Annotated in this window: 57 protein-coding genes (1 of these 57 only partly in view); 22 read left to right on the top strand and 35 right to left on the bottom strand. The window is 54.6% G+C overall.

Annotated elements, in window-relative coordinates; all coding sequences use genetic code 11:
• The 9 genes in view from gspK to gspC are tightly spaced (at most 14 nt apart) and all read right to left on the bottom strand, a layout consistent with a single transcriptional unit that may run on beyond the window.
• On the bottom strand, positions 1-870 hold the 5' portion of the coding sequence (gene gspK, locus M987_RS12860) for a type II secretion system minor pseudopilin GspK (RefSeq protein ID WP_014069535.1). The gene continues 141 nt to the left of window position 1, outside the view; 870 of the gene's 1,011 nt are visible here — the first part of the coding sequence; the start codon lies at positions 868-870; its stop codon lies beyond the left edge, outside the window.
• Positions 867-1,496: a type II secretion system minor pseudopilin GspJ gene (gene gspJ, locus M987_RS12855; RefSeq protein ID WP_014069534.1), complete on the bottom strand. Its 630-nt coding sequence runs from the start codon at positions 1,494-1,496 to the stop codon at positions 867-869. Before gspJ ends, gspK begins: the two co-directional genes overlap by 4 nt.
• A complete protein-coding gene (gene gspI, locus M987_RS12850) occupies positions 1,493-1,873 on the bottom strand; it encodes a type II secretion system minor pseudopilin GspI (RefSeq protein WP_014069533.1) in 381 nt (126 codons plus the stop codon). Before gspI ends, gspJ begins: the two co-directional genes overlap by 4 nt.
• A complete protein-coding gene (gene gspH, locus M987_RS12845) occupies positions 1,866-2,351 on the bottom strand; it encodes a type II secretion system minor pseudopilin GspH (RefSeq protein ID WP_014069532.1) in 486 nt (161 codons plus the stop codon). The genes gspI and gspH overlap by 8 nt, the downstream gene beginning before the upstream one ends.
• Complete coding sequence (gene gspG / locus M987_RS12840) at positions 2,351-2,800, bottom strand: type II secretion system major pseudopilin GspG (RefSeq protein WP_014069531.1); 450 nt, start codon at positions 2,798-2,800, stop codon at positions 2,351-2,353. The genes gspH and gspG overlap by 1 nt, the downstream gene beginning before the upstream one ends.
• A 3-nt stretch (positions 2,801-2,803) precedes the next feature.
• A complete protein-coding gene (gene gspF, locus M987_RS12835) occupies positions 2,804-4,012 on the bottom strand; it encodes a type II secretion system inner membrane protein GspF (protein WP_014069530.1) in 1,209 nt (402 codons plus the stop codon).
• Positions 4,012-5,490 carry a type II secretion system ATPase GspE gene (gene gspE / locus M987_RS12830; RefSeq protein ID WP_014069529.1) on the bottom strand — a complete coding sequence of 493 codons (1,479 nt, stop codon included), beginning with the start codon at positions 5,488-5,490 and terminating at the stop codon, positions 4,012-4,014. Before gspE ends, gspF begins: the two co-directional genes overlap by 1 nt.
• A gap of 14 nt (positions 5,491-5,504) precedes the next feature.
• Positions 5,505-7,436 carry a type II secretion system secretin GspD gene (gene gspD / locus M987_RS12825; RefSeq protein ID WP_014069528.1) on the bottom strand — a complete coding sequence of 644 codons (1,932 nt, stop codon included), beginning with the start codon at positions 7,434-7,436 and terminating at the stop codon, positions 5,505-5,507.
• A gap of 13 nt (positions 7,437-7,449) precedes the next feature.
• Positions 7,450-8,181, bottom strand: coding sequence for a type II secretion system protein GspC (gspC, locus tag M987_RS12820; protein ID WP_041162022.1), 732 nt, complete (start codon positions 8,179-8,181; stop codon positions 7,450-7,452).
• Positions 8,182-8,481: 300 nt separating this feature from the next.
• Between gspC and M987_RS12815 the strand changes: the two genes are divergently transcribed.
• On the top strand, positions 8,482-10,059 hold the full coding sequence (locus M987_RS12815) for an ExeA family protein (protein ID WP_014069526.1): 1,578 nt from the start codon (positions 8,482-8,484) through the stop codon (positions 10,057-10,059).
• Positions 10,059-10,685 (top strand): hypothetical protein, encoded by a 627-nt coding sequence (locus M987_RS12810; RefSeq protein ID WP_014069525.1) that lies wholly within the window; start codon positions 10,059-10,061, stop codon positions 10,683-10,685. Before M987_RS12815 ends, M987_RS12810 begins: the two co-directional genes overlap by 1 nt.
• Here the strand turns inward: M987_RS12810 and M987_RS12805 are convergent, their stop codons facing one another.
• The 3 genes from M987_RS12805 to M987_RS12795 all read right to left on the bottom strand — a co-directional run bounded on the left by M987_RS12805 (position 10,686) and on the right by M987_RS12795 (position 12,734).
• Complete coding sequence (locus tag M987_RS12805; protein WP_014069524.1) at positions 10,686-11,309, bottom strand: helix-turn-helix domain-containing protein; 624 nt, start codon at positions 11,307-11,309, stop codon at positions 10,686-10,688.
• A gap of 274 nt (positions 11,310-11,583) precedes the next feature.
• A complete protein-coding gene (locus M987_RS12800; RefSeq protein WP_014069523.1) occupies positions 11,584-12,414 on the bottom strand; it encodes an N-acetylmuramoyl-L-alanine amidase in 831 nt (276 codons plus the stop codon).
• On the bottom strand, positions 12,411-12,734 hold the full coding sequence (locus tag M987_RS12795) for a heavy metal-binding domain-containing protein (protein WP_014069522.1): 324 nt from the start codon (positions 12,732-12,734) through the stop codon (positions 12,411-12,413). Before M987_RS12795 ends, M987_RS12800 begins: the two co-directional genes overlap by 4 nt.
• Positions 12,735-12,841: 107 nt before the next feature.
• Here M987_RS12795 and M987_RS12790 point away from each other — a divergent pair, with 107 nt between their 5' ends.
• The 6 genes from M987_RS12790 to artJ all read left to right on the top strand — a co-directional run bounded on the left by M987_RS12790 (position 12,842) and on the right by artJ (position 17,366).
• Positions 12,842-13,360, top strand: a complete 519-nt coding sequence (locus tag M987_RS12790) for a lipoprotein (RefSeq protein ID WP_014069521.1) — start codon at positions 12,842-12,844, stop codon at positions 13,358-13,360.
• A gap of 226 nt (positions 13,361-13,586) precedes the next feature.
• The gene (gene artP / locus M987_RS12785; protein ID WP_014069520.1) at positions 13,587-14,315 is read left to right on the top strand and encodes an arginine ABC transporter ATP-binding protein ArtP; all 729 of its coding nucleotides are present in this window, start codon (positions 13,587-13,589) and stop codon (positions 14,313-14,315) included.
• Between the two features lie 19 nt (positions 14,316-14,334).
• Positions 14,335-15,066, top strand: coding sequence for an arginine ABC transporter substrate-binding protein ArtI (artI, locus tag M987_RS12780; RefSeq protein WP_014069519.1), 732 nt, complete (start codon positions 14,335-14,337; stop codon positions 15,064-15,066).
• 6 nt (positions 15,067-15,072) lie between these two features.
• Positions 15,073-15,789 carry an arginine ABC transporter permease ArtQ gene (gene artQ, locus M987_RS12775; protein WP_014069518.1) on the top strand — a complete coding sequence of 239 codons (717 nt, stop codon included), beginning with the start codon at positions 15,073-15,075 and terminating at the stop codon, positions 15,787-15,789.
• The gene (gene artM / locus M987_RS12770) at positions 15,789-16,457 is read left to right on the top strand and encodes an arginine ABC transporter permease ArtM (protein WP_014069517.1); all 669 of its coding nucleotides are present in this window, start codon (positions 15,789-15,791) and stop codon (positions 16,455-16,457) included. Before artQ ends, artM begins: the two co-directional genes overlap by 1 nt.
• A 177-nt stretch (positions 16,458-16,634) precedes the next feature.
• Positions 16,635-17,366: an arginine ABC transporter substrate-binding protein ArtJ gene (gene artJ / locus M987_RS12765; protein WP_014069516.1), complete on the top strand. Its 732-nt coding sequence runs from the start codon at positions 16,635-16,637 to the stop codon at positions 17,364-17,366.
• A gap of 84 nt (positions 17,367-17,450) precedes the next feature.
• On the opposite strand, the gene M987_RS12760 is transcribed toward artJ, so the two are convergent.
• From M987_RS12760 to nfsA, 11 genes are all read right to left on the bottom strand, one after another.
• Positions 17,451-18,923, bottom strand: a complete 1,473-nt coding sequence (locus M987_RS12760) for a sensor histidine kinase (protein WP_014069515.1) — start codon at positions 18,921-18,923, stop codon at positions 17,451-17,453.
• Positions 18,907-19,614: a response regulator transcription factor gene (locus M987_RS12755; protein ID WP_014069514.1), complete on the bottom strand. Its 708-nt coding sequence runs from the start codon at positions 19,612-19,614 to the stop codon at positions 18,907-18,909. The genes M987_RS12760 and M987_RS12755 overlap by 17 nt, the downstream gene beginning before the upstream one ends.
• Positions 19,615-19,686: 72 nt before the next feature.
• The gene (rlmC, locus tag M987_RS12745; protein WP_014069513.1) at positions 19,687-20,814 is read right to left on the bottom strand and encodes a 23S rRNA (uracil(747)-C(5))-methyltransferase RlmC; all 1,128 of its coding nucleotides are present in this window, start codon (positions 20,812-20,814) and stop codon (positions 19,687-19,689) included.
• Between the two features lie 40 nt (positions 20,815-20,854).
• Entirely contained in the window at positions 20,855-21,328 is a 474-nt protein-coding gene (locus M987_RS12740) for a YbjO family protein (RefSeq protein ID WP_014069512.1), read from the bottom strand.
• 65 nt (positions 21,329-21,393) lie between these two features.
• On the bottom strand, positions 21,394-22,239 hold the full coding sequence (gene potI / locus M987_RS12735) for a putrescine ABC transporter permease PotI (protein ID WP_014069511.1): 846 nt from the start codon (positions 22,237-22,239) through the stop codon (positions 21,394-21,396).
• On the bottom strand, positions 22,236-23,189 hold the full coding sequence (gene potH, locus M987_RS12730; RefSeq protein WP_014069510.1) for a putrescine ABC transporter permease PotH: 954 nt from the start codon (positions 23,187-23,189) through the stop codon (positions 22,236-22,238). The genes potI and potH overlap by 4 nt, the downstream gene beginning before the upstream one ends.
• A gap of 10 nt (positions 23,190-23,199) precedes the next feature.
• Positions 23,200-24,333, bottom strand: coding sequence for a putrescine ABC transporter ATP-binding subunit PotG (gene potG / locus M987_RS12725; protein ID WP_014069509.1), 1,134 nt, complete (start codon positions 24,331-24,333; stop codon positions 23,200-23,202).
• Positions 24,334-24,439: 106 nt separating this feature from the next.
• Complete coding sequence (gene potF / locus M987_RS12720; protein WP_014069508.1) at positions 24,440-25,552, bottom strand: spermidine/putrescine ABC transporter substrate-binding protein PotF; 1,113 nt, start codon at positions 25,550-25,552, stop codon at positions 24,440-24,442.
• A 351-nt stretch (positions 25,553-25,903) separates the two neighbouring features.
• The gene (locus M987_RS12715) at positions 25,904-26,380 is read right to left on the bottom strand and encodes a YbjN domain-containing protein (RefSeq protein WP_014069507.1); all 477 of its coding nucleotides are present in this window, start codon (positions 26,378-26,380) and stop codon (positions 25,904-25,906) included.
• Between the two features lie 63 nt (positions 26,381-26,443).
• Positions 26,444-27,346, bottom strand: coding sequence for a 30S ribosomal protein S6--L-glutamate ligase (gene rimK / locus M987_RS12710; RefSeq protein ID WP_041162020.1), 903 nt, complete (start codon positions 27,344-27,346; stop codon positions 26,444-26,446).
• A gap of 121 nt (positions 27,347-27,467) precedes the next feature.
• Positions 27,468-28,190, bottom strand: a complete 723-nt coding sequence (nfsA, locus tag M987_RS12705) for a nitroreductase NfsA (RefSeq protein WP_014069505.1) — start codon at positions 28,188-28,190, stop codon at positions 27,468-27,470.
• A 187-nt stretch (positions 28,191-28,377) separates the two neighbouring features.
• Here nfsA and M987_RS12700 point away from each other — a divergent pair, with 187 nt between their 5' ends.
• A complete protein-coding gene (locus tag M987_RS12700) occupies positions 28,378-28,647 on the top strand; it encodes a GrxA family glutaredoxin (RefSeq protein WP_014069504.1) in 270 nt (89 codons plus the stop codon).
• A gap of 30 nt (positions 28,648-28,677) precedes the next feature.
• Here the strand turns inward: M987_RS12700 and M987_RS12695 are convergent, their stop codons facing one another.
• Positions 28,678-29,052, bottom strand: coding sequence for an inner membrane protein YbjM (locus M987_RS12695; protein ID WP_014069503.1), 375 nt, complete (start codon positions 29,050-29,052; stop codon positions 28,678-28,680).
• A gap of 274 nt (positions 29,053-29,326) precedes the next feature.
• Between M987_RS12695 and M987_RS12690 the strand changes: the two genes are divergently transcribed.
• Entirely contained in the window at positions 29,327-31,012 is a 1,686-nt protein-coding gene (locus M987_RS12690) for an aspartate:alanine antiporter (protein WP_014069502.1), read from the top strand.
• Positions 31,013-31,250: 238 nt separating this feature from the next.
• Complete coding sequence (locus M987_RS12685) at positions 31,251-32,027, top strand: SDR family NAD(P)-dependent oxidoreductase (protein WP_014069501.1); 777 nt, start codon at positions 31,251-31,253, stop codon at positions 32,025-32,027.
• On the opposite strand, the gene M987_RS12680 is transcribed toward M987_RS12685, so the two are convergent.
• Positions 32,024-32,575, bottom strand: a complete 552-nt coding sequence (locus M987_RS12680; RefSeq protein WP_014069500.1) for a TetR/AcrR family transcriptional regulator — start codon at positions 32,573-32,575, stop codon at positions 32,024-32,026. The genes M987_RS12685 and M987_RS12680 overlap by 4 nt on opposite strands.
• Positions 32,576-32,657: 82 nt before the next feature.
• Here M987_RS12680 and M987_RS12675 point away from each other — a divergent pair, with 82 nt between their 5' ends.
• Both M987_RS12675 and M987_RS12670 read left to right on the top strand, forming a co-directional pair.
• Positions 32,658-33,872: an MFS transporter gene (locus M987_RS12675; protein WP_014069499.1), complete on the top strand. Its 1,215-nt coding sequence runs from the start codon at positions 32,658-32,660 to the stop codon at positions 33,870-33,872.
• Positions 33,862-34,674, top strand: coding sequence for a Cof-type HAD-IIB family hydrolase (locus tag M987_RS12670; protein ID WP_014069498.1), 813 nt, complete (start codon positions 33,862-33,864; stop codon positions 34,672-34,674). The genes M987_RS12675 and M987_RS12670 overlap by 11 nt, the downstream gene beginning before the upstream one ends.
• 40 nt (positions 34,675-34,714) lie before the next feature.
• On the opposite strand, the gene M987_RS12665 is transcribed toward M987_RS12670, so the two are convergent.
• Positions 34,715-35,947: an MFS transporter gene (locus tag M987_RS12665; RefSeq protein ID WP_014069497.1), complete on the bottom strand. Its 1,233-nt coding sequence runs from the start codon at positions 35,945-35,947 to the stop codon at positions 34,715-34,717.
• Positions 35,948-36,180: 233 nt separating this feature from the next.
• Here M987_RS12665 and M987_RS12660 point away from each other — a divergent pair, with 233 nt between their 5' ends.
• From M987_RS12660 to deoR, 3 genes are all read left to right on the top strand, one after another.
• Complete coding sequence (locus tag M987_RS12660; protein WP_014069496.1) at positions 36,181-36,909, top strand: phosphatase PAP2 family protein; 729 nt, start codon at positions 36,181-36,183, stop codon at positions 36,907-36,909.
• 7 nt (positions 36,910-36,916) lie between these two features.
• Complete coding sequence (gene ybjG / locus M987_RS12655; RefSeq protein WP_014069495.1) at positions 36,917-37,525, top strand: undecaprenyl-diphosphate phosphatase; 609 nt, start codon at positions 36,917-36,919, stop codon at positions 37,523-37,525.
• A gap of 67 nt (positions 37,526-37,592) precedes the next feature.
• Entirely contained in the window at positions 37,593-38,351 is a 759-nt protein-coding gene (gene deoR / locus M987_RS12650) for a DNA-binding transcriptional repressor DeoR (RefSeq protein ID WP_014069494.1), read from the top strand.
• A gap of 68 nt (positions 38,352-38,419) precedes the next feature.
• Here deoR and dacC read toward each other — a convergent pair whose 3' ends face one another.
• On the bottom strand, positions 38,420-39,622 hold the full coding sequence (gene dacC / locus M987_RS12645) for a serine-type D-Ala-D-Ala carboxypeptidase (protein WP_014069493.1): 1,203 nt from the start codon (positions 39,620-39,622) through the stop codon (positions 38,420-38,422).
• Positions 39,623-39,879: 257 nt separating this feature from the next.
• Here dacC and M987_RS12640 point away from each other — a divergent pair, with 257 nt between their 5' ends.
• Positions 39,880-40,506, top strand: a complete 627-nt coding sequence (locus tag M987_RS12640; protein WP_014069492.1) for a glutathione S-transferase family protein — start codon at positions 39,880-39,882, stop codon at positions 40,504-40,506.
• Here M987_RS12640 and M987_RS12635 read toward each other — a convergent pair whose 3' ends face one another.
• Together M987_RS12635 and bssR are read right to left on the bottom strand one after the other, a co-directional pair.
• Positions 40,507-41,625 (bottom strand): PQQ-dependent sugar dehydrogenase, encoded by a 1,119-nt coding sequence (locus tag M987_RS12635; protein ID WP_014069491.1) that lies wholly within the window; start codon positions 41,623-41,625, stop codon positions 40,507-40,509.
• Positions 41,626-41,732: 107 nt separating this feature from the next.
• Complete coding sequence (gene bssR, locus M987_RS12630; protein WP_014069490.1) at positions 41,733-42,116, bottom strand: biofilm formation regulator BssR; 384 nt, start codon at positions 42,114-42,116, stop codon at positions 41,733-41,735.
• A gap of 216 nt (positions 42,117-42,332) precedes the next feature.
• On the opposite strand from bssR, the gene rimO reads away from it, so the two are divergent.
• Positions 42,333-43,658, top strand: a complete 1,326-nt coding sequence (rimO, locus tag M987_RS12625; protein ID WP_014069489.1) for a 30S ribosomal protein S12 methylthiotransferase RimO — start codon at positions 42,333-42,335, stop codon at positions 43,656-43,658.
• 125 nt (positions 43,659-43,783) lie between these two features.
• Here rimO and gsiD read toward each other — a convergent pair whose 3' ends face one another.
• Genes gsiD through iaaA form a run of 5 tightly spaced genes read right to left on the bottom strand, consistent with a single transcriptional unit; the run spans position 43,784 to position 50,048 of the window.
• Positions 43,784-44,695 carry a glutathione ABC transporter permease GsiD gene (gsiD, locus tag M987_RS12620; RefSeq protein ID WP_014069488.1) on the bottom strand — a complete coding sequence of 304 codons (912 nt, stop codon included), beginning with the start codon at positions 44,693-44,695 and terminating at the stop codon, positions 43,784-43,786.
• 1 nt (position 44,696) lies between these two features.
• The gene (gene gsiC, locus M987_RS12615; protein ID WP_014069487.1) at positions 44,697-45,617 is read right to left on the bottom strand and encodes a glutathione ABC transporter permease GsiC; all 921 of its coding nucleotides are present in this window, start codon (positions 45,615-45,617) and stop codon (positions 44,697-44,699) included.
• A 47-nt stretch (positions 45,618-45,664) separates the two neighbouring features.
• Positions 45,665-47,203, bottom strand: coding sequence for a glutathione ABC transporter substrate-binding protein GsiB (gene gsiB / locus M987_RS12610; RefSeq protein ID WP_014069486.1), 1,539 nt, complete (start codon positions 47,201-47,203; stop codon positions 45,665-45,667).
• A gap of 23 nt (positions 47,204-47,226) precedes the next feature.
• Positions 47,227-49,098, bottom strand: coding sequence for a glutathione ABC transporter ATP-binding protein GsiA (gene gsiA, locus M987_RS12605; protein WP_014069485.1), 1,872 nt, complete (start codon positions 49,096-49,098; stop codon positions 47,227-47,229).
• A gap of 11 nt (positions 49,099-49,109) precedes the next feature.
• Positions 49,110-50,048: a beta-aspartyl-peptidase gene (iaaA, locus tag M987_RS12600; RefSeq protein WP_014069484.1), complete on the bottom strand. Its 939-nt coding sequence runs from the start codon at positions 50,046-50,048 to the stop codon at positions 49,110-49,112.
• 189 nt (positions 50,049-50,237) lie between these two features.
• On the opposite strand from iaaA, the gene moeA reads away from it, so the two are divergent.
• Positions 50,238-51,470, top strand: a complete 1,233-nt coding sequence (gene moeA / locus M987_RS12595) for a molybdopterin molybdotransferase MoeA (protein WP_014069483.1) — start codon at positions 50,238-50,240, stop codon at positions 51,468-51,470.
• 2 nt (positions 51,471-51,472) lie between these two features.
• Positions 51,473-52,225, top strand: coding sequence for a molybdopterin-synthase adenylyltransferase MoeB (gene moeB, locus M987_RS12590; RefSeq protein WP_014069482.1), 753 nt, complete (start codon positions 51,473-51,475; stop codon positions 52,223-52,225).
• 89 nt (positions 52,226-52,314) lie between these two features.
• Here the strand turns inward: moeB and fsa are convergent, their stop codons facing one another.
• Positions 52,315-52,977, bottom strand: coding sequence for a fructose-6-phosphate aldolase (fsa, locus tag M987_RS12585; RefSeq protein ID WP_014069481.1), 663 nt, complete (start codon positions 52,975-52,977; stop codon positions 52,315-52,317).
• A 128-nt stretch (positions 52,978-53,105) separates the two neighbouring features.
• On the opposite strand from fsa, the gene M987_RS12580 reads away from it, so the two are divergent.
• Complete coding sequence (locus M987_RS12580) at positions 53,106-54,005, top strand: glycyl-radical enzyme activating protein (protein ID WP_014069480.1); 900 nt, start codon at positions 53,106-53,108, stop codon at positions 54,003-54,005.
• Positions 54,006-54,009: 4 nt separating this feature from the next.
• Positions 54,010-56,442 (top strand): formate C-acetyltransferase/glycerol dehydratase family glycyl radical enzyme, encoded by a 2,433-nt coding sequence (locus M987_RS12575; protein WP_014069479.1) that lies wholly within the window; start codon positions 54,010-54,012, stop codon positions 56,440-56,442.
• Positions 56,443-56,766 lie beyond the last annotated feature (324 nt).

The following is a 56,766-nucleotide window of genomic DNA, read 5'->3' as shown; positions in this document are numbered from 1 at the left end:
GAACTGTTCTGCCACCTGAGGTAAATCATCTTTCAACTGCGGGAAAGCGTGTTCCAACGCTTTGCTGAACGTTTCCATACTTTCCCAGCCGGTTTCAGGCCGTGAATCAATCAGGCGAACGGCATCATCTGACGTCATTTTTCCCGGGAACATCGCGGCCAGTAAGGGGGCCTGCTCCGGCTTAAGGGTATTCACATCCACCTTGCTGGCAGAGTCCGGCAAGGCACATAACAGCTTGCTCACTTTCGGATAGGCCGACGCAGGGAACGCCGGCAGCAGCTTGATCTCAGCAATGGTGCGCATCATCTGATTCGCTGGCTGGCGGGCGGGAACCACACCGGCCCAGGCATCCGTCTCTGCGCTCTCTTTCACCGTTGTGGTATCACCGTCGAGATAATCCACCAGTTGCAGATAAACGTCTTCCGCCGCAGTCTGGCTCACGCCACTGTCCGTCAGGATCTGCTCAACGATGCGCGCCTTAAGCGGCTTTTCTGGCACGGCAGGCGCGTTTGGATCCTGAGATATTTTTTCAGCAGCCAACAGGTTGTTGACGTTAAAGCAATCTTGCGCGTCTTCGACCTGGCTCACCACCGTGTAGTCATCACCCTGAGTTTCCAGCTGCTGATGCCAGTCGCCATCCGGGTCGAGAGGTTTACTTTCGCCGCTGGCGTCATTCTGCAAGCGGTCTTTCACCACCTTTTCCTGCGCCTGCATCGCCCAGCGCAGCTGTTGCTGGCTCACCTGATAGTGGGTTTTCTGAAGGTTGCGACAGAACTGCTGGCTGATTTTGGCCGCCAGGGCCGACATCATGACCAGCAGGATCAGCACCACCAGCAGGGCAACGCCGCGTTGTTGACGTATCCGGCTCATGATTTAACGTCCGGTGCAGGCGCATTTTCTGCGGCCGGCGCGGCCGGTTGTGGCGCCGCAGCCGCGTCTGGCATATCGCCCGGTGTCGTAAACACCCAGTGCCAGGTATCGCCGTTTTCCATGGTCAGCGTGAGTTCCACGCCGTCCGGAAGATGGGCGGAATCGTCCCAGCTTTTCTGCCAGCCATTGCGATAAAACCGCCACTGCATCGATTTCACCTCGCTGATAATCGGCACCTCTTCGGGCTTTACGTCTGCCGGGCTGTCAATCACCGGCCAGACATCGCGATAGACGCGTCCCCTTTCGAGCCGCCAGTGCACGCGCTCCAGCTGGACTGTGCCGCTCACGCCGTTCAGGGTGGTCAGCTCGACGGCATCCCCCTCCTGCAAAAAAAGATCCGGTTCATTACGCGGCGCACGCGCCTGAAGCTGGAAAAAATCACGCTCCATCAGGCTCCAGGCACGCTGCAATTCGTTAAGCTTTGCCGCGCTGGCATCCGTTGCCGAACTGGTGCGCATCGCCCCGTCCAGGATTTGCCAGGCCAGGGTGCTGATGACCGCAAAGATGGTCAGCGCAATCATGATCTCCAGCAGGGTAAAACCGCGCTGGCGTTGCGTGTTCTTCACTTGCTCTCTCCTGGCGGAATAATGCGCAGCGCAATCACCGGCTGACTTTCATCACCTTCGGCATAGACGCGGATTTCGTTGGCCCAGACGTTGCTGGCGGTTTTTACCCGCTGCTTGTGCCAGTTCCAGCTGCGCCCGCCCATCAGTTCCGCGCCCTGTTCTTCAGCATCCGGGAAGTCGCGTTTACTGAGCTGTGCCTCCGCCAGCTGGTTTTCGGCCACCCAGCTGGCCTGCAATGTTTCGGCAAGGCCGTGGGTAAAACGCACGTTAAGGGAGACGGAATTCATCAGCGCCAGCGCAGCGGTGGAAAAGATAACCAGGGCGACCATCACCTCCAGCAGCGTCATGCCTTTTTGTGTCATTCTGCGTTTAGTCATCGTTTTCCACCGATACGGGCGCCGCGCCCTGCGAGACTACGCGGAAATGGTGTTGTTTATCGTAGCTTTGCAATGCAAGCGTAAAACGCCCGATCTCCCCGTCAGGCAGAAAGACGATTTGCGGCTCGGCATCTGTCGTGGCGGCCAGTCGCTGCGGGGAAAGCGAAACGTGCATCTCTTCCGGGAAATCGCCTTTGGTATTAATACGGCCTGTAGATAACGGCACCCAGTGACGTTCGCCGTTTTTATCTTCAAGCGTCACCATCTGATATTTGTCCGTGGTAATGACCAACCCGACAATATTTCCATCCATCACCGCACGATCAGAACCATAATCAACGAGGGCTTTTAATTGCTGGCCAAATATATCTACGCCGCTACGCGACGGTATTGTAGAGACGACCATCATGGCGCAACTGGCAAATATCACCAGCGCCAGAATAATTTCCAGTAATGTAAAGCCTCGTTGCTTTTTCATTATTTTTCTTGTTTGTCAAGTGACCAGTTTGTGATGTCATCTGCGGTATTCGCTTCACCGTCTGGGCCCGCAGAAAATACGTCTACAGCACCGTGTTCGCCAGGGCTGACCAGCAGATAATCACTCCCCCACGGGTCTTGCGGCAGGCGACGAATATAGCCATCTGCACGGTAGCCGTTCGGAATCGGCGCAATTTCAGGCTTTGTCACCAGCGCCTGCAAGCCTTGTTCGGTGGTGGGATAACGGTGGTTATCCAGCTTGTACATATCCAGTGAGCCTTCAAGGGCGACAATATCGCTGGTCGCTTTTTGGGCATCGGCCTTTTCTTTATTGCCCATTAAGTTTGGCACCACCATACTCGCCAGAACGCCGAGAATAACAATAACCACCATTAATTCGAGCAATGTGAAGCCCGCCTGGCGAGCCAGGTGTTTTCTTTTCATAGCCATGATTTAACCTACCATATTATTAAGTTGCAGAAGCGGTTGTAATATTGACAGCACGATAAATAAAACAATCGTCGCCATTGATACCACCAGCGCCGGTTCAAATACCGACAGCGTTAATGTAATGCGATGCTGTAATGCCGATTCCTGGTTTTCAGCCGCGCGGTCCATTAAATTACCTAATTCGCCGCTCTCTTCGCCGGAGGCAATCATATACAGCATGGTTGGCGGGAATAATTTCGCCTGTTCCAGTGCAGCATATAATGATGCCCCCTGACGGACCGTATCAGCGGCCTGCTCCAGCACCTGTCGGGCATAAAGGTTTTCGATACCGTCCATTGCGATATACATGCCTTCCAGCAGCGGCACGCTGCTGGCTTGCAGAATGCTCAGGGTACGGATGTAACGGGCGCTGTTGATGGCGCAAACCAGCTTTTTAATCGGCGAACCGTTTACCAGCCAACTGTTCCAGCGGAAGCGATTTTTTACGTTTCGCACCCACGTCCTGAAGCCGACAACCCCGCCCACCAGGCCGCCCGCAATATAGATGCCGTATGCCTGGAGGAAGTCACTCACCGCAATCAGCGTGCGGGTGGTGATCGGCAGCTGCTGCTTCATATGGGTGAACTGTTCGATCACCTGTGGCACGACTGCCACCAGCAGAATGCTAATCACTGCAATCGCCACCACCGTCAGGGTGATCGGGTAAACCATCGCCTGCGTCAGCTTGCTTTTCATCTTTTGACGCTGTTCGTTGTACTCCGCCAGCTTTTCCAGCACGTCTCCCAGATGGCCGGTCTTTTCACCGGCCATCACCAGGGTGCAGTAAAGCTTATCGAAGGTGCGCGGAAACTGGCTGAAGGCGTCGAACAACGTGTGCCCTTCCACCACTTTTTCGCGGATCTCCAACACCATCGCCGCCAGCTTTTTATCTTCCGTCTGTTTAGAGATAGCTTTCAGCGCACTCTCCAGCGGCAGCGCGGCGTTAACCAGCGTAGAGAGCTGGCGAGTAAACATCGACAACACCGGCGTGGAGAGTTTTGCCCCGGTTTTCGCTTTTGCGGTCACCGCCGCTTCGCGGGTTTCGGTGATACTGACGGGCATGAGCTTTTGCTCGCGAAGCCACTGGCGAACCTGCTTTTTCCCTTCGGCCTGCTGGGTACCGCGCCGTGTTTTACCTGCCGCGTCCGTCGCCGTCCATGCGTAGAAGGCCATTACTCATCCCCTCCGCGTTCAGCAGTGACGCGCATCACCTCTTCCAGAGAGGTCACACCGCTGATGACCTTCAGCAACCCGTTTTCGCGCAGGCTGTAAGCCTGCTTAAAGAGCTGCGTTTCGATGGACATTTCGTCTTTATCTTCATGAATGGCGCGGCGCATGGTGCTATCCACCACCAGAAACTCATGAATACCGGCGCGACCCTGATAGCCACTCTGGCGGCAATGTTCACAGCCCACGGCGCGATAAATCGCTTTTGGCGGAGTATCCATAAAGCTGAACAGCGCTTTTTCATTGTCATCCAGCGGACTGGTGGTGCGGCAGTGGCTACACAGCCGACGCACCAGACGCTGGGCAATGACACCGAGCAACGATGAACCAATTAAAAACGACTCCAGCCCCATATCCCGCAGACGCGTAATCGCCCCTGCGGCGCTGTTGGTGTGCAGCGTAGACATGACCAGGTGACCGGTGAGCGACGCCTGCACCGCAATTTGCGCGGTTTCACCGTCACGAATTTCCCCGATCATCACCACATCCGGGTCCTGACGCAGAATAGCGCGCAGCCCGCGGGCAAAGGTCATGTCCACGCGCGGGTTAACCTGCGTCTGCCCCACCCCTTCCAGCTCATACTCAATCGGGTCTTCTACGGTCAGAATGTTACGTTCATGGCCGTTGAGCGCCGAAAGAATGGCGTACAACGTGGTACTTTTACCGGAGCCCGTTGGCCCGGTGACCAGGATAATGCCGTGCGGGCGGTCAATCAGCCCTTTTAGCTTTTCCAGCTCTTCATCAATCAGGCCGAGCTTGTTGATATCCGGCTTGAGGTTACTTTTATCGAGCAAACGCATGACCACGCGCTCGCCATACTGCGACGGAATCGTAGAAACACGCACGTCGATCGCCTTACGGCCAATACGCAGGGAGATACGGCCATCCTGCGGAAGGCGTTTTTCAGCGATATCGAGTTTTGACATCACTTTGATACGCGAAACCAGCAGCGGCGCGAGTTTGCGGGCGGGTTGTAACACTGGTCGCAGCACGCCATCGACACGAAAACGGATACTCAGCGTGCGTTCGAACGTCTCGATATGAATATCCGATGCTCCGTCTTTCACCGCCTCGCCGAGAGTGGCGTTGATCAGGCGGATCACCGGCGAGTTTTCGTCGTTATCGAGCAGATCTTCGTTATCCGGGATCTCCTCGGTGAGTGCCATGAGATCAATATCTGCATCCATGTCATCCACCAGCTGTTGGGAAACCCCGCTGTTCTGCTGCCAGATTTTGGCCAGCATCTCGTCAAACGCTTCTGGCGTCAGTGTGACCGGTGTAAAAGAGCGGCCCAACCTGCGGCGCATTTCCAGCAGGGCAAACGCGGACGCATCCTCCCGGACAAACACGTCATTGTTGTAAAACAACACGCCGTTGTCCTTCGCGTAGCCGCTGCTGCACATGACTTTAGTCAGTTCATCCACGATGCACCTCCGCCTTACTCTTTAAACGGATTACGCGAAGCCGTGGTGGTGGATTTCACGGGCGTAACGCTGCTGCTTTTATCGACCGGGAAAGCGGGCAGCACAGGGGTGTTGTTGTTTTCAACGATCCCAAGCTTTTTCTCTTCCATTCGCTGCTGCTGACGGGCGCGGATCTGGTCATATTTCTCTTTCGATGCGGCGCTGTAGTTGTCGTCATCACGCAGCACGGTGGTATGGATAAAGACCATCAGGTTGCGTTTCGCGGTATCCTCAGAGGTGTAGCGGAACAGCTGCCCTACCAGCGGAATATCGCCCAACAGCGGCACTTTGGAGACCGACTGTTTGGTGACGTTTTCCATCAGCCCCCCGAGCACCACCGTCTGGCCACTGTGCACCATCACTTCGTTATTGATGGTACGGGTGTTAAAGGTCGGGCCGAGGCTGGCATCTTCCGTGGCGCTGTTGTCCACGCTGGACACTTCCTGCTCAATCTTCAGGTGGATCATGTCGCCATCGTTGATCTGCGGCACAATTTTAAGCTTGGTACCCACGGTTTTACGCTCAACGGAGTTAAAGACGTTATCGCCGCTGGTGGTCTGCGAGCCGGAAAGAACAGGCACATCCTGACCCACGTTGAACGACGCCTCTTTGTTATCCAGCGTGACCACGCTTGGCGTAGAAAGAATGTCGTTTTTCGCCCCGGTCGAGAGCGCCGTCAGCAACGCACCAAAATCACCGTTAAAAAAGCCCGTTGCCAGGCCGGTGAAGCTTGCGCCTTTCATCACACCGTTCTTAATCTGGCTGATAGGCAGCCCGGTGGAGCCGAACTGCACGCCGCCGTGCTTACTGGTCCACTGCACGCCAAGATCCATACCGCTACCGTCCTGTACTTCGGCAATGATGGCTTCCACCAGCACCTGCGGACGGCGGATATCAAGTTTGTCGATCACCTTCTCAAGCGAATTCATCACGTTAGGCTGCGCAGTGATCACCAGCGAGTTGGTCGATTCATCGGCAGTAATATTCAGGTCAGTAGACGTCGTCGCGGTTTTACTTTTCGCCGCACCCGTCTTATCTTTCAGCTGCTCGCCGATCCCGGTTAACACCGGAACCACTTTGCTGGCATTGGCATACTTGAGGTAGAACACGCGGGTATTGCCCTCATTGTTCTGCTCACGATCGAGCTGACCAATCAGCGAACGGGTTCGCGCTCGTGCATCTTCCGAACCGCTGATCACCAGGCTATTGGTTTCGGTATCGGCCACCACTTTGGTCGCCAGTTGCGGTGCGTTTTGCCCTTTCTGCTCTTCGTTGTTGAGGTTATTCAACATATCCGAAAGCTCTTTGGCCGAGGCGTAGCGTAGCGGCACAATTTCACGGCGCTGAATGCCGTCTTTATCGACGCGCTGAACCAGGTCTACCAGGCGATTTACCACCGAGGCTTTACCGGTTAACAGCAATACGTTAGACGGCTCGAAATGCACCACGTTACCGATCCCGGTCGCATCGTTGAGCTGGCGCAGCAACGGAGCCAGCTCGCGTACAGGCACGTTTTCCATGCGCACAACGCGTGTGATGATCTCATCACCTTTGCCCGGGTTTTTGCTGTCGGCCAGCGGTGCACCGGCTGTACGGGCAACGCTTGAGCGCACGACTTTAACCATGCCGTTATCCATCGGAATGACCGACAGGCCGTAAAGATCCAGCACGCTCAGGAAGAACTGGTAATACTCATCTTCCGTCAGTACGTTATAGGTTCTGACCGATACCGTTCCCTGAACGGAAGGATCGACCAGAATGGTTTTGTTTAAGTTACGGCCTACGGTATCGATAAATTCGCGAATATCCGTGTTTTTGAAGCTCGCGCTAAAGTTAGCTGCAAGCAGCGAACTTGAATATAACGACAATGCGGTCAGCGCCACGCACGCCCAGGGAAATTTCTTCATGTCTGTACACTTGTTAATTGTTTAGAACATTAACCCGAATATTTTCCAGGTGAGCGTGGCGTCTGACGACGACCTCCGCTTCTTTCATTTTCGACCAGTTAGCAATGACATCTTTGGCATCAATGGCATTGGTCATATCGACAGAATTCACTTTTACCGCCACATCACCTTTCTGTAGCCCTGAATGGCTATAGAAGGGAGAGGCATTCCTTGGGTTGATGTTGTAGCCTTCCAGTTGGCCCTGTTCGATTACCGGTTTCAACACCAGATAATCATTCAGATGCAAACTGTCTGCGCCTGCATCTTTTGTCGATTTGGTTACCGGGGTGCTATTAACGTCACCCTTAAAGTAAGCGGGATCTTTTAATGCCAGTACCTGTGTAGCACCTTCATAATTAACCACCACATTGTCTTTATTTATTTCCTGAATAAATGCATCGTTAAATCCGCCCAGAAGCTCACCTTCACGGTAGCTTCTCTGTCCCTCCGGCGTCTTGATGACCGCAAAGGACAACCAGGCGTCGTCACTGCTTACGATCCCCTCGATCTCCGCCGCCAGCGGAGTTTTCACAGCTTCCTGAGCGTTATTCTGACGTGCTGCCGCCGTAAAAAGTGTGAAGGTCTTTTCTTCGCGCTTTTTTTCCAGCGGCTGTTTATCTGAATTCGCCAACTTATTCGTAACTTTTTTATAATCTTTAAACGTCAGATACCCTTGCTGGCCGCAGAAAATTAACAGCGCAAACATAATACAGGGCGTTATCCACCGTGACAGAAATGAGAACCTCATTTTTCATCTGGCCTTTAGCTAAGCGAAAATAAGCAGCGTCGTACTACGCCAATATGTGAGCAAATAGTAATGACACGCTATAAATACAACCACTGACTTAGCTGTTAACTTTCATTAAGAAAAATATTGACCGTATAAAATCCAGATGTTAGAGCTTGCCATCAGGTTATTTTTACTCTGTTTGCAAATTGACCATTCTGATCCGTTACCTTACTTTTCCGTACTGTTGCTATTCCTAATCAGAGACGGTAAGTCGTTATGTATCAGAGCCACTTTAATTTTAAAAATCCGCCCTTCCGGAAGATCACCCGACTGTCCGGGGATTTTCTCGTGCCTTATCATCAGGACGTGTTCAACCTGCTGAAAGAGAAATCCCAGAAGGCGGGAATTACGGGGCTCTTTAGCGACGACGCACATCTCCTGGGCCACTTCAGCGACGCGCTGAAAACAGTGAACAACACCGTGCTGGCCATCAATGCGTTTCCAAAACTGAGTGCCAGTAGCCTGCTGTACAAACTCAACCCGGAAACGAAAGCGGGCAAAAGCCGTATTCAGGCGGTGGATGCCGTGCTGCATCGGTGGCTGGAGGAGCCGTCATCGCGGAAAGCAAAAGCTAAAGTTCTGACCATTGCCCACACCGAAGCGATGAAAGAGAGCTGCCGGGAAGTGCTGGGGATGTTACTCACTCGCGCCCAGGAGCTGGATTTTCGCTTGTCCATTGTGCTGATGGGCACAGCGGCTCAGAAAACGGCGCTGATGCAACAGCCTGAACTGCGCGAGTCTATTCATACGCATCACATTATCCGCCCGCTGACCTGCCGCGAAACGCTCGGCTATGTTCAGGCACAGTGTGAAGAGCATGGGTGCGAAACGTCACCGTTAACCCCTGCACGGGTGCGTAAACTGCACGCCCTGACCAAAGGAAATATCACTGAGCTGAATGCGCTGGCGCACCTGTCGATGCTCGCCGCCTGGACGGAACGCGCAGCGCAGGTTAGCCCACGTCACTTACGCCTGGCGGCTGGCGAGATCCTGCCCGCGAAAAAACACGGGAAGCACCTGGCTACAGTGGGGTTGTTCGCCTCTGTGCTATTCGCCGCCTGCGGCTGGTATTTGACTGCCTCGGTGAATGCAAGACTGCCGATTCAACTGCCGGTTCCCGTTAGCTGGAAACACCCAATGCCGAAAGCTCAGGCACCCGTCGTGCCGGTTATCGACAACGAAATGGTTAATCAGCAGGATGCGATGCATCAGCTTTATCAGATGTGGGGTTATGACGCCTCGGCGGATGACGCTCTGTGTCAGAACGCGGCGAAAGTGAACCTGATGTGTAAACAAGGGAGCGCGTCACCGGAAACGCTGGCCAGCGAAGGTTATCCGTGGGTCAGTGAACTGAAAACCGGCAATCATCTCAACTATGCGGTGGTTGCTCGTGTCGGAGAGAACTCTCTCGATCTGCTGATGAATAACCGCACCTGGCAGGTGAGCCGCAACTGGTTTAATCAACATGCGACCGGCAACTACACGCAGCTGCACCGTCTGACACCGGAAGGTAAAGATGCCATCAGTGCCGCCAGTGACGGTAAAGACATGGCCTGGCTCGATCAGCAGCTAAGCCTGGTACTGGGCCAGCCTGAAACCCATTCGCAAACCTGGACTGCGGAAATGATGAAACGCACCCGTGAATACCAGAAAAAAATGAATCTCCATGTGGACGGTATTCCTGGTGAGGATACGTTGATGCAATTGATGCTCGACACCAAATCCACGCCGAGCGTACAGATCCAGGCCTCTCATTCAACATCGGACGCGAAAAACCAGGAGAAGCATTCCTAATGTCTACTATTTGTCTTGCTGCCCAGCGCAGCTACACCTCCGGGGAGGCGGTCTGGTTTTCGTACCGTATTCCCAGCCTGAAAAAAGTGTTTAACAACACTTTGTTGTGGATGCTGGGACTCTGCGCCATGCTGATGGCGGGGCTGTACGCGCATATTTACTGGAATTTGCGACACCCAGCCCCCGAACCTGTAAAAGTGAGCGTCGCTAAACCAGAAACGCAGCTTTCGGATATGCACTACGTTTACGTGAGCAAACCGTTCCCGCATCCGCACCCGAAACCAGCATCCGTGCAGGCCGATATCCCTGCCATGCAGGATCTTCCGATTAGCAGCGATGATGCTGACTGGCAACAGGCACCAGACAGCGAGCCGCCGCATGATACCTCGCGAGATACGCTACCAGGCACAGAAGCACATGACGACGCGCCCGCAAATACAGTTGGGGATGATACATCGTTAACAGAATTATTTAAGCAGGCATTAAAAGAACAAGCACAAGATTATGCTCAAGGCAAAACTCCCGCGCCGCCGGTAGACGAAACGCAGGATAATTCACAAAGTAGTTTGATCCATAAAGATAATGCGCGATCTCCTGTAAGTGAAAAAGGAGACCGGCTGGAGTAATCAATATTTTTCCGGCAGCGCCGTCATGTTAATAAGACGACCTTTATCAATAACAATATATTGACCTTTTTTCAGATCGGAAAGGATTTTAATAATGGTACTGCGTGCCAGATTGGTGTATTCCTGAATGTAATCGTAAACGTTGATATCGCGTTGATGGTGAACAATGAGCTCATTGATCTCAAGTAAAAATTCGCGGACAACAGAATAAGCACTGCGGGCAACCAGCACGTCATCGCGCTTACTCAACAAACAGATATACCAGGAGAGGATCTTGGTGAGTTCAGGCCATAGATTTTTCTCTGTCATCAGACGTGCAAAATCGTCCTTTTTGATAGAGCGAACCACTGTATTTGCACGCACCAGAGCGTACATATGAGAAGAGTTATAGAAAATAGCTGACAGACCAAAAATGCACTGCCCTTGTAAGGTAAACACGCACAACTCGTCAGATACACGGCGGAACTCAACTTCCCCGCTGACAATAACATGTATATATTCAGAGTCTGCCGTTGATATTTTTTGCCATTTCTTTAACGTTTTTTCATTATAACAAGACGTTGCAGAAATAATGGCTTCCATTTCATCGTGCGGACGCAGTTTTTTACCGTAAATGCTTAACATTGTTATACCCGTTTAAGATGATTAAATTAATAATATAGAGAACGCACGCCCGTGAATTAAATTACCCGGCGCATTATTGAATCAAAACCAGGATCAGTTTCTGAATATAGATAATCAGTATTAACGTAATCCCTGAAGATGCTTAGCAAGCTATGTGTCTATATTAAACGCGGGTACTTTTAAGTCAATTAACTATAAATTAATTGAGATTGAACTTAAGATTAATCTCAAGCAAAACATGGAAAAGCCTAAGTATTCGGGTGATACCGAAGGATCACCCCTGCCCGTATTTCTCTAAAAGTGCTTCGGCAATGGCCATTGTTTCTATATCAGCAACACCATCCCACCGTTGCGGGCGGAAATGCATCTGAAATACGGTAATCACTCGCTTTTGTTGTGCCTGGGTAATATTTTCCGGGACGTCATAACCATAACGCGCGAGTAAATCCAGCAACACGGCAGTTTCCACTGGCTGAGAAGGTGGCCGCCCATTGATATAGAACGCCACGCGCGCCGGATCGGGCCATGCGCCAATTCCCTGCTGCGCAAGTTCACGCCACGGGAACAGCGGGCCTGGGTCGTCTTTTCGCTGTGGGGCGATATCGGAGTGCGCGACCACGTTTTCCGGTTTGATGTGGTAACGGGCAATAATGTCTTTGGCAAGCGGGATAAGCGCGGCAATTTGTGCCGGTTCAAACGGGGTGAACGTTTTATCTCCGCCCGTTTTTTTCCAGCCGCGGTTTTCCAGCTCAATCCCCACAGAGGTATCATTTATACGGTTTGTGCCGCGCCAGAAACTGATACCCGCGTGCCAGGCAAGCTCACTCTCCGGCACTAGTTGCCAGATACGCGGTTTACCGTCAGGTGCGGGGGGTCGTGCGGGGATTAAATAATGTGAGCTGACGTTTTTATCCGTCAGTGTTGCCAGCGAGCTGTCAAAATCATCGGCGGTGTAGTGAATAACCAGCACCTTAATACGCGGATACGCCGCCTGTGCCTGATGACGGGTATCCAGCTCGTATGCGCCTTTATCGACTATCCCTTTTTCAGTGGCACACCCTGCCAGCAACAGCGCCAGCAGGAGCGTGAAGAGCAAACGCTTCATCGACGGGTTTTCACCGCCGTGCCGCTGACGCTCACCATCAGCATACTGGCATCTTTGCCCACCGTTTCGTAGTCGATATCAATCCCGACAACCGCATCAGCGCCCAACGCTTTGGCCTGCTCGCCCAGCTCTTTGAACGCGATTTCGCGCGCTTTACGCAGCTCTTTTTCATACGCGCCAGAGCGCCCGCCGACGATGTCGCGGATACCGGCAAAAAAGTCGCGGAAGATATTCGCGCCCAGGATGGCTTCGCCCGTTACCACGCCGCAATACTCGATAATCGGCTGCCCTTCCAGGGTTGGCGTTGTTGAAAACAGCATCGTTTCTCTCCTTCTTTAGCGTTCAATGCCTTAGCGTGCTACTCAGCCAGCATTATCGGTTCGTTACGCTATGATTGAAAGGATAGTTAATAAATAAGGAAATCAACATGCGCTACTCTGCTTTAACGCTTTTAGTGCCATGCGCGCTGGTGCTCAGCGCCTGCACCACGACGGTTACACCGGCTTTTAAGGATATCGGAACACGCAGCGGCCCCTGCATAGACGGTGGTCCGGATGCCGTGGCGCAGCAGTTCTATGATTATCGTATTCAGCACCGCAGTAACGACATTACCGCACTGCGCCCGTATCTGAGCGATGGTCTGGCGAAACTGCTGAATGATGCAAGTCGCGATCCACAGCATAATACGTTGCTGAAAGACGATCCGTTCTCCAGCCGCGCAACGCTCCCTGACAGCGCCGAAGTTGCCAGCGCATCCACCATTCCTAATACCGATGCGCGAAACATTCCTCTGCGCGTGAAACTGACCCAGGGAACCCAATCCTGGCAGGATGAAGTGCTGATGATCCGCGAAGGACAGTGCTGGGCTATCGACGACGTACGCTACGTGGGAGGCAGTGTTCATGCCCCGGCAGGCACGCTGCGCCAGTCGATTGAGAACCGCTAAACCATCCGTTACAAAATTGTTAACCCCGTAAAATGTGCGGCATTTCATGCGGAATGCCGACATTTATACTCGCCGCCATTGCCCTTCGCTATTTTGTGCTATGTTTAGAAGGTATTACGGGTTATATTTAACTTTTAACGCATAAATATTGCATAACTATTCTGTCAACGGTACTATCTGCGGCCTCAATTGCTATAGATTGCCTGGATGAGTAAAGACTGCCCCGATGAGTATTAAACTAAACGGCATTAACTGCTTCTACGGCGCACACCAGGCGCTGTTCGACATCACGCTGAACTGCCCCGAGGGCGAAACGCTGGTTTTGCTCGGCCCAAGCGGCGCAGGCAAAAGCTCCCTTCTGCGTGTCCTCAATCTGCTTGAAATGCCTCGTTCAGGTACGCTGGCAATTGCCGGTAACCACTTTGATTTCGCGAAAACGCCGTCTGATAAAGCCATTCGTGAACTGCGTCAGAACGTGGGTATGGTATTTCAGCAATATAATCTTTGGCCGCACCTGACCGTACTGCAAAACCTGATTGAAGCGCCTTGTCGCGTGCTCGGTTTAAGCAAAGATCAGGCGATGGCTCGTGCCGAAAAATTGCTGGAACGTCTGCGTCTTAAGCCTTACAGCGATCGTTATCCGCTGCACCTTTCCGGCGGTCAGCAGCAGCGTGTGGCCATTGCCCGCGCCCTGATGATGGAGCCGGCCGTGCTGCTGTTTGATGAGCCGACGGCGGCACTCGACCCGGAAATCACAGCCCAGATCGTGAGCATTATTCGTGAGCTGGCGGAAACCAACATTACGCAGGTTATCGTAACCCATGAAGTGGAAGTGGCGCGTAAAACCGCCAGCCGCGTGGTCTACATGGAAAACGGATTTATCGTCGAACAAGGCGATGCAAGCTGCTTCACAAATCCGCAAACCGATGCCTTTAAAAATTACTTATCTCACTGATGTGTTAGGGAAAATGATAATGAAAAAAGTATTGATTGCAGCACTGCTTGCGAGCGTCAGCCTTTCCGCTACCGCAGCCCAGACTATCCGTTTCGCTACCGAAGCGTCTTATCCTCCGTTTGAATCCATCGATGCGAACAACAAAATTGTTGGCTTTGATGTCGATCTGGCTAACGCCCTGTGTAAAGAGATCGATGCAACCTGTACCTTCAGCAACCAGGCGTTCGACAGCCTGATCCCAAGCCTGAAGTTCCGCCGTATTGATGCCGTAATGGCAGGTATGGACATCACCCCGGAGCGTGAAAAACAGGTTCTGTTCTCAACCCCTTACTATGACAACTCTGCCCTGTTTATTGGTCAGAAAGGGAAGTACACCTCTGTTGATCAGCTGAAAGGCAAGAAAGTGGGCGTGCAGAACGGCACAACTCACCAGAAATTCATCATGGATAAACATCCGGAAATCACCACCGTTCCTTACGACAGCTATCAGAATGCGAAGCTGGATCTGCAAAACGGTCGTATCGATGGCGTATTTGGTGACACCGCAGTGGTGACCGAGTGGCTGAAGGCGAACGACAAGCTGGCCGCTGTGGGCGACAAAGTGACGGATAAAGATTACTTCGGCACCGGCCTGGGTATCGCGGTTCGTCAGGGCAACACCGAATTGCAGCAGAAATTCAACGCCGCTCTGGAGAAAGTGAAAAAAGACGGCACTTACGAAACCATCTACAAAAAATGGTTCCAGAAGTAATTCCTGATGAATGAAATTTTTCCTTTAGCAAGCGCCGCCGGGATGACCGTCGGCCTTGCCGTTTGTGCACTCATTATCGGCCTGGTGCTGGCGATGTTCTTCGCGGTGTGGGAATCAGCTAAATGGCTCCCTGTCGCCTGGACGGGCTCAGCGCTGGTAACCGTGCTGCGTGGGCTACCCGAGATTCTGGTGGTCCTGTTCATCTATTTCGGCTCCTCGCAGCTGCTGCTGATGCTGTCTGACGGCTTCACCATCAATCTTGGTGTGGTACAGATCCCGATTCAGATGCAGATTGAGAATTTTGACGTCAGCCCGTTCCTGTGCGGCGTGATCGCGCTTTCCCTGCTCTACTCAGCCTATGCTTCGCAGACCCTGCGCGGCGCGCTGAAAGCGGTGCCTCAGGGGCAGTGGGAATCCGGCCAGGCGCTGGGGTTGTCGAAAGCCGCCATCTTCTTCCGTCTGGTCATGCCGCAGATGTGGCGCCATGCCCTGCCGGGGCTGGGCAATCAGTGGCTGGTTCTGCTGAAAGATACGGCGCTGGTAAGCCTTATCAGCGTGAACGACCTGATGCTGCAAACCAAAAGTATCGCGACCCGCACCCAGGAGCCATTTACCTGGTACATTGTGGCCGCGGCTATCTACCTGGTGATCACGTTGCTGAGTCAGTACATCCTTAAGCGTATTGACCTGCGTGCAACGCGTTTTGAACGGAGACCAGGCTGATGCTTGAGTATTTACCCGAGCTGATGAAAGGGCTGCACACCAGCCTGACGCTGACCGTGGCGTCCATCATCGTGGCGCTGATCCTGGCACTTGTTTTTACCATCATCCTGACGCTGAAAACGCCTGTGCTGGTGTGGATTGTGCGCGGCTATATCACCCTGTTTACCGGTACGCCGCTGCTGGTGCAGATCTTCCTGATTTACTACGGGCCAGGGCAGTTCCCGTCATTGCAGAACTACCCGGTTATCTGGCATCTGCTCTCCGAGCCGTGGCTGTGCGCCCTGATTGCCCTCTCGCTGAACAGTGCGGCCTATACTACGCAGCTGTTTTACGGTGCGATCCGCGCGATCCCGGAAGGACAATGGCAGTCCTGCGGCGCGCTGGGGATGAGCAAGAAAGACACGCTGGCAATCCTGCTGCCGTATGCGTTTAAACGTGCTCTCTCATCGTATTCCAACGAAGTGGTGCTGGTGTTCAAGAGTACTTCTCTGGCCTACACCATTACGCTGATGGAAGTGATGGGCCACGGGCAGCTTCTGTATGGACGCACCTACGATGTGATGGTGTTCGGCGCCGCGGGTCTGGTGTATCTGGTGGTGAATGGTCTGCTGACGCTGATGATGCGTTTAATCGAGCGTAAAGCGCTGGCGTTTGAACGTCGCAGTTAAATCAGTTTTTGCATAATCACATATTAAGAAGACGGGCAAGTCTAAACACTGCCCGTCTTTTTTTATTTATAAAATAATATTTAATCATTTTTATTGCATATAAATTCAATCACTGGCATTGTACGTCCATGCCGCAGACACGGCGCATAAGACAGATTGACAGACGGGAGCATTAAAATGAAAAAGATAGTTCTGGCCGCATTACTGGCAACTTTCGCCGCTGGCGCAGCAGCCGCAGATAAAATCAATTTCGGCGTATCTGCCACTTATCCACCTTTTGAATCTCTGGATGCCAGCAACCAGATCGTCGGTTTTGATATCGACCTGGCAAAAGCGCTGTGCAAACAGATGCAGGCCGACTGCACTTTTACCAACCACGCATTTGACAGCCTGATCCCGTCTCTGAAATTCAAAAAATACGACGCGGTGATCTCCGGTATGGATATCACGCCAGAGCGTAGCAAGCAGGTTTCCTTCACCGACCCGTACTACGCGAACTCCGCTGTGGTGATTGCGAAGAAAGGCGCTTATAAATCCTTTGACGAGCTGAAAGGCAAACGCATTGGTATGGAAAACGGCACCACGCACCAGAAATACCTTCAGGACAAACATCCGGAAGTGAAAACCGTGGCCTATGACAGTTACCAGAATGCGATTATCGACCTGAAAAATGGCCGTATTGATGGCGTGTTCGGTGACACCGCCGTGGTGAACGAGTGGCTGAAAACCAACCCGCAGCTGGGTACAGCAACCGAGAAAGTGACCGATCCACAGTACTTCGGCACCGGTCTGGGTATCGCGGTTCGCCCGGATAACAAAGCGTTGCTGGAAAAACTGAACGGCGCCCTGAAAGCGATTAAAGCTGACGGCACCTACCAGAAAATCAGCGATCAGTGGTTCCCGCAGTAATCGTTTTTGCCGGGTGACGGCTTCGCCTTACCCGGCCTGTGGGGGGAATTCCAGGCCGGATAAGCGCAGCGCCATCCGGCAACTCTATAAGGGCACAAAGAAACGAAAACGCGCCCCACTCACCGAATCCATCAGCCGGATCCCACCGCCGTGCAGCTCCAGCATCCGCTTCACAATCAACAACCCCAGACCGCCACGGTTATCCCGCGACGCCTGCGTGTTTAACGCCGAAGGCCGCACAAACAGATCGTCACGCAACGCTGCATCCACACCCATGCCGCTATCCGCCACTTCAACCTGCAACTGCTCATCTTCTTGCCATACCGCCAGACGAATTTCCCCGCCCGTTGGCGTATGGCGGATAGCGTTATCCAGCAGATTGGTCACCACCCGCTCAATCATCGACACGTCGGCATTCACCAGTGGCAAGGGACCAGGCACATCAATATGCAGCTGAAGCGCCCGGGTACGCGCTGTCAGCTCAAACTTTTGCGCGACATCGGAAATCAGCTCTCCCATGGCAAAACGCTCGCGCTGCGGTTTGATGCCGCCATGTTCCAGACGCGCCAGTTCAAACAGCTGCTGAGAGAGATGGCGCACCTTTTGTCCCTGGCGCAACGCGGTCGTCAGATACTGCTGATGCTCCTGCGGAGTCAGGGTGGCGGATTTCAGCGACAACGTTTCCAGGTAGCCCAGGAGTGAGGTCAGCGGCGTGCGTAAATCATGGGAAATATTGGCGATAAATTCCCGACGCTGGCGGTCGCTGTCGGCCAGTTGATCCCACTGGGAAGTGATTTTGCGTGCCAGCTCGATAAAGGTATTGCGCAGTGTCGCCACTTCATCCCCCGTGGCGGACGCCAGCGGCTGTGCAGCAAGCTGTTTAATCGCGCTGATACTGTCTTGCTCAAGCCCGGTCACTTCCGCCGTCAGGCGCTTCACCGGGCGCGTGACCCAAAACCAGACCAGTAACCCCGCCAGCAGGCCAAACAGCGCCACCAGCAGCAACGACCACAGCGCTGTGCTCCACAACGCCTTATGCCAGGCGATATCCGCCAGAATGTTTGACTCTTCGCCCTGCAAGATAATGTACAGATACCCGCGTAACTCCCCATCCTGACGTAGCGGCACCGCACTGAAGACTTTCTGTTTATCGGTACTGCGCGGATCATCGCCATACACCGGCATCACGGCCCCGCTAAGGAAGGTTTGCACAGGGGCGATGTCGATTTTTTGCCGCTGAATATGCCCCGCAGGTGCGGCGTCTGCCAGTAGTTCGCCCTCAGGTGAAACCACATACAGCTCAACGCTTGGGTTAAAGGTCATTAGCCGGTCAAACAGGGGTTTCAGCGCCCGGCGGTCAACCCTGCCCTGCGCATCCAGAATCGGTTCACGCTGCACAATCTGTTGTGCCAGGCCGCTGGAAAGACGCTGAACCATGGAGTTGCCATATTGCTGGCTACTGTACATTTGCACCAGACAGGCCACCGCCGCACAAAGCAGCAAGAGCAAAATAAACAGCAGCGTCAGGCGCTGGCCCAGGCTAAAACGTCGCATCATCATTCAGCTCCGCAAATTTATAGCCTTTGCCCCAGACGGTCCGGATGATCTCCGGCTCTGCGGCATCTTTTTCAATCTTGATCCGCAGGCGGTTGATATGGGTGTTGACGGTATGCTCGTAGCCTTCGTGCTGATAACCCCAGACCTGCTCCAGCAACGCCAGACGCGAGAAAACCTCCCCCGGGTGGCGGGCAAAAAAGTACAGCAGCTCGAATTCGCGTGGTGTGAGATCGACCTCCTGCCCGTGCAGACGCACACTGCGGCTGAGCGGATCGAGCGTCAGGCCGTGCGCCTGAATGTTGCCTGCGGTTTGCGCCTGCCCCATCGCCTGCTGGCGGCGGAACAGCGCTTTAATGCGCGCAATCAGTTCCTGCACCGAAAACGGTTTAGCAAGATAGTCATCCGCCCCGGTTTCAAGCCCGGTAATACGATCGGTTTCACTGCTGCGGGCGCTGATAATAATAATGGGCAGGTAGCGGGTCATCTGACGAATGCGGCGGCAAATCTCGAGGCCGTCGACCGTCGGGAGCATCAGGTCGAGGATAACGGCATCCCACGGCGTTTGCTCCAGGCGCAGCAACGCCTTGCCACCGTCCGGCTCGTGGGTAATGGCGTAACCTTCGTCTTCCAGATTCAGGCGCAGGAGCGCGGCGATATCGTGGTCATCTTCCACCAGCAGGATCTGCTTCATCGGTAAGCCTTTCTTTAATTCTGATGACTTAAGCTTACCTGATTTCGCGGGGTGGAAGAGTTCACATTTTGTTTAAGATTTAACGAGCAACGTCAGCACTTCATAATGCGCAGTGTGCGGGAACATATCGAAAAGCTGAACGCGTTCAACGCGGTAACCCGGCAGATGTGCAATGTCTTTCGCCATGGTCTGCGCGTTGCAGCTGGAATAGACAATGTAATCCGGTGCCATCTGGCTCAGGTAGTCGCACAACGCTTTACCGATGCCACGACGCGGAGGATTCACCAGTACCAGCTCCGGCACGTTGCCCTGACCGGTGGCAAACTGCGTGGAATCCAGTGCCTGGAAATGAAGATTCGTTAACCCAAGCTCGGCCGCCGATTGCGTTGCGCAGGCTATAGCCTCAGCGGAGATCTCAATCCCAGTCAGCGTCATTTCTGGCGTGGCGCAGTGCAGGCCAAACCCGCCGACCCCGCAGAACAGATCCCACATATGCTTGATGTTCAGCGCCCGCACCCAGTCGCGGGCGGTGGCATACAGGGCACTCGCCACTACCGGGTTAGTCTGGAAGAAGCTCTGCGGGCGGATCCACAGCGGCACATCATTAAAGCTTTCGGCCAGTGCGTGCTGCTCGGTGAAGAAGATCTCTTTGTCCCCTTCCATAATTGCCATATGCACCGGCTGAATATTTGCCGTAATCACCTTAAGCTGCGGTAACTGTTTCTGAAGCCACGGCAGCGCCGTGCGCAGCTGTTCCAGCTTGGCTTCTGAGCGCAGCACAAAACGCAGCATCATGCCGCCATCGCGCTGGCTTTCGGTGAGTAAGAGGTATTTCAGCTCGCCGCGTTTGCGGGCCACGTTATAGGGCGTTAACCCCGCGCGGGCAATAAAAGGCTCCAGCGCGGTGAAAACGGGTTCAAACGAAGCAGGATAGAGCGGACAATCGGTCAAATCTTCCGGCGTGCCGTCGCGGTGCAGCATCCCCAGCAGCGGTTTTTCGACGCTGCCGCTGACCACCATTTTGGCTTTATTGCGAAACCCTTGCTCAGGCCCACTGACCGGTGCGCACCACTCGCCCACCGCGTGTTCAGCCAGCAGCTGTTGTAAATCGGTCATTTTGGCGGTGAGTTGTTGCGAGACGGGCTGTTCTATCCACTGACAGGAGCGACAGCGACCCGCGTCATAGAGTGCGCACTGCATATGAAAACCTTAAGAATAACGAGGGCTGCGATTATACACATTATTGCAGGCGGAAAAACCGTCGGCTGGAAGCCGGCACATACAACAAGAACAGCACCAGCGCATCCGGCAGTTTTTGCATCACCAGCGAGCGCAAAATCTCACGTTTGGATTCCCCTGCAATACTGAACAGTTCCGGGTAGCCATACCCCAGAGAAGCCGCCCACAGGTAACCCGTGGCCACAACCTGCGTCAGCAGGTAAACCCAGCGCGCCCAGTTACGCCCTTTAACCAGAGAAAACGCACAGTAAATCTCAACAAACACCAGCACCAGGCTGCTCATAAAGACCAGCGTCAGATTCCACGTCTGCACGCTACGGTGAATGAATTCACCAATACCCCGCGCACCCAGCGTATTCAGAATCATCAGCACATCCAGACAGCGGATCATAATAATGGCGAGCGCCGCCACCTGCACCAGCGCAGGAACGTTAAGACGGGCGTGCGTTTGACGTGATTTTTTAAAGAATCCCAATGTTTTACTTCCCTGAAAAACAGTGCCGCGACACGCGCGGCACTTCACTGGAAATTTTAAATGCTTCAGCCGCGTCTTGCACGCTGGATATCACGCACGCGTTGTTTTTCAGCACGCGCCATCAGATACCAGGCGATAAAACCGACAACGCCGACCACACCGAGGATAATAGAGGCCAGGGCGTTAATCTCAGGGTTAACCCCCATACGCACGCTGGAGAAGACCAACATCGGCAGGGTCGTCGCCCCCGGCCCGGACACGAAGCTGGCAATCACCAGATCGTCCAGAGACAGGGTAAACGCCAGCAGCCAGCCGGAGATCACCGCAGGCATAATCATCGGCAAGGTAATGATGAAAAACACCTTCAGCGGCGTGGCGCCAAGATCCATAGCGGCCTCTTCAATAGAACGATCCAGTTCCCGCAGACGCGAGGAGATAACCACAGCCACATAGGCGGTACAGAAGGTGACGTGAGCCAGCCAGATCGTCAGCATCCCACGGTCCGCAGGCCAGCCGATCGCATGAGCCAGCGCAACGAACAGCAGTAACAGCGACAGGCCGGTTATTACATCCGGCATAACCAGCGGCGCGGTTATCATAAACGCAAAGCCGTTAGACCCGCGAAAACGACCAAAACGCACCATCACCATTGCGGCAATGGTACCGAGGATCGAAGCCATGGTGGCGGCACACGCTGCGATGGTCAGACTCAGCCCCACCGCGCTCATCATTGCATCATCGTGGAACAACTCGCTGTACCAGCGCGTCGACCAGCCCGCCCACACCGTTACCAGCTTAGAGCTGTTAAAGGAGTAGATAACCAGCATCAGCATCGGCGCATACAGGAAGGTAAACCCGATCACCAGGATCAGAATTCGCCACGGGGAGCGTACTACCGGTAAATTGTTCATCCGTGATCCCCCATCTGTTTTTGCTGGTACTTGTGGAACCACATGATCGGCACGATCAGCAGCAGCAACATCACAATCGCTACCGCAGACGCCACCGGCCAGTCGCGGTTATTGAAGAACTCCTGCCACAGCACGCGACCAATCATGATGCTGTCCGGGCCGCCGAGCAGTTCAGGGATAACAAACTCCCCTACCGCCGGAATAAACACCAGCATCGAACCGGCAATAATCCCACCTTTGGTGAGCGGCACAATCACGTTAAAGAAGGTTTTCAGCGGACGAGCGCCCAAATCAAGGGAGGCTTCCACCAGCGAGTAATCAATACGCGTCAGCGCCGTATAAATTGGCAGCACCATAAATGGCAGGTAGGCGTAGACAATCCCGATATAGACCGCGAGGTTGGTATGCAGGATGGTCAGCGGCTGATCGATAACCCCAAGCCACATCAGGACGTTATTCAGCACACCGTTATTTTTCAGGATCCCCATCCACGCATACACGCGGATCAGGAACGAGGTCCACGACGGTAAAATCACCAACAACAGCAGAATATTACGCGTCGATGGCTTACTGTGCGCCACCGCCCATGCGAGCGGATAACCCAACAACAGGCAACAGATCGTCGAGATCGCCGCCACCTGCAATGACTGCAAATACGCTTCAAAGTAGAGCGGATCGTCGGTCAGTTGCAGGAAGTTGCCAAGATTCAGCGTCAGCGTCAGCTGCCCGTCAGCCCAATCCATCAGGTTGGTATAAGGCGGGATCGCCCGCGCCATCTCTGCCAGGCTGATTTTGAAAACGATCAAAAACGGCATCAGGAACAGCAAGATCAGCCAGATATAAGGCATGGCGATCACCAGTTTGCGTCCGTGCGCCATCTTAAAGCGCGTCAGTCCGTGCGCAAAACCACCCGGTTTTTGTACGCGGGCTGGAGGTTCAAGTGTACTCATTGTCCGCTCCTTATACCGTCAGTACGACGCAGCTATCCGCATCCCAGCAAAGACGCACTTCATCGCCCCAGGTCGGCAACCCTTTGCGATAGCGATGTTCGTTTTGCAACTGGGCGCTGAGCATTTGTCCACTCTTCAAACGGACATGGTAGATAGAGAGGTCACCCAGATAAGCAATGTGCACCACTTCACCTACGGCAAAGTTATAGCCATCGGCTGGCGGGTCTTCACAGAGCATAATTTTCTCAGGACGCAACGCGATATACACCGGTACGTTATCCACCACGGAGTTATCCGGGTCGACCTTAATCGGGTGCACCAGCCCCGGGGATTCAATCACCAGCCCGTCTTCCTGGCGCTCTTTCAGCAGCCCTTCGAAGACGTTGACCGAACCGATAAACTCTGCGCTGTAGCGGGTGGTCGGGTGTTCATAAATCTCTTCCGGCTCGCCAATCTGCACGAATTTACCGCGATTCATGATCGCGATACGTCCGGCCATGGTCATCGCCTCTTCCTGATCGTGGGTCACCATTACGCAGGTCACGCCCACGCGCTCGAGGATATCCACCACTTCGAGCTGCATCCGGTCGCGCAGTTTTTTATCCAGCGCGCCCATCGGTTCGTCGAGCAGCAGCAGTTTCGGCCGTTTCGCCAGGCTTCGCGCCAGCGCCACACGCTGACGTTGCCCGCCAGAGAGCTGATGCGGTTTACGCTTCGCGAACTCCTGCATGTGAACAAGGCTCAGCATTTCGGCCACACGCGCGGTAATTTCGGCTTTCGGCAGTTTGTCCTGCTTCAGGCCGAACGCGATGTTCTGCTCTACCGTCATATGCGGGAACAGGGCGTAAGACTGGAACATCATGTTGATCGGGCGCTGATACGGCGGCACGCTGGAGAGGTCGACACCATCGAGCACAATCTGCCCGGCAGTGGGTTGCTCAAAGCCCGCCAGCATTCGCAGCAGCGTGGATTTACCGCAGCCAGATGCACCAAGCAGGGCAAAAATTTCGCCTTTATAGATAGTCAGGCTGACATCATCTACGGCATGTTGGCCGTCAAAGGATTTGGTGAGGTTGCGGATTTCAAGAAGCGGGGTCAGCGCTTTACGGACTTTCGCCTGCGGGCGGGGGGTAGCGTCATTCACGGGGTGTTCTCCGGCATAAATCAAATCATGGTGCAGGCGCACCATTTCGGTGCACCGGTTGCCGGGCGTGCTTTGCTTGCCCGGCTTACATCAGACGCGCTGAATGTTATTTACCGCTTTTCACCTTGGTCCACGCACGGGTACGCACGCGGTCAATTTTTGGATCCTGAACTTTCAGGGTGAAGAGCTTGGCGAACACATCCGCTGGCGGATAGATAGCCGGGTTATTGCGGATCTCTTCGCTCACCAGCGGCACGGAGGCCTTATTACCGTTCGCGTAGTACACGTGGTCGCTGATGTGAGCAATCACGTCAGGACGCATCAGGTAATTGAGGAACTGATACGCTTCGTCTTTGTTTTTGGCATCGGCCGGCATCGCGAAGACGTCAAAGAAGGCCAGAGCGCCCTCTTTCGGAATGAAGTACGACACATTCACACCGTTTTTCGCCTCTTTCGCGCGGTTAGCAGCCTGCCAGACATCACCTGCCCAGCCAATCGCGACACAGATGTCGCCGTTTGCCAGGTCGTTAATGTACTGAGAGGAGTGGAAGTAGCGAATATTTGGACGCAGTTTCAGCAGCAGGTCAGTCGCCGGGCCGGTGTAATCATCAGCCTTACTGCTGTTAGGATCTTTGCCCAGATAGTTCAGGACGGTGGCGAAAATTTCTTCCGGCGCATCGAGGAAAGAGACGCCGCAGCTTTTCAGCTTCTCAAGGTTTTCCGGCTTCAGCACCACGTCCCAGCTGTCCAGCTTGACGTCCGGGCCCAGCGCCGCTTTGACTTTATCAACGTTGAAACCGATACCGGTGGTCGCCCACAGATACGGCATCGCGTATTTGTTGTCCGGGTCGTGTTTGGCCACCAGCTTCAGGACTTCTGGATCGAGATTTTTCCAGTTCGGTAATTTACTCTTGTCCAGCGGCTGGAAGACGCCTGCGGTCAGTTGGCGCTCCAGGAAGCTTGCAGAAGGTACCACCAGGTCAAAACCGGTGCTGCCCGCCATTAGTTTTCCTTCCAGCACCTCGTTGGAATCGAAAACGTCGTAGACCACTTTAATGCCGGTCTCTTTTTCAAAGTTGGCGACCGTGTCCGGCGCAATATAGTCAGACCAGTTGTAAACGTGCAGCGTTTTTTGTTCCGCAGCGAGCGTGCCGGCAGAGACGGCCATCAGAGCACCCGCAACCAGACCCGATAACCATTTTTTATTCAAGGCGATCATATCTTTATTCCTTCTGAAAGCTCGTTAACAAACGAGCTAAAACTGTGCAATCTGAAGATATGCAATAATCATGCATAGTTTGTCGCTCTGCCCAAAATAAAAAGAAACCTCTTTACCCGGCAGCTTCCGCTCGCTTTTTTAAGCATCGCAAGAATAACTGTAGCCCGTGTCTCCGGCTATAGCCCAGACGAAAAAACGCCTTTTATCAATTTTTTATGCAGGTTATGTCTACGTGATAAGCCGAAATGGCCTTCGGGGAGGTGAATAATTCTTTAAAGAAAGGTTAAAAGCAGCAGAAAAAATGGCGTTATGCAGTCGCTCTGGCAGCGACTGCGCAAAAGTCAGACAGCACTAGTGAAGAAAATTGGGAGATGCATCATTATTCTCTGACTCCTCTTCACTGCTATAGAGCAGATGATGTGCACTGGCTTCCAGCATGACCATTGAAATCTGCTCTTCGCTCAGGCGCATAAACCAGGAAAATTGCTTGAAGGAGACCCCTGCCCCGGCAAATAAAGACTGGCAAACGACCAGTTTTGGCAGATTATCATCCTGAATATCGAGAAATGCCTTCACCGTCAAAGAACTGGCATTGATCGCCGAAAGATCTGACGCCAGCGCCAGCAGTGCAGAAGGTTTAACTTCAGCAAGGGCCGAGAAAAGGATCACGTCGTTGATCAGATCGATTTTGGCATCGAACACGCCGTCGAAATTTTGCATATGCGGCAGATGCAGCGCCTGGCAAGAATCGCACTCAAAGTACGTGATACCCGCATCATCAAGCCATTGACGTAACGTATCCAGTGTAGGAACGACCTGTAAATCCATAGCTGTGCAGCCTCTTAAAAAATAACTTCGCATAGAGTACGCAAAAAGTGCGCGCTAATCCATTTAACCGCCCGTTTTCAGGCAATACCCAGGGGTCGCGTGGCGTTCGATCCAGGCGATCATTTTCCCGGCGATATCAATGCCGGTGGTTTTTTCAATACCCTCAAGCCCGGGAGAGGCATTCACTTCCATCACCAGCGGGCCGCGGGATGCACGCAGAATATCGACACCCGCCACGTCCAGACCTAACGTCTGCGCGGCTTTAACGGCTATTTCACGCTCACGCTCGCTGATGTTGGCGACCCGCGCCACGCCACCACGGTGCAGGTTAGAACGGAAATCGCCGTTTTTCGCCTGCCGCTCGATGGCCGCAACCACTTCATCACCCACCACCAGACAGCGGATGTCGCACCCTTTGGCTTCTTCAATATATTCCTGCACCAGGATATGTGCATTGAGGCCGCGAAACGCATCAATTACGCTTTCCGCCGCCTGCCGCGTTTCGGCCAACACCACGCCAATACCCTGGGTACCTTCCACCAGTTTGATCACCAACGGTGCGCCGCCCACCATGTCGATCAGGTCGCTGGTATCGTCCGGCATATGGGCTATCCCGGTAACGGGCAGATCGATGCCCTGACGGGCCAACAGTTGCAGAGAACGCAGTTTATCGCGGGCGCGGGAAATCGCGACGGATTCGTTAAGCGGATAGCTGCCGAGCATTTCGAACTGGCGAAGCGCGGCGGTGCCGTAATAGGTAATCTGAGATCCAATGCGCGGGATCACTGCATCGAAAAGCGGGAGCTGACGGCCTTTATAGTGAATGGACGACGCCGCCGGATCGATGTTCATATAACAGGACAGCGGATCGAGGATTTCAACCTGATGGCCGCGCGTTGACGCTGCTTCTCGCAGGCGTTTACATGAATAGAGCGTTCCATCCCGGGACAAAATGGCAATTTTCACCCTGCACCTCTCTAAAGACATGGGAAAAGCCTGCGTATCATATACACAAAATCCTTCAAGTTGAATCAAGGCAGCCTGAAGGATGACGTGTATTGCAGCAGAGAGGCGCAGGATGAATGAACTAGCGCGTCGCCCAACCCTGTTTATGCAGATAATCGAGTATAAACGGGCGGTTTTCTTTGATGATGGTACGGCGAATGTGGTCGCTCCAGGTATCACGGCGCGTATTGCTGCCACGCGTCATGTAGTAGTGCGCCAGCTCTTCATCGTATTGCGCCAGCACGTCCTGAGCGACAGGCTGGTAGCGGTTTTCATGCATGATCATCGCCGCAGGCAAACGCGGCTTCACATCCGGGTTATCAGCCGGCCAGCCAAGACACAGGCCAAACAGCGGTAACACATGTTTTGGCAGATGCAGCAGTTCAGTAACGGCCTCAATGTTGTTGCGCAGGCCGCCGATGTACACGCCGCCAAGCCCTAAAGACTCTGCCGCCGTCAGCGCGTTTTGCGCCATCAGTGCGGTATCCACCACACCCAGCAACAGCTGTTCAGCAAGGCCCAGCTCGGCCTCCGGACAGATTTGCAGGTGGCGGTTAAAGTCAGCGCAGAAAACCCAGAATTCTGCCGCCTGGGCAACGTGCTTCTGCCCGCCCGTCAGGGTGACCAGTTGCTCACGCAGTTCCACGTCGGTGATGCGAATAATACTGGAGCACTGCAAAAAACTGGAGCTGGAGGTGCCTCTTGCGCTGTCGAGGATCGCCTCGCGTTGCGCCTGAGTAATGGGTTCATCAGTGAAATGGCGAATGGAGCGGTGGGAACGCAGCAGGTCAATCGTTGGCGTCATGGTGTCTCTCTTTGGTCGGTCTGTACGCGGTATGGCAGCCAGTATAGGCAAAGATACCGGGCATGTAATTGGCCAAACATAGCCTGAAGATATTAAAGCGACAGGTGAAACCTTCTTTTCATTCCGGCTGGTTATCGTGCAATATAAGCATCATTCGCCGTCAGGCTTGTTTTTTGAGGAGAGAGAAATGTTTGCAGTAATTTTTGGTCGTCCAGGATGCCCTTACTGTGTGCGCGCTAAAGAACTGGCAGAAAAACTGACCGAAGAGCGTGATGACTTCAACTTCCGTTATGTGGATATCCATGCGGAAGGGATCAGCAAAGCCGATCTGGAAAAAACCGTGGGTAAACCGGTTGAAACCGTACCGCAGATTTTCCTCGATCAGAAACACATTGGCGGCTGCACCGATTTCGAAGCCTACGCCAAAGAAAACCTGGGCCTGTTCGCCGCTCAGTAATGGTATGACGCCCTCAACGCGAGGGCGTTTTTATTTGTGGTGACGCCGCTGACGCATCAGGCTACGAACGAACAAGAAACACAGCGCGCCCAACGCACACCAGAAAACCCCGCTCAGTAACCAGGCCAGCTCCTGCCAAAAGCTTCTTGTCGTGACAAACAGCAGACGCATCAGCAACAGGCACAATGGCGCTGCCAGCATCGCCCCTAGCAACGGCCTGACCACCTCTCCCCGGCGAGAGAGAAAACTGGCCGCCGCCCCAGGGAGGGTGAAGAAGAGCAAACCCAGTTCCGGATGGCCTGAGGCCCTGAATGCCCCTTTCACATTAAAGGCCAAAGACAGGCAAACCACCGTGAACAACAAAAAACAGCTGATCACGCCCGCCCAGTTTCGTTTAATGTTCAAACTATCCTCCTGACTTCTTCTCTATCAAATACACTTTCGTCCAGTGGACGCCCAGTCAGATAAAGCAGTGTGGCAATCCTTGCCGAAGCCCGCACAGGGTAATGCGATAATAGGTAGCCGCCGATCGCTAATACGATTAAACTAACCCGCGGCGATTGTTTTACGGAATTAATTAAGGGTGTATGGGATTTAGGATTTTTCCCTGACGCTCAAAACAGTAGCCCAAATAGCCTCTTCATTCAACAACTTACTGGTAAACAAGAAGTTAGCCTCCGTGAATATAAACGTCGCAGACTTGTTAAACGGGAATTACATCCTGTTATTATTTGTGGTACTGGCACTGGGCCTTTGCCTGGGTAAATTACGCCTGGGCTCAGTTCAACTTGGTAATTCGATTGGCGTTTTAGTCGTTTCTTTATTATTAGGTCAGCAACATTTCAGCATTAACACGGACGCGCTCAACTTAGGCTTTATGCTGTTTATTTTTTGTGTTGGCGTGGAAGCAGGCCCGAACTTTTTTTCAATTTTCTTCCGCGACGGTAAGAATTACCTGATGCTGGCTTTGGTGATGGTCGGCAGTGCGCTATTGATTGCGTTAGGCCTGGGTAAACTGTTTGGCTGGGATATCGGTTTAACGGCCGGGATGCTGGCAGGCTCCATGACCTCAACGCCTGTGCTGGTCGGTGCGGGCGATACCCTTCGCCACTCCGGAATGGCAGGCGATTCCCTTTCAACCGCACTCGATCATCTGAGCCTGGGCTATGCCCTGACCTATCTGATTGGTCTGGTGAGCCTGATTGTTGGCGCGCGTTACCTGCCAAAACTCCAGCACCAGGATTTACAGACCAGCGCGCAGCAAATCGCCCGCGAGCGCGGTCTGGACACCGACAGCAAACGTAAAGTCTATCTCCCGGTGATTCGCGCTTATCGCGTGGGGCCAGAGCTGGTTGCCTGGGCCGACGGTAAAAACCTGCGCGAGCTGGGTATTTACCGCCAGACAGGTTGTTACATCGAACGTATCCGCCGTAACGGTATTCTGGCAAACCCGGACGGAGACGCCGTATTGCAGATGGGCGATGATATCGCACTGGTAGGCTACCCTGATGCCCACGCCCGCCTCGACCCCAGTTTCCGTAACGGCAAAGAGGTGTTCGACCGCGATCTGCTCGACATGCGTATCGTCACCGAAGAGATTGTGGTGAAAAACCATAACGCCGTCGGCCGCCGCCTGGCACAGCTGAAGCTGACCGATCACGGTTGTTTCTTAAACCGCGTGATCCGCAGCCAGATTGAGATGCCAATCGACGACAACGTGGTACTGAACAAAGGTGATGTACTGCAAGTGAGCGGCGATGCGCGCCGCGTGAAAACCGTTGCTGACCGTATCGGCTTTATCTCCATTCACAGCCAGGTGACCGATCTGCTGGCATTTTGCGCCTTCTTCATTGTCGGCCTGATGATCGGGATGATCACCTTCCAGTTCAGCAACTTTAGTTTTGGCATCGGTAACGCCGCCGGTTTGCTGTTCGCCGGGATTATGCTGGGCTTCCTGCGAGCCAACCACCCGACCTTCGGTTATATCCCGCAGGGTGCGCTGAACATGGTGAAAGAGTTTGGTCTGATGGTGTTTATGGCTGGCGTAGGCTTAAGCGCCGGTAGCGGCATTGGGCACAGTCTGGGTGCCGTCGGTTGGCAAATGTTGGTTTCCGGACTTATCGTCAGCCTGGTGCCGGTGGTGATTTGTTTCCTGTTTGGTGCCTATGTGCTGCGCATGAACCGCGCCCTGCTGTTCGGCGCCATGATGGGTGCGCGTACCTGCGCCCCGGCGATGGAAATTATCAGCGACACCGCGCGCAGCAACATCCCGGCACTGGGTTACGCGGGCACCTACGCTATCGCCAACGTCCTGCTGACACTCGCCGGTACGCTCATCATCATCATCTGGCCAGGACTGGGATAAAAAGAAAATTTGCGCATAGTCGAAAATATTTTAGATATGCGCAGAACTTTTCTTTCTGGGGGTAGTCATAATTAGTGCCACTGCTTTTCTTTGATGTCCCCAATTTGTGGAGCCCATCAACCCCGCCGTTTTGGTTCAAGGTTGATGGGTTTTTTGTTGCCTGAATTTCCCCTTCCCTCGTCAATTCCCCGCCCATCGCACATACTTTTGGTTCACCCGAACAGACAAAGGTGGACACATGCAACTCAAACACCAGACCGCACTCGTCTTCGGCGGTAGCGGTGCTATCGGCAGTGCGGTGGCGCACGCTCTGGCACGCGATGGAGCGCATGTATACCTCGGCGCACGTAACCAGGCCAGACTGGACGCCACAGCAGAAAGCATCCGCGCCGCAGGCGGCACGGCCAGTACGTTTATCTTCGATGCCCTCCACGGCACAGACCCGCTTCCGGCCCTCACAAGCATTGACGTGGTGGTTAACGCCACCGGTTTTATGCACGATCAGGGTAAACGTATCGACGAATTAACCCTGTCTGAATTCAGGCAAGGATTCGATCCTTTCCTCACCGCGTATTTCAACATTGCAAAAGCTGTTTCACCAAAGATGGGAGCTGAGCGCGCAGGCTGCATTATCACTATCGTCGCACCAGCGGCGAATATGGCGATGCCGGGCCATCTCGGGCATATCGTGGGGTGTGCGGGAATAGAGGCTTTTACACGGGCGCTTGCCGGTGAGCTGGGGCCGAAAAATATCCGGGTGCTATGCGTACGCTCCCACGCGATTGCCGATGCGGTTCAGGCGGGGTCGTATGTGGGGGAATTGTTTGCCGCTAAGGCAAAAGGCATGGGCATTTCAGTGGACGCATTTTTAGGCGGTGCGGCGCAGAGCACCATGCTAAAACGCCTGCCGACGCTTGCCCAGGTAGCAAATACCATCGCGTTTCTGGCGTCGGATGAGGCCAATGCGATGACGGGCACAATGGTGAATATGACGGCAGGGGCAACCACTTACTAGCTTCCGTCCTTACCCGCTATCCTTCCCACCATCATGCGGATTTCCTCCCGGGATAGTGGTTGTCGGTCCGTCACAAAGTGAAGGGTCATGCCTTCAATAAACGCATCCAGCGCGCGGGCGGTGACCGGATCAAACCACTGCTCAAGCGTGTTCTGGCTCATTTTCATCCAGTCCTGCATCACCGTTTTGAGCGCCGGGCTACGGTTCATAAAGGCATACAGTTGATACATCAGCTCCATATTGTGCGGCGTGGTGACTTCAGAACTGTGGATCAGGGTGGTGATAGACTCACAGGCCATTTCCGGGTCGCTAACACCCGCAAAGTAATCGCGATACTGCTGCGACATCTGCCGTGTGAACCACGTGAACGCCTCTTCAAGTAGCGATTCCTTACCGTCGAAATAGTAGGTCATCGATCCCAGCGGCACGCCTGCGCAACTGGCAATTTTACGGTGTGTAACCGCATGGATCCCATGTTCAGCAATGGTATCCAGCGTGGCCTGAAGTATCTTTTCCCGACGGTTGGGATCGTTCGGTGGTCTGCTCATAAAATCCTCATCTCGTTTATGTACAAATGTACACAAACTTGGTAGTGTTGTCGCTATTGTTGTACTTCTGGTGCTTACCTCAATGACGCTAACCTCACCCCGTAAAGCCCTGCGACTACGCATGTGGGCACTCTTTATGTTCTTCTTTATTCCCGGACTGCTTATGGCGTCCTGGGCGACCCGTACACCCGCTATCCGCGACATTTTGTCGGTATCCACCGCGGAAATGGGCATTGTGCTGTTTGGCCTGTCGGTCGGCTCAATGAGCGGTATTCTCTGCTCCGCATGGCTGGTGAAGCGTTTTGGTACGCGCACAGTCATTCGCACCACCATGTGCTGTGCGGTATTCGGGATGTTGGTACTGAGCCTGGCGTTGTGGTTCGCCTCCCCTGTAGTGTTCGCTCTGGGTTTGACGGTGTTTGGCGGCAGTTTTGGTGCAGCCGAAGTGGCGATAAACGTTGAAGGGGCAGCCGTCGAGCGCGAGATGAACAAAACCGTGCTGCCCATGATGCATGGCTTTTACAGCCTCGGCACGCTGGCAGGCGCTGGCGTCGGGATGGCACTCACGGCGTTTGGGATCGCCGCCAGTCTGCATATCGTACTGGCAGCGCTGGTCTGTATTGTTCCCATTCTCACCGGGATCAGGGCTATCCCGAATGGTACGGGCAAAAACTCCGCCGACGAACAAAAATCTGCTGAGAAAGGGTTGCCGTTTTACCGCGACATGCAACTGATGCTGATTGGCGTGGTGGTGCTGGCTATGGCCTTTGCCGAAGGCTCCGCAAATGACTGGCTACCGCTGTTAATGGTGGATGGTCACGGCTTTAGCCCAACCTCCGGCTCGCTGATTTACGCCGGATTTACGCTGGGGATGACCGTTGGTCGCTTTACCGGTGGCTGGTTCATCGACCGCTATAGCCGCGTGACGGTGGTTCGTGCCAGTGCCCTGCTGGGCGGACTGGGGATTGCGATGATCATCTTTGTGGATGTCGACTGGATTGCCGGTGTCTCGGTGATTTTGTGGGGGCTTGGCGCATCGCTGGGCTTCCCGCTGACCATTTCCGCCGCCAGCGACACCGGCCCGGATGCCCCAACGCGCGTCAGCGTGGTTGCCACGACGGGTTACCTCGCCTTCCTGGTGGGGCCGCCACTGCTTGGCTTCCTGGGTGAGCACTACGGGTTGCGCAGCGCCATGCTGGTGGTGTTAGGGTTGGTCATGATTGCGGCGCTGGTGGCGCGCGCGGTGGCAAAACCAGAAGCAGAACACTCGACACTGGAGAAGGGATATGAGCGTTAAACTGATTGCAGTCGACATGGATGGCACCTTCCTGAGCGATGCGAAAACTTACAATCGCGAGCGTTTCCTGTCGCAATATGCGCGCATGAAAGAACAAGGCATTCGCTTTGTTGTCGCCAGCGGAAACCAGTATTACCAGCTGATTTCATTCTTCCCGGAAATCGCGCGCGAAATAGCCTTTGTGGCCGAAAACGGCGGCTGGGTGGTGAATGCCGGTGAAGACGTGTTTAACGGCGAACTGTCGAAAGAGGACTTTACAACCGTGGCTGCCGTGTTGAGCGATGTCCCGGAAGTGGAGATCATCGCCTGTGGCAAAAGCAGCGCCTATACGCTGAAATCCTACAATGACAGCTTTAAGGCAATTGCCGCCCAGTACTACCACCGGCTTGAAATGGTGGATAACTTCGACAATCTGAACGATATTTTCTTCAAGTTTGGGCTTAACGTTTCAGATGATGAAATCCCGCGCATCCAACCGATGCTGCATGAAAAACTGGGCGATATCATGGTGCCCGTCACCACGGGCCACGGCAGTATCGACCTGATTATCCCCGGCGTGCATAAAGCCAACGGCCTGCGGATTTTACAGCAGCACTGGGGCATCGAAAACGGTGAGGTGGTCGCCTTTGGTGACAGCGGAAACGACGTGGAGATGCTGAGTCAGTCGGGCTTTAGCTTTGCGATGGCCAATGCCAGACCCCACATTAAAGAGGTCGCCCGGTTTGAAGCGCCGCACAATAACGATGAAGGCGTACTGGATGTGATTGAGAAGGTACTGAACCGGGAAGCGCCGTTTAATTGAGTTTACGTTCCCTCTCCCGCCGGGAGAGGGAACTAACAGATTACGGCTGCAACGCATTCCCGACACGTTTATCCTTCAGGAACACCACCATCAGGCCAACCCACAACACGCCATTGGCCAGGTTAAACAGGCTGAACAACCCATTGCCACCCAACGCGTAAGCGTGTTTGCTCACCTCGATACCGACGGTAAAAATCAGCATCTGTAACATGCCCATCGCGGCAGACACTGTACCTTTACTCATGTCGCTGGCGAACAGCGTCAGGCGCACCAGCCCGGCGTTTGCCAGACCGATGCCAAAGGCATACAGACTCAGCCCCGCGGTCATCCACAGGTAAGCGTGTGATGACGCCACGGTAGCCACCGCCGCCACAATCAGCCCGGCAGCAATCGGCCAGCCACCCATGATTATCAACGAACGCACGGTACGACGCGAAGTCAGACGCGCCAGCACCAGGTTACCAATAATCAGAGCACCAAAAATCGGCACCTGGAGCAGGCCGTACTCATAGCTGCTGAGCTGCTCGCCGCTGATGATAATGACCGGTGACTGCGCAATCCACGCCAGCAATGGCAGGCTGACAAAGCCCGTTGCCAGCGCGCCCGCCACAAAACGGATGTTTTTCAGCACTTCTTTGTAATCGCGCCCCAGATCTTTAAGGGACAGCTTTTCACCCAACCGGGTGGCGGTTTCCGGCATCGCCCGATGCAGGCCAAAGAAGGAGATAGCCGCAAGCGCTGCAAAGAGAATAAACATCCCCTCCCACGGCGCTACATGCACCCATGCAGCCCCCACCAGCGGCCCAAGCAAGGGGGCAATCAGCGCAACGTTCGCCATCAGCGCGGTAATTTTGATACACACCGCTTCTTCAAAGGATTCCTGAATCGCCGCATACCCCACCGCGCCGATAAAGCACAGGCTCACCCCTTGCAGGAAACGCAGCAGCGTAAATTGCTCAATGTTTTGCGCCAGCAGCGTGGCAAGACAGGTCACGATAAACCACACCACGCCCGTCAGCATCACCGGACGACGGCCAATACGATCTGACAGTGGGCCTAACAGCCACTGTAAAAACATGCCGCCAGCCAGATAGGCGGTCATAGAGGTCGGTACCCACTCAATACCTGCGTTGTACTGTTCGACAACAGCCAACATGCCCGGCTGGATCATATCGTTGCCGATGTAGGTTGAGAATTCGTAGAGCACCAGACACAGAGGAAAAAGTAACGCCTGACGTCCCAGACGATTACCGGAAGAAGAACGGTTTAACATGCAGTCTCTTTATGATGAAAAAATCGCGGTGAGTGTAATGAAATGCTGCTTCCTGAGATAGTCATTTATCGAGGAGAAACAGAAATAAAGCACCTGGATCCTGAATAATTCAGATTGCATAAAGGCAGCGAGGCACAGGCAACCTGGAGTAGCGCGAGTATATCGTCGTTGTTTAAGGTTTCCTTAAGTTGACACTAATATGATAACCACATTTCACGTCACTGACCTTAATTATGGCACAAACCTCCAGCCGTTCAGAATTATCTAAGTTACCGACAAATAAGACAAAACGACTTTACCGTTTGCCGGGCCGCTTTTATGGTTATCAGCTTTTCGCGCTGATAGTCCTTGCCGTTTTGTTTACCTGGCTATCTCGCGATGAAACGCTCGACAGATGGATAACAGGCTTTTGGTATGACGCCGCAGCGCAGCGCTTCCCGTTGCAGCAAAACCCGCTGCTGGATTTGTTAAATCACCGGCTGGCGAAGTACATCGCCATTGCTTTAGGCGCGGTGGTATTGTTTTACGGTGCATACAAGCGTAACGCGAGGCTGGTGACAGCCGCGCTGTTGATGGGGCTGGGTGCGCTGGTTGTTGGCGTGCTGAAAAGCGTAAGCCATCACAGTTGCCCGTGGGATCTGGTGGAATATGGCGGTAAGGCTGTCTCTTATCCCCTGTTCGGCTCTGCCCCGGCAGACAGTGGCCCCGGTCGCTGCTTCCCGGGTGGGCATGCCTCCAGTGGCTTTATGGTCATGGGCCTGTTTTTTGCCTTCTGGCGCGAGCGCCCTCGCCTGGCATGGAGCTTCGTTGTGCTGGGCGTTGTGTTAGGCCTGGCAATGGGTTACGGCCAGGTCATGCGCGGGGCGCATTTCTTCTCTCACAACCTGTGGGCTGGGTGGTGGGTCTGGTTTTCTCAGGTGGTGGTCTACGGGCTTGTTTCCACCCGGTTTGCTAAAGAGTAACGACACTATGTTAGAACATATGAATTACGGGCTGTTTTATCTGATCAACGCCACACCGGCTTCCCCGGAGTGGTCTATCGATATCGCCACTTTTTTTGCAAAGGATCTGATTAGCATTGTTCCTCTGCTTGCTGCGATCCTTTGGCTGTGGGGGCCGCGCAGCCAGGTCAACTCCCAGCGCCAGCTGGTGATTAAAGTTGCCATGGCGCTTGCAGTGAGCGTGCTGGCAAGCTTTGTGCTGGGGCATATTTTTCCTCACGATCGTCCTTTTGTTGATCATGTGGGTTATACCTTCCTGCACCACGCGCCGGATGACTCCTTCCCGAGCGATCACGGGACGGTGATCTTTACCTTTGCGCTGGCGTTCCTGTTCTGGCACCGCGTCTGGTCTGGTGCACTACTGATGGTTGTTGCCGTGGCTATCGCCTGGTCGCGCATCTATCTTGGCGTGCACTGGCCGCTGGATATGGTGGGCGGTTTCCTCGTCGGATTGATTGGCTGCGTGAGTGCGGCGATCATGTGGAGTCTGTTTGGTCAGGCGCTTTACAACGGGCTGTCGCATCTTTATCGCACGCTCTTTGCCATCCCAATCCGCAAGGGCTGGGTGCGTGACTAACCCCAGTCCAACAGGTTACACTTGAGCCCCCGCCATGCGGGGGCTCACTTTTTTACCCCGAGGAACTATGGAAACACGTCGCGATGACCGTATTGCTCAGCTGCTTCAGGCGCTGAAGCGCAGTGATAAGCTGCATCTCAAAGAAGCCGCAAACCTGCTTGGCGTTTCTGAGATGACCATTCGTCGTGACCTGAACAGCGACAGCGCGCCCGTCGTGCTGCTGGGTGGGTATATTGTTCTTGAGCCCCGCAGCGCCAGCCATTATCTGATAAGCGACCAGAAAACACGTCTGGTTGAAGAAAAGCGCAAAGCCGCGAGGCAGGCCGCCTCTCTGGTACAGCCGCATCAGACGTTATTCTTTGATTGCGGGACGACAACCCCGTGGATAATCGAAGCCATCGACAGCAGCCTGCCTTTTACTGCCGTTTGCTATTCGCTGAACACCTTCCTTGCCTTGCAGGAAAAACCCGAGTGCCGGGTGATTCTCTGCGGCGGTGAGTTCCACGCCAGCAACGCTATCTTCAAGCCGCTTAATCTCCAGGACACGCTCAGCAACCTGTGCCCGGATATCGCCTTTTATTCCGCGGCCGGGGTCAATGTGCAGCAGGGGGCAACCTGTTTTAACCTGGAAGAGTTACCGGTGAAGCACTGGGCGTTAAACGCGGCCCAGTATCATGTCCTTGTGGTTGATCACAGTAAGTTTGGCAAGGTTCGTTCAGCACGAATGGGCGAGCTGGCACGCTTTGATGCGATCGCAAGCGATTGTCGCCCGGATGATGAGCTGGTCGCCCACGCGAAGGCGCAGCAGATTAAGTTGATGTATTAGCCCTCTCCCACAGCGAAAGGGCTAAGAGTGTAGGCCGGGTAAGGCGACGCCGCCACCCGGCAAAAAAATCAGAACCAGCTACCAAACCAGCCGTGGAATTTCATCATCACGAAGTCCCACATCCGGCTAAAGAACCCGCCCTCTTCTACCGCTTCCATCACAATCAACGGACGCTGTTCAATCGATTTGCCATTAAGCTGGAAATCAATCGTCCCGACCACCTGGCCTTTTTTCAACGGTGCAGTGAGCTGGCTGTCGGTCAGGGTATAGCTGGCTTTCAGGTTTTTCAGCTGGCCACGCGGAATGGTTACCGAGCCGCCTTCACCTGCGCCCAGATTGACCTCGCTCTTGTCACCAAACCAGACGCGCTGGCTAATGAAGGTGGCATCAGGCTTAATCGGCGTGACGGTTTCGAAGAAACGGAAGCCCCAGGTCAGCAGTTTTTCCGATTCGTTAAAGCGAATACGGTCGGTTTTGGTACCCAGCACCACTGAAATCAGGCGCATATCGCCCTGAGTCGCAGAAGCGACAAGGTTGTAACCCGCGCCAGCCGTTGTCCCGGTCTTCATTCCATCAACGTTCACGTTGCTGCTCCACAGCAGGCGGTTGCGGTTCGGCTGACGGATCTTATTGAAGGTAAACTCTTTTTCTTTATGGATGGCGTATTCGTCCGGCACGTCGTGGATAAGCGCTTTCCCTAACAACGCCATGTCACGCGCAGTACTGAACTGGCCCGGCGCATCAAGGCCGTGCACGGTTTTAAAGGTGGTATTGCTCAGTCCGAGCTTCTGGGCATAGCCGTTCATCAGGCCGATGAAGGAGTCCTGACTGCCCGCTACATAATCTGCCAGGGCGATACAGGCATCGTTACCTGACTGAATAATCACCCCTTTATTTAAATCTGAGACTGAAACCTGATCGCCAGGCTTCAGGAACATCACCGAAGAGCCACGCAGCGCGGGGTTACCGGTCGCCCAGGCATCTTTCCCGATGGTAACCATATCTTCCAGTTTGATCTTACCGGCCTTTAACGCCTGGCCGACCACGTAGCTGGTCATGATTTTGGTCAGGCTGGCCGGGTCAAGCTGCTCGTCAGCGTTGCCTTCTGCCAGCACTTTACCGCTGGCGTAATCCATCAGGATCCAGGCACGCGCATCAACCGGCGGGGCTTCAGGAGCCGCCTGTTCAGCTGCGTAGAGTGTCGGTGCAAAAAGAAAAAGAAGCGCAGAGCCTGCCGCCAGGCTGCGCAGAGAAGAAGTTTTTTGCGTCATAAATGCCACCCGAGTGTCCATTCAAAAAATTACGTCACATCACCGTGTCGCAAGAAGCGATGAGTAATAGCGCACTAAATCTGTTAAAGAAACCTAAACCAGGTAAAGTTTTTAAAGTTTATGCAATAACATCCAGATACGCTTTGATCAGCGCGATTTTTTTGTCTTCTGTTGCGTAATTGTTAGGTTTATCTCACCATGTCGAATTGCTGGCTCTGATTCACATCTCAGGTTGTTTGACTATTTCGGGAGTTAATATGATTACGCTGTGGGGCAGGAACAACTCAACCAACGTTAAGAAAGTCCTCTGGACGCTGGAAGAGCTGGATTTACCGTTTAAGCAGATTATGGCGGGTTTGCAGTATGGGGTGAACAAAGAGGCCGAATACCTGGCCATGAACCCGAACGGCCTGGTGCCACTGCTGCGTGATGATGAAACGGACCTTACGCTCTGGGAATCCAATACCATCGTGCGTTACCTTGCCGCCCAGTACGGTCAGAGCCGCCTGTGGGTGGAAAGCCCGGCAAAACGCGCCCAGGGTGAAAAATGGATGGACTGGGCAAACCAGACGCTCTCTCCAACTCACCGGGTTATCCTGATGGGGCTTATCAGAACCCCGGAAGCAGAACGAGATTACCCGGCCATTCACGCCGCGCAGGACGCCTGTGAAACGCTGTTTGCGTTAATGGACGATGAACTGGCGAAACATAAATGGTTCTCGGGTGACGCGTTCGGCGTGGGCGATATTGCCGTGGCACCCTTTGTCTGGAATCTGACCAACATGGGGCTGAAGTGGACGCCACGTCCTCACCTTGAACGCTGGATCAAACAGCTCAGCGAACGCCCGGCCTACCAACATGCAGTCATGACGCCAGTCACCTGATTATCCCCCGGACGGGCTGACTTTCAGCAGTTGCCCGTCCGATTCGTCCGTCAGAACATACAGCGCCCCGTCTGGCCCCACGCGGACATCGCGAATACGCTGCCCTCTGTCCTCCAGAATGCGACCATCCTCGGTCACGCTATTGCCTTTAACGCTCAGCACAATCACCGCCTTTTCCTTTAACGCACCAATAAACAGCTTGTTCTTCCACTGCGGGTATACATCGCTGTTGTAGAATGCCATCCCACTCACGGCGGGAGAAACTTTCCAGTAAAACAACGGTGGCTCGGTGCCTTTAACCTGTTCGCCTTGTGATTCCGGGATCTTCAGGCCGCTGTAGTTGATACCGTATGTCGCCAGCGGCCAGCCGTAGTTTTTCCCTTTTTCCGGGATATTGATTTCATCTCCGCCGCGCGGGCCATGTTCATTAAGCCACAGCGTGTTGCTCCAGGGATTCATCGCCATGCCCTGCGGGTTACGAATGCCGTAAGACCAGATTTCAGGCCGCGCACCGGGGGTATTCACAAATGGATTATCTGGCGGGACTTTCCCGTCCTGGGTCAGACGCACCACTTTCCCCTGAAGCTTGTCCAGTTCCTGCGCGGTCGGGCGCTGATTGTTTTCGCCAAGGCCAATAAACAGATATCCCTTGCCGTCGAACACCAGCCGTCCACCGAAATGATTCCCCGTCGAGAGTTTTGGCATCTGACGGAATACCACCTGGAACCCTTCAATCCGCGATACATCATCGCTCAGGCGGCCATACCCCACCGCGGTACCTGCTTTCCCGTCATGGCCCACCTCGGCATAGCTTAGCCAGACCCGCCGCGATTGCGCGAAATCAGGTGCCAGCACCGCATCCAGCAAGCCACCTTGCCCACTCGCCCACACCTTAGGGACGCCAATAATCGGATCGGAAAGCCCCTTCCCCGCCTGCCAGTGCCTGAGCTGGCCGCCACGTAAGGTCACCAGCAGGCCATTGTTGTCAGGTAAAAATGCCAGCGACCAGGGGTGATCGAGCCTGTTTTGCAACACTTCGACCTTCACCGCATCGGGTGCGGCAAGCAGAGAAACGGGAAATAACAATGCAGGCAGGAAAATCAGCGAGGATCGATGCATAACGCGCTCCTTTATCAGCAGATGGCATAAAGGTTAGCTACTCAGCCCGCGCGCGTTATCACTTTTACAAAAGCTTAATCAGATGGGGGAGTTGCCTCCCCCAGGGCTTAGTGCTGTTCGAGCTGGGCGTGCTCGTTCAGGCACATGATGCAAAGAGAGATCGTAGTCAGGCAGTGTTCGAGCTTCTCCGCGTTGACGGCAATAAACGTTGGGCAGTCATGGTGTCCGGTCATCAGACATACCCCTGCGATGGAGAGCACCTCGGCGGCACGACGCAGAGCCAACAGCTCACTTTCAGCGTACTCCGCTTTCAGAATGGGTGCTTTTTCACGCATGAAGTTGCAAAGTTCAAAGAAATTATCACGCAGATGTTCGCTTTCGCTGACTGACATATACCCTTTCGCCTTCCTCAGTTGCAGGTATGCCGCAAGATCGATTCGGGCGTTGATCAGCTTGTTCAGCAGATCGCGTTTCAGTCTGTCAACGGACATGCTATTTCCTCCTCTGTCAGCCTTTGTGCACCTTCAGAATAAGTACATTTTTTGTACAATTTACTGCCTCAGATCAATAAAACATAACTGATTAACATCATTTACAATGTTACAACTTTTGACCGACGCACCCCGCTTGCAAAGAGTGTATAAATCCCCCGCGGAACGCTGTAAAATCCCGCCCTGATAACTCCATAATTGATGAATTTTTAACCTATGAGCAATGTTACGCACCAGCCGAAAATCGGCTTCGTCTCCCTGGGCTGCCCGAAAAACCTGGTGGATTCTGAACGTATCCTGACCGAACTTCGCACCGAAGGCTATGACGTGGTGCCAAGCTACGACAACGCCGATATGGTGATCGTAAATACCTGTGGTTTTATCGACAGCGCGGTTCAGGAGTCTCTGGAAGCCATCGGTGAAGCCCTGACTGAAAACGGCAAAGTGATCGTGACCGGCTGTCTGGGCGCCAAAGTGGATCAAATCCGCGAAGTGCACCCGAAAGTGCTGGAGATCACCGGCCCTCACAGCTACGAGCAAGTGCTGGAGCACGTGCACCACTATGTGCCAAAACCAAAGCACAACCCGTTCCTGAGCCTGGTGCCAGAGCAGGGTGTAAAGCTGACTCCGCGCCACTATGCGTACCTGAAAATTTCTGAAGGCTGCAACCATCGCTGCACCTTCTGCATCATCCCGTCTATGCGTGGTGACCTGGTGAGCCGCCCAATTGGCGAAGTGCTGGCGGAAGCCAAGCGTCTGGCCGATGCTGGCGTGAAAGAGCTGCTGGTGATCTCTCAGGATACCTCTGCTTACGGCGTTGACGTGAAGCACCGTTCCGGCTTCCACAACGGCGAGCCGGTGAAAACCAGCATGGTTGGCCTGTGCGAACAGCTTTCTAAACTGGGGATCTGGACGCGTCTGCACTACGTCTACCCTTACCCGCACGTTGACGACGTGATCCCACTGATGGCTGAAGGCAAGATCCTGCCATACCTGGATATCCCGCTTCAGCATGCCAGCCCGCGTATCCTTAAGCTGATGAAACGCCCAGGCTCTGTTGACCGCCAGCTGGCGCGCATCAAACAGTGGCGTGAAATCTGCCCGGACCTGACCCTGCGTTCAACCTTTATCGTTGGCTTCCCGGGTGAGACGGAAGAAGATTTCCAGATGCTGCTCGACTTCCTGAAAGAAGCGCGTCTGGACCGCGTAGGCTGCTTCAAATACAGCCCGGTAGAAGGCGCGACGGCAAACGAACTGGCCGATCAGGTGCCGGAAGAAGTGAAAGAAGAGCGCTGGAACCGCTTTATGCAGCTGCAACAGCAGATCTCTGCTGAACGCTTGCAGGAAAAAGTGGGCCGCGAAGTTCTGGTCATTATCGATGAAGTTGACGAAGAAGGTGCTATCGGCCGCAGCATGGCAGACGCCCCGGAAATCGACGGCGCGGTATACCTGAACGGTGAAACCAACGTGAAACCGGGTGATATCGTGCGTGTGAAAGTCGAAAACGCGGACGAGTATGACCTGTGGGGTAGCCGGGTTTAATTAGCTTCCCCCCCCCCTCACCCTAACCCTCTCCCCACAGGGGAGAGGGAACTGCTCGGTGCGGTTTTTCACCCTCGCCCCTTTGGGGAGAGGGCCGGGGTGAGGGGTGCGGTGCCCGCAAAAACCTACCCCTTAATCCGCGGATCCAGCGCATCGCGCAACCCATCACCCAGCAGGTTAAACGCCAGCACGGTCAGGAAAATCGCCAGACTCGGGAATATCGCCACGTGCGGCGCTATTACCATATCCGCCCTCGCCTCGTTGAGCATTGCTCCCCATTCCGGTGTTGGCGGCTGCGCCCCTAGCCCCAAAAACGAGAGGCTTGCCGCAGAGATAATTGACACGCCAATACGCATCGTGAAATAGACCACGATGGATGACACCGTACCCGGTAGAATATGGCTGAACAGAATGGTGGTATCGCTGGCCCCCATACTGCGCGCCGACTCAATGAAGGTTTGCTGCTTAAGCACCAGCGTATTCCCGCGAACCAGGCGGGCAAACGCGGGGATAGAAAAGACCGCGACGGCGATAATCACGTTCGCCATACCGCTCCCCATAATCGCCACGACGGCGATGGCCAGCAGGATGCCTGGAAACGCGAATAACACATCGCAAATGCGCATGATGACTCTGTCCCACCAGCCTTCGTAGTACCCCGCCAGCAGACCGAGCACCGTGCCGATGGCTGCGCCTATCAACACGGCAAACACCCCGGCCGCCAGTGAGATACGCGCCCCCACCAGCACGCGGCTAAAAATATCACGCCCGAGCGAATCCACGCCAAACCAGTGCAGCATCGACGGCCCGTCATTCAGGCGATCGTAATCGAAGTAGTTTTCCGCATCAAAGGGGGCTATCCACGGGGCGAGGATCGCCACCACAATCAGCAGCAATACAAATAACCCTGCCGTCATGGCCACTGGCTGGCGGCGAAATCGCCGCCAGAACTCCAGCCACGGGGTTCTGATATGGTCCGGCTTTAACCCCGGCATGGCGTTCAAAACGGCCTGACGACGCCAGTTCAACAATCGCATCTTACTTATACCTGATAGCCGGGTTAATGGCGGCGTAGAGCACATCCACCACTAAGTTGATAAGAATAAACTCCAGCGAAAACAGCAGCACTTCTGCCTGAATAACCGGGTAGTCGCGCATGTCTACGGAATCAACCAGCAAGCGCCCTAGCCCTGGCCAGTTGAATACCTTTTCCACCACAATCGAGCCACCCAGCAAAAAGCCGAACTGAAGCCCCATCATCGTGACCACCGGGATCATCGCATTACGAAAACCATGCTTGAGGATGACCCACTTCTCGCTCACCCCTTTCGCCCGCGCGGTGCGGATATAGTCTTCGCTCAACACATCGACAAACGACGCGCGCGTAAACCGCGCCATCACCGCAGCCACGGCAGCCCCCAGCGTGAGCGAAGGCAGAATGTAGTGTTTCCAGGTATCCGCCCCAACGGTCGGCAGCCAGCCAAGCTCAACGGAGAAGACCTGCATCAGCAGCATCCCGAGGGCAAACGCCGGGAAGGAGATCCCCGTCACGGCCAGCGCCATACCCAGTTTATCCGGCCAGCGGTTGCGCCACACGGCCGCGACAATTCCGGCCACCAGGCCAAACAGCACTGCCCAGGTCATACTGGCGATAGTCAGCCAGAACGTCGGCATAAAGCGGCTGGCAATCTCTTCCGATACCGGACGGCGCGACACCATCGACATGCCAAAATCGCCCTGCAACACGTTGCCGATATAGTGCAGGAACTGCTTGTACAACGGCTGATCGAGCCCCAGCTGTTTGCGTACCAGCTCAATCACTGACGCATCCGCTTCTGGCCCGGCGATTAACCGCGCCGGATCGCCCGGCAGCATATGGACGAACAAAAACACCAGCACCGCCACAATCAGCAGCGTCGGGATAAGCCCCAGCAGGCGTTTAAATACATAATTCAACATGCCTTTCCCTCTCATCCCACAGGCCGTCGCCTGCGGGAATGAGTCTTTTATTTCAAATCAGCGTCATCAAAACTGAAGCCCGTATCAGGCATGATGTAGAACCCGGTCAGCGCTTTGTTATGCGCCGAAACCAGTTTTTCCACCACCAGCGGTACCCACGGAGACTCTTTCCAGATAACGTCCTGAGCATCTTTGTAGAGACGAGCTTTCTCTTCTGGTTTTGTGGTTTTCAGGGCATCCGCCAGGTCTTTGTCCACCTGCGGATTAGTGTAGAACGCGGTGTTAAATAGCGTCGGCGGCCAGTTCTGTGAGGCAAACAGCGGCGATAGCGCCCAGTCTGCTTCGCCGGTTGATGCCGTCCAGCCGGTGTAGAACATTCTCACACCGCTCTCTTTCTGCCCTTTACCTTCCACTTCGGCGGCACGCTGCCCGGCATCCATCGCCGTGACCTGCGCTTTGATCCCCACCTGCGCCAGCTGCTGCTGGGTGAACTGCAACACTTTTTGCGCGGTACTGTGATTATGCGACGACCACAGCGTAGTGCTAAAGCCATTCGGATAACCCGCTTCTTTCAGCAGCTCGCGCGCTTTGGCCGGATCGTACGGCCACGGCTGGTAGCTTTGCGAATAAGCAATGGCTGGCGGCAGCACGCCGGTTGCAGGGGTTGCATAACCGGCAAACGCCACTTTCACCAGCGCCTGGCGGTTAATCGCGTAGTTAATGGCTTCACGCACTTTCGGGTTATCAAACGGTTTTTGCGTGACGTTCATGCTGATGTAGCGCTGCATGATAGACGGGCTGGCCACCAGCTCAAGCTTGCTGTTTTTCGCAAGGATTGCCGCCTGCTCGTAAGGGATTGGGAAGGCAAACTGCGCTTCGCCCGTTTGCAGCATCGCTGCACGGGTATTGTTATCAACCACAGGACGCCAGGTGATGGTGTCGAGCTTCGGTAAGCCCTTCTGCCAGTAACCGTCGAATTTTTTCACCTTCACAAAATCGGTCTGATTCCAGGTGACCAGTTCATACGGCCCGGTACCCACAGGATGGAAGCCAATCTCTTTGCCGTATTTTTTCAGCGCAGCCGGGGAGATCATCGCCGTTGCCGGATGCGCCAGAATGTTGATAAACGCGGAGAACGGCTCTTTCAGGGTGATTTTCACCGTTGAAGGATCAACGACCTCAGTGCTGGCGATAGTTTTAAACAGGTTATAGCGTTTGAGGCTATTTTCCGGATTACTGGCGCGATCGAGGTTAACTTTGACGGCTTCAGCATTGAAATCGGTGCCATCCTGGAACTTCACGCCGCTTTTAAGCTTAATGGTATATACCAGCCCGTTGTCCGATACGGTGTAGCTTTCGGCCAGCACGTTTTTCAGCTTCATCTCTTTATCGAGGCCAAAAAGGCCCTGATAGAAGGATTTGGCAACCGCCTGCGACAAGGTATCGTTGGCGTCATAGGGGTCCAGGGTCGTGAAATTGGAGCCGACCGCAACAACCACATCTTTGGCAGCGAACGCGGGGGCTGCGGCCAGGGCTGCCGTCACGCTCGCGGCTAACAGCCATGTACGAGCAACAAATTTAACCATTGTGTTCTCCTGCCTGTTGTAAGTTATAACCGCGAGAATGCATTGTCCTGACGCGGAGGTGCCACAAAATGACCTGGACTGACTTCGCGAAGCGTCACGCGCTCCACCGATTCGCCCGGTTTACGAATATTACCCGGCATCTCATCCTGCAACAGCACGCGCTGGGCGTGGCGATGGGCAGGATCAGCAACCGGTACAGCCGCCATCAGCTTACGGGTATAGGGATGCTGCGGGTTTTCAAATACCGCCTGACGGGGGCCAATCTCAACAATCTGCCCCTGTAACATCACCGCGACCCGGTGGCTGATGCGCTCAACAACGGCCATATCGTGCGAGATAAACAAAAACGCGATGCCCATATCCCGCTGTAAATCGAGCAATAAGTTAATGATTTGCGCGCGAATAGAGACATCCAGCGCCGACACCGACTCATCGGCAATCACCACTTTCGGATTCAGCGCCAGCGCGCGTGCAATACAGATTCGCTGTCGCTGACCACCGGAAAACTCATGCGGATACCGCCAGGCGTGTTCAGGCAGTAATCCAACACGTTCCAGTAACCAGGCCACCCGCCGCTGGGCCGCCTCACCGTCGAGCAGGTTATGCACCCGCAACGGCTCCATTATTGAATAGCCAACCGTATGACGCGGGTCGAGCGAGGCGTAGGGATCCTGGAAAATAAACTGAATATCCCGACGCAGCGGCTGGAGCTTGCTGGAAGGCAGGGTATCAATACGTTCCCCGTTAAAGGTGATACTCCCTTCCTGAGACTCCACCAGCCGCAGTAGCGCCCGCCCGGTGGTAGACTTACCGCAACCCGACTCCCCAACCAGCGCCAGCGTTTCACCCGGCCAGAGATCAAAACTGACGTTCTCTACGGCATGAACTTCCCGCTTCACGCGATTAAACAGCCCACTGCGCAACGGGAAGCGGGTCACAAGATTACGCACCTGCAACACAGGTTGACCCGGCACAACCGTGTCCTGTTCTGTTTCAGCTTCCTGTTGCCCGTTATCACCCGGTGAAATCAACGGAAAACGCCGCGGTAACGCGCTGCCGTTCATTGCGCCCAGACGCGGCACAGCAGCCAGTAATGCTTTGGTATAGGGATGTTCCGGGGCATGGAATATCTGCTCGACACTGCCCATTTCAACGGCAATGCCCTGGTGCATCACCAGCACACGATCGGCAACATCCGCCACAACGCCCATGTCATGGGTGATAAAAATCACCCCCATTTCCATTTCCTGTTGCAGCACTTTAATCAGTTGCAGGATCTGGGCCTGAATCGTCACATCCAGCGCGGTGGTCGGCTCGTCGGCGATCAGCACCGCCGGGCGGCACGACAGCGCCATCGCAATCATCACGCGCTGGCGCATTCCGCCTGAAAGCTGATGCGGATAGCGCGACAAAATGGCCTGCGCTTCAGGAATACGCACTTGTTCCAGCATTCGTTTTGCTTCAGCCAGCGCTTCATCGCCGCTTAAGCCCTGATGCAGGCGGATAGACTCTGCAATCTGTTCACCTACCGGGAAAACCGGGTTCAGGGAGGTCATAGGCTCCTGGAAAATCATCGCAATATCCGCGCCGCGTACCCCCTGCATTTGCGATGAACTCAGTTTGGTTAAATCAATCACCTGGCGATTGCGACGACGCAGCAGCATCGTGTCGCACTCCACCTTTCCACCCGACTGTTCGAGCAGGCGCATTAATGACAGCGCCGTGACCGACTTACCTGAACCAGACTCGCCAACAATCGCCAGCGTTTCGCCACGATTAAGCGAAAACGACAGATTTTTTACTGCGGGGATGAACTGCCGCTCTTCCTGAAACGCAATATTCAGTTGTTGAACCGCCAGAACCTCACGGCTGTCCAGCTTTTCACTGTGCGGCACGCATAACCCCCTTATTCACGATAAATCCCCGTACTGGGCGCATCTCCGGCATAACCCCAGGCGCGGTACATGCCTTCGCTGTTAAAGGGCAACGCCACGTTTCCCTCATGATCCACAGCGATTACCCCGCCCACGCCGCCCAGCGCCGGGAGTTTTTCCATCACCACTCGCTCACAGGCTTCCGCCAGACTCAAACCGCCGTAATCCATCAGCGCGGTAATGTCATACGCTGCCAGCGCGCGAATAAACACCTCGCCGGTTCCGGTACAGGAGACCGCCGCTGTGGCGTTATTGGCATAGCATCCCGCCCCGGGCAGTGGGCTGTCGCCTACCCGCCCTGGCAGCTTGTTCGTCATGCCGCCGGTAGACGTTGCGGCAGCGAGGTTGCCGGCTTTATCCAGCGCAACCGCACCCACCGTACCCATTTTGCTGTTCTCATCCAGCGGCGCGGTATGGTCAAGCTGTGTAATCCCCTCTGAACGGGCATCCAGTAACTGCTGATAGCGTTCCGGAGTCGAAAACAGGTCGGGAGATACCGATTCCATCCCGTGCTCAACGGCAAATTGTTCCGCCCCTGCGCCTGTCAGCAGGACATGAGGGCTGTTTTCCATCACCAGACGCGCCGCCAGAACAGGGTTACGCAGATGGCTTACCCCGGCAACCGCACCGGCTTTAAGGGTGATGCCGTCCATCACACAGGCATCAAGCTCGTGCGTTTCGTCGCGGGTAAACACCGAACCAATCCCGGCATTAAACAGCGGACACTCCTCCAGCAGACGAACGGCTTCGGTCACGACATCCAGCGCGCTCTCGCCCGCTTCCAGCATTCGCTGCCCTGTTTCCACAATATTATAAAGCGCGTCGATATAACGTTTTTCCTGCTCGGGACTGAGCTGCGCACGGGTGATTGCCCCAGCGCCGCCATGAATTGCGATTACCGCATTAACCATTTCGCATCACCCATCCGCCTGACCAGCGGCTTTTTCTATAAATATCATTATCGTTGCTGATTCTTCAGATAATTTTTGAATATAGAAAGACGCCACGGTGATGTAAAGGGTACACCCATCGGGTCATACAGTTAGTGGCACTTTTCTGCCATAATGAGCGCTTTCGTTGTTACTCCGCAGGAGCCACCCATGGATTTTACCGCCGGACTGATGCCGCTCGACACGGCACTGACCCAGATGCTCGACCGCATTTCCCCGCTGCAAGACCACGAAACGCTGCCCTTAGTACGCTGTTTCGGGCGCATTGCGGCGCGTGATATCGTTTCTCCGCTCAATGTGCCGGGATTCGATAACTCCGCGATGGACGGTTACGCGGTACGCCTGGCGGATATCCAGACGGGTCTGGCGCTGCCTGTGGCAGGTAAAGCCTTTGCGGGCCAGCCGTTTAACGGTGAGTGGCCTGCCGGTAGCTGCATCCGGATCATGACCGGCGCGCCAGTGCCAGCCGGTTGCGATGCCGTGGTGATGCAGGAAGAAACCGAACAAACCGACGACGGCGTGCGTTTTACCGCCAGCGTCAAGGCAGGCCAGAACATCCGTCGCACGGGTGAAGATATTACGCTTGGTGCGACCGTATTCAGCGCCGGGCAAAAACTGACGGTGGCAGAGCTGCCGGTGCTGGCGTCTCTGGGTATCGCCGATATCGACGTTATCCGTCGCGTGCGCGTTGCGGTCTTCTCTACCGGTGATGAGCTGCAACTGCCGGGTCAGCCGCTGCAAGAGGGGCAGATTTACGACACCAACCGCCTGGCGGTGCACCTGATGCTGGAACAGCTTGGCTGTGAAGTGGTCAACCTGGGCATTATTCCTGACGATCCCGAAAAGCTGCGCGCTGCCTTTATTGAGGCGGATAAATGCGCGGATGTGGTGATAAGTTCCGGCGGCGTGTCTGTTGGCGAAGCGGATTACACCAAAACCATTCTTGAAGAGCTGGGTGAAATTGGCTTCTGGAAACTGGCTATTAAACCCGGGAAACCGTTCGCCTTTGGCAAGCTGGATCACAGCTGGTTCTGCGGCCTGCCTGGCAACCCGGTATCCGCCGCCCTGACCTTCTATCAGCTGGTGCAGCCGCTGCTGGCAAAACTGTCTGGCAATAACGCCAGCCCGCTTCCGCAACGCCTGCGCGTGCGGGCGGCAACCCGTCTGAAGAAGTCACCGGGTCGTCTTGATTTCCAGCGCGGTATTCTGGCGCGCAACGCCGATGGCGAGCTGGAAGTCAGCACCACGGGGCATCAGGGTTCGCATATTTTCAGCTCATTCAGCCAGGGCAACTGCTTTATCGTGCTCGAGCGCGAACGCGGTCATGTAGAAGCGGGCGAATGGGTTGAGGTGGAAACCTTTAATCACCTGTTTGGGGGCTAATCATGACGGTAGAACTGAGCGATCAGGAGATGCTGCGCTATAACCGTCAGATTGTGCTGCGCGGTTTTGACTTCGACGGCCAGGAAGCACTTAAAGCCGCCAGTGTGCTGGTGGTAGGGCTGGGTGGCCTGGGCTGTGCCGCCGCGCAGTACCTGGCTGCGGCAGGTGTCGGCAACATGACGCTGCTGGATTTTGACACCGTGTCGCTGTCGAATCTGCAACGCCAGACGCTGCACAGCGATGCCACGCTCGGCGAAGCCAAAGTCGAGTCAGCAAAAACGGCACTGACGCGCATCAATCCCAACGTTCAGTTCACCCTTATTAACGCCATGCTGGATGAGGACGCGCTGTTCGCGCAAATCGCCCGGCATGACCTGGTGCTGGACTGCACCGATAACGTGACGATTCGTAATCAGCTCAATGCGGGCTGTTTTGCCCATAAAACGCCGCTGGTTTCCGGGGCAGCAATCCGTATGGAAGGGCAAATCAGTGTATTTACTTACGTCGAAGGCGAGCCCTGCTACCGCTGCCTGAGCCGCTTGTTTGGTGAGAATGCGCTGACCTGTGTTGAGGCGGGAGTGATGGCTCCGTTAGTGGGGGTGATTGGCTCTATGCAGGCGATGGAAGCGATCAAGGTACTGACCCGTTACGGCACACCCGCGGCAGGCAAAATCGTGATGTATGACGCGATGACCTGCCAGTTCCGTGAGATGAAGCTGATGCGTAATCCGGGGTGTGAGGTTTGCGGAGGTTAAAGCAAACAGCAACCTTCAGGTTGCCGTTTTAGTATTTGCTCCCTCTCCCTGTGGGAGAGGGTTGGGGTGAGGGCATCAGGCCGCACCCGTCAGATAGACGTCCGTCCAAACGCCCCCTGCCAGTCCTGCTCAAACTTCACAATCGCCGCATCCACAGCAGGTGAGGTAATAAACTGCTGCGCCACATCCAGCGGCAGCGTAATTGACTCGCAGCCCGCCAGCAGGCAATCCAGGGCCTGACGCGGCGTTTTGAAACTGGCGGCCAGCACTTTGGACTGCGGAGCATGAAGCGACAGCAACTGCTGCAATTCCACAACGGTCTGGATACCGTCCCCGCCCTGCGCATCCACCCGGTTAACGTATGGTGCGACATACTCAGCCCCCGCCAGCGCGGACAGCATCCCCTGCGCGGCACCGTAAACCGCCGTGCCAAGCGTTGGAATACCTTCCGCTTTCAGCATTTTGATTGCCGCCAGCCCTTCTGCCGTCACCGGCACTTTCACCACCAGGTCATTGATAATGGCGCGCAGCTTACGCGCATCTTCCACCATGCCTTCTGCGGTGGTCGCCATCACCTGTGCAAACAGGCGGCCTTTGCCACCCAGCGCGTCGTGCAACTCGGGCAGTAACACATCCAGCGGTGTTTTACCTGCCGCAACAATGCTCGGGTTGGTGGTTACACCAGCCAGCGGGAAGATGCGGGCCAGTTTTTTGACTGCCGCAACGTCGGATGTGTCGAGATAAAGTTCCATGATGTAACCCTCAAAATTAGCCTGCATTTACCCTATCACGGCAAAACCCGCTCAAGAGTTGACCTGCATCAAGATAACTTTCATTCGAAAGTAATTTAATCTTCATATGCAAGATGAGAGGCGAAATAATGATCTTCAATATACAGCGTTATTCTACCCACGATGGCCCAGGTATTCGTACCGTGGTGTTCCTGAAAGGCTGTTCCCTGGGCTGCCGTTGGTGTCAGAACCCGGAAAGCCGCTCCCGTACCCGGGACGTGCTGTTTGACGCTCGCCTGTGCCTGGACGGCTGCGACCTGTGTCAGCAGGCTGCCCCGGGGTATATTGAGCGGGCATTAAATGGCCTACTCATCCATCGTGAAAAACTGAACGAAGAAACGCTGGACGCCCTCACCGACTGCTGCCCCACTCAGGCTCTCACCGTCTGCGGTGAAGAGCAGCAGGTCGAAGAGATTATGGCGACCGTGTTGCGCGATAAACCGTTTTATGACCGCAGCGGCGGCGGGATCACGCTCTCTGGCGGCGAACCCTTTATGAACCCGGATCTGGCGCACGATTTATTTAAAGCCAGCCACGACCAGGGAATTCATACCGCGGTTGAAACCTGTCTTCACGTGCCGTGGCACTACATTGAGCCATCATTACCCTATGTCGATCTGTTCCTGGCTGACCTGAAGCACGTCGATGGCGAGGTCTTCAAACAGTGGACGGACGGCTCGGCCAAACGCGTGCTGGATAACCTTAAGCGTCTTGCCGCCGCCGGAAAACAGCTCACCATTCGCGTGCCGCTGATCCAGGGTTTTAACGCCGATGAGGCCTCCATCACCGCGATCACTAATTTCGCTGCCGATGAACTGAACGTCCGCGATATTCATTTTCTGCCGTATCACACGCTGGGTATGAACAAATACACCCTGCTCAGCCAACCCTACTCTGCCCCTGATAAACCGCTGGATAACCCTGCGCTGCTGGATTTCGCGCAACAGTATGCCTGCCGGAAAGGGTTAACCGCGACCTTACGAGGATAAACTTATGACTACCCTGAATCTCAACACCCTCAGCGACCGTATTAAGGCACACAAAACGGCACTGGTGCACATCGTTAAGCCACCGGTCTGTACCGAGCGCGCACAGCACTACACCGAAATGTATCAGCAGCACATGGACAAGCCGATCCCGGTACGTCGTGCGCTGGCGCTGGCGCATCACCTGGCGCAACGCACCATCTGGATCAAACACGATGAGCTGATCATCGGTAACCAGGCAAGCGAAGTCCGCGCGGCGCCCATCTTCCCGGAATACACCGTTTCCTGGATTGAAAAAGAGATTGATGACCTGGCAGATCGCCCAGGGGCAGGTTTTGCGGTAAGCGAAGAGAACAAACGCGTGCTGCATGAAATTTGCCCGTGGTGGCGTGGACAGACGGTGCAGGATCGCTGCTACGGCATGTTCACCGACGAGCAAAAAGGCTTGCTGGAAACCGGCATCATCAAAGCAGAAGGCAATATGACATCCGGTGACGCACACCTGGCCGTGAACTTCCCGCTGGTGCTGGAGAAAGGCCTGGACGGGATGCGTGCCAAAGTTGCCGAACGCCGCTCCCGCATCAACCTGACCGTGCTGGACGATCTGCACGGCGATCAGTTCCTGAAAGCGATTGATATTGTGCTGGAAGCGGTTAGCCTGCACATTGAACGTTTTGCCGCGCTGGCACGTGAAATGGCCTCAACCGAAACCCGTGAAAGCCGCCGTGACGAACTGCTGGCGATGGCTGAAAACTGTGATGTGATTGCCCACGAACCGCCAAAAACCTTCTGGCAGGCGCTGCAACTGTGCTATTTCATCCAGCTTATCCTGCAAATTGAGTCCAACGGCCACTCCGTGTCGTTTGCCCGTATGGACCAGTATCTCTACCCTTACTATCGCCGCGATGTCGAACTGAGCCAGTTTCTCGATCGCGAACATGCCATTGAACTGCTGCACAGCTGCTGGCTGAAGCTGCTGGAAGTGAACAAGATCCGCTCTGGCTCGCACTCGAAAGCATCTGCGGGCAGCCCGCTGTACCAGAACGTCACCATTGGCGGTCAAAAACTGGTGAACGGCGAGCCGATGGATGCGGTGAACCCGCTCTCTTACGCGATTCTCGAATCCTGCGGCCGTCTGCGCTCTACTCAGCCAAACCTGAGCGTGCGTTACCATGCGGGGATGAGCAACGATTTCCTCGACGCCTGCGTGCAGGTGATCCGCTGTGGTTTCGGGATGCCGGCCTTTAACAACGATGAAATCGTGATCCCGGAGTTCATCAAACTCGGCGTTGAAAAAGACGATGCCTACGATTATGCGGCGATTGGCTGTATCGAAACCGCCGTCGGTGGCAAATGGGGCTATCGCTGTACCGGGATGAGCTTTATTAACTTTGCGCGCGTGATGCTGGCCGCGCTGGAAGGCGGTCGTGATGCCACCAGCGGTAAAGTATTCCTGCCGCAGGAAAAAGCGCTTTCCGCCGGTAACTTCAACAACTTCGACGAAGTCATGGCGGCCTGGGATACCCAGATCCGTTACTACACCCGTAAATCCATCGAGATTGAGTATGTGGTAGACACTATGCTTGAGGAGAACGTCCACGATATTCTCTGCTCTGCCCTGGTGGATGACTGTATCGAGCGTGCGAAGAGCATTAAGCAAGGCGGCGCGAAGTACGACTGGGTTTCCGGTCTACAGGTCGGTATTGCCAACCTCGGCAACAGCCTGTCAGCCGTTAAAAAGCTGGTCTTCGAGCAGGGTGTTATCGGTCAGCAGCAGTTGGCGGCAGCACTTGCAGACGATTACGAAGGTTTAACCCATGAGCAGCTTCGCCAGCGCCTGATCAACGGTGCGCCGAAATACGGTAACGACGATGACAGCGTCGATTTACTGTTAACCCGCGCGTATGAAACCTATATTGCGGAACTTAAGCAGTACCACAACCCGCGCTACGGCCGCGGCCCAATTGGCGGTAACTATTACGCCGGGACATCTTCCATTTCGGCTAACGTACCGTTCGGTGCTGCAACGATGGCAACCCCGGATGGCCGTAAAGCGCATACGCCACTGGCGGAAGGCGCAAGCCCGGCGTCCGGCACTGACCATCTTGGCCCAACGGCAGTGATTGGTTCCGTCGGCAAGCTGCCGACCGAGGCGATTCTGGGCGGGGTGTTGTTAAACCAGAAGCTGAACCCGGCAACGCTGGAAAACGATAGCGACCGCCAGAAGCTGATGGTGCTGCTGCGTACCTTCTTCGAGGTGCATAAAGGCTGGCATATTCAGTACAACATCGTGTCGCGCGAGACGCTGATGGAAGCGAAGAAACACCCTGACCAGTACCGCGACCTGGTGGTGCGTGTCGCAGGTTACTCGGCGTTCTTTACCGCCCTGTCGCCGGATGCGCAGGACGATATTATTGCGCGTACGGAACATACGCTTTAACGCTCCATCCCCTCTCCCTTGAGGGAGAGGGTTAGGGTGAGGGGGAAAGGCGCACGCTGATGCCCTCACCCCGGCCCTCTCCCACGGGGAGAGGGAGAAAACATTAAAAACGACAACCTTGTTATAATGCCAGTCAGTTCAGTGGTATGAAGCCACTCTGTTATTTTAGTGGCATTGTTCCGTTCACTCAGACTTTCCTGCTACCACCATAATCCGCTGCGGTGAACGTGTTAAGGGGGCTATCGCGCCCCCTTAACAATCCCGTCTCCCCGGCAAAGAAAATCGCCGCTTCGCGGTACCCTCAGTCTTCTCTGCGGCCGGAAA

Origin of the sequence: Enterobacter soli ATCC BAA-2102 (assembly GCF_001654845.1) — a bacterium.
Classification (GTDB): Bacteria; Pseudomonadota; Gammaproteobacteria; order Enterobacterales; family Enterobacteriaceae; genus Enterobacter; species Enterobacter soli.
This window is presented reverse-complemented; position numbering and strand designations above follow the sequence as displayed.

What these genes read in the sequence shown, in the direction of transcription:
- gsiB (WP_014069486.1), bottom strand. Translation starts at nt 47,203, where the DNA reads ATGGTTAAATTTGTTGCTCGTACATGGCTGTTAGCCGCGAGCGTGACG.
- artJ (WP_014069516.1), top strand. Translation starts at nt 16,635, where the DNA reads ATGAAAAAGATAGTTCTGGCCGCATTACTGGCAACTTTCGCCGCTGGC.
- iaaA (WP_014069484.1), bottom strand. Translation starts at nt 50,048, where the DNA reads ATGGTTAATGCGGTAATCGCAATTCATGGCGGCGCTGGGGCAATCACC.
- M987_RS12680 (WP_014069500.1), bottom strand. Translation starts at nt 32,575, where the DNA reads ATGAGCAGACCACCGAACGATCCCAACCGTCGGGAAAAGATACTTCAG.
- artM (WP_014069517.1), top strand. Translation starts at nt 15,789, where the DNA reads ATGCTTGAGTATTTACCCGAGCTGATGAAAGGGCTGCACACCAGCCTG.
- potF (WP_014069508.1), bottom strand. Translation starts at nt 25,552, where the DNA reads ATGATCGCCTTGAATAAAAAATGGTTATCGGGTCTGGTTGCGGGTGCT.
- M987_RS12715 (WP_014069507.1), bottom strand. Translation starts at nt 26,380, where the DNA reads ATGGATTTACAGGTCGTTCCTACACTGGATACGTTACGTCAATGGCTT.
- M987_RS12580 (WP_014069480.1), top strand. Translation starts at nt 53,106, where the DNA reads ATGATCTTCAATATACAGCGTTATTCTACCCACGATGGCCCAGGTATT.
- moeB (WP_014069482.1), top strand. Translation starts at nt 51,473, where the DNA reads ATGACGGTAGAACTGAGCGATCAGGAGATGCTGCGCTATAACCGTCAG.
- M987_RS12755 (WP_014069514.1), bottom strand. Translation starts at nt 19,614, where the DNA reads ATGAAGCAGATCCTGCTGGTGGAAGATGACCACGATATCGCCGCGCTC.
- M987_RS12700 (WP_014069504.1), top strand. Translation starts at nt 28,378, where the DNA reads ATGTTTGCAGTAATTTTTGGTCGTCCAGGATGCCCTTACTGTGTGCGC.
- M987_RS12670 (WP_014069498.1), top strand. Translation starts at nt 33,862, where the DNA reads ATGAGCGTTAAACTGATTGCAGTCGACATGGATGGCACCTTCCTGAGC.
- artQ (WP_014069518.1), top strand. Translation starts at nt 15,073, where the DNA reads ATGAATGAAATTTTTCCTTTAGCAAGCGCCGCCGGGATGACCGTCGGC.
- M987_RS12675 (WP_014069499.1), top strand. Translation starts at nt 32,658, where the DNA reads ATGACGCTAACCTCACCCCGTAAAGCCCTGCGACTACGCATGTGGGCA.
- M987_RS12790 (WP_014069521.1), top strand. Translation starts at nt 12,842, where the DNA reads ATGCGCTACTCTGCTTTAACGCTTTTAGTGCCATGCGCGCTGGTGCTC.
- potI (WP_014069511.1), bottom strand. Translation starts at nt 22,239, where the DNA reads ATGAACAATTTACCGGTAGTACGCTCCCCGTGGCGAATTCTGATCCTG.
- deoR (WP_014069494.1), top strand. Translation starts at nt 37,593, where the DNA reads ATGGAAACACGTCGCGATGACCGTATTGCTCAGCTGCTTCAGGCGCTG.
- nfsA (WP_014069505.1), bottom strand. Translation starts at nt 28,190, where the DNA reads ATGACGCCAACGATTGACCTGCTGCGTTCCCACCGCTCCATTCGCCAT.
- gspD (WP_014069528.1), bottom strand. Translation starts at nt 7,436, where the DNA reads ATGAAGAAATTTCCCTGGGCGTGCGTGGCGCTGACCGCATTGTCGTTA.
- potH (WP_014069510.1), bottom strand. Translation starts at nt 23,189, where the DNA reads ATGAGTACACTTGAACCTCCAGCCCGCGTACAAAAACCGGGTGGTTTT.
- M987_RS12800 (WP_014069523.1), bottom strand. Translation starts at nt 12,414, where the DNA reads ATGAAGCGTTTGCTCTTCACGCTCCTGCTGGCGCTGTTGCTGGCAGGG.
- rlmC (WP_014069513.1), bottom strand. Translation starts at nt 20,814, where the DNA reads ATGCAGTGCGCACTCTATGACGCGGGTCGCTGTCGCTCCTGTCAGTGG.
- M987_RS12575 (WP_014069479.1), top strand. Translation starts at nt 54,010, where the DNA reads ATGACTACCCTGAATCTCAACACCCTCAGCGACCGTATTAAGGCACAC.
- dacC (WP_014069493.1), bottom strand. Translation starts at nt 39,622, where the DNA reads ATGACGCAAAAAACTTCTTCTCTGCGCAGCCTGGCGGCAGGCTCTGCG.
- M987_RS12805 (WP_014069524.1), bottom strand. Translation starts at nt 11,309, where the DNA reads ATGTTAAGCATTTACGGTAAAAAACTGCGTCCGCACGATGAAATGGAA.
- gspF (WP_014069530.1), bottom strand. Translation starts at nt 4,012, where the DNA reads ATGGCCTTCTACGCATGGACGGCGACGGACGCGGCAGGTAAAACACGG.
- M987_RS12685 (WP_014069501.1), top strand. Translation starts at nt 31,251, where the DNA reads ATGCAACTCAAACACCAGACCGCACTCGTCTTCGGCGGTAGCGGTGCT.
- artI (WP_014069519.1), top strand. Translation starts at nt 14,335, where the DNA reads ATGAAAAAAGTATTGATTGCAGCACTGCTTGCGAGCGTCAGCCTTTCC.
- gspI (WP_014069533.1), bottom strand. Translation starts at nt 1,873, where the DNA reads ATGACTAAACGCAGAATGACACAAAAAGGCATGACGCTGCTGGAGGTG.
- M987_RS12795 (WP_014069522.1), bottom strand. Translation starts at nt 12,734, where the DNA reads ATGCTGTTTTCAACAACGCCAACCCTGGAAGGGCAGCCGATTATCGAG.
- M987_RS12760 (WP_014069515.1), bottom strand. Translation starts at nt 18,923, where the DNA reads ATGATGCGACGTTTTAGCCTGGGCCAGCGCCTGACGCTGCTGTTTATT.
- artP (WP_014069520.1), top strand. Translation starts at nt 13,587, where the DNA reads ATGAGTATTAAACTAAACGGCATTAACTGCTTCTACGGCGCACACCAG.
- gsiD (WP_014069488.1), bottom strand. Translation starts at nt 44,695, where the DNA reads ATGCGATTGTTGAACTGGCGTCGTCAGGCCGTTTTGAACGCCATGCCG.
- M987_RS12660 (WP_014069496.1), top strand. Translation starts at nt 36,181, where the DNA reads ATGGCACAAACCTCCAGCCGTTCAGAATTATCTAAGTTACCGACAAAT.
- M987_RS12815 (WP_014069526.1), top strand. Translation starts at nt 8,482, where the DNA reads ATGTATCAGAGCCACTTTAATTTTAAAAATCCGCCCTTCCGGAAGATC.
- moeA (WP_014069483.1), top strand. Translation starts at nt 50,238, where the DNA reads ATGGATTTTACCGCCGGACTGATGCCGCTCGACACGGCACTGACCCAG.
- ybjG (WP_014069495.1), top strand. Translation starts at nt 36,917, where the DNA reads ATGTTAGAACATATGAATTACGGGCTGTTTTATCTGATCAACGCCACA.
- M987_RS12665 (WP_014069497.1), bottom strand. Translation starts at nt 35,947, where the DNA reads ATGTTAAACCGTTCTTCTTCCGGTAATCGTCTGGGACGTCAGGCGTTA.
- fsa (WP_014069481.1), bottom strand. Translation starts at nt 52,977, where the DNA reads ATGGAACTTTATCTCGACACATCCGACGTTGCGGCAGTCAAAAAACTG.
- gspG (WP_014069531.1), bottom strand. Translation starts at nt 2,800, where the DNA reads ATGGCTATGAAAAGAAAACACCTGGCTCGCCAGGCGGGCTTCACATTG.
- M987_RS12810 (WP_014069525.1), top strand. Translation starts at nt 10,059, where the DNA reads ATGTCTACTATTTGTCTTGCTGCCCAGCGCAGCTACACCTCCGGGGAG.
- gsiC (WP_014069487.1), bottom strand. Translation starts at nt 45,617, where the DNA reads ATGTTGAATTATGTATTTAAACGCCTGCTGGGGCTTATCCCGACGCTG.
- M987_RS12635 (WP_014069491.1), bottom strand. Translation starts at nt 41,625, where the DNA reads ATGCATCGATCCTCGCTGATTTTCCTGCCTGCATTGTTATTTCCCGTT.
- rimO (WP_014069489.1), top strand. Translation starts at nt 42,333, where the DNA reads ATGAGCAATGTTACGCACCAGCCGAAAATCGGCTTCGTCTCCCTGGGC.
- gspC (WP_041162022.1), bottom strand. Translation starts at nt 8,181, where the DNA reads ATGTTTGCGCTGTTAATTTTCTGCGGCCAGCAAGGGTATCTGACGTTT.
- M987_RS12640 (WP_014069492.1), top strand. Translation starts at nt 39,880, where the DNA reads ATGATTACGCTGTGGGGCAGGAACAACTCAACCAACGTTAAGAAAGTC.
- gspH (WP_014069532.1), bottom strand. Translation starts at nt 2,351, where the DNA reads ATGAAAAAGCAACGAGGCTTTACATTACTGGAAATTATTCTGGCGCTG.
- bssR (WP_014069490.1), bottom strand. Translation starts at nt 42,116, where the DNA reads ATGTCCGTTGACAGACTGAAACGCGATCTGCTGAACAAGCTGATCAAC.